A 57,528-nucleotide genomic window follows, 5' to 3' on the forward strand; every position below is an offset into this window, starting at 1 on the left:
ACCGTCCGTGGGGGCATTACGAGGGCATCGATGCCGGCGACCGTTTCCAGGTCAAGCGCATCACCGTGAAGCCGGGCGAGAAGCTGTCGCTGCAGATGCACCACCACCGTGCCGAACACTGGGTCGTGGTGTCGGGCACGGCGCGCGTGACCTGCGGCGAGAAGATCAGCCTGCTGTCGGAAAACGAATCGACGTATATTCCGATCGGCATGAACCACCGCCTCGAGAATCCGGGCAAACTGCCGCTGCACATCATCGAAGTGCAGTCCGGCAGCTACCTCGGCGAGGACGACATCGTCCGCTTCGAAGACATCTACAAGCGTTCGTAAGCGATTGTACGAACCAGGCAAAACGGACGGCAACGTCCGTTTTTTTTCGTCCGTGCCGCCGATCATCCTCTCCCGTGTTGAACAAGGTTTCCAGGTCAACAGTGTGAAGGCCGCTCGCGGTGCGGCATACAATGCACAGTGAGTGAACCCCCTTTTGGAGGCGATCATGAAAACGCGCGTTGTACTTGCCAGCGCCGCTGCGCTGCTGCTGGCACTGGCCGCACCGCAGGCCGCCGCCCAGAGCGGCGCGCCACCGCTGGATCCCACCCTCGAAGGCCAGCTCGAACGCTGGCTGGGGGCCGGCGACCAGATTTTCGAGAACGTCTATACACGCCAGGGTGCAGGCGACACCTCGCTCGACTTCCACGCCGCCGCCGACGGCCGCGGGCCGACCTTTACCCTGCTGCGCGTGAGCGACCCGGCGGGCAGGGCCTGGCTGGTGGGTGGCTACAATCCGCAAAGCTGGGACAGCGACGACGGCTGGCACATCACGCCGCGCGACTTCCAGCGGTCCGCCTTCATCTTCAACTACACGGTGCCGGCCGTCTACCGCCAGGTGCCGGTCAGCTTCGAGCTGCCCAGCCAGGGCGGCTTCCAGACCTTCAATGCCCTCGACCAGGGACCGACCTTCGGCGCCGGGCCCGACCTGTTCGTCGACGACGCGCTCGATACGGCGCTGTCCTGGCGCCTGAGCTATGGCGACCCGGCCGGGGAAGGGCGCAGCATCATCGACGGTTCGGTCGGCGGACGCTTCTTCGCGATCGACGCGATGGAAATCTATGCAGTCTCGCCGATTCCGGAACCGGCCGCTGCCGCCATGCTGGCCGGCGGCCTGGGACTGGTGGGGCTGGGCGCTCTCGCTGTGCGCCGGCGTGGCGGCAAGGGCAGGCCACGGGGGCTGGCGCTGGACGACGCCGCCTGAAGGGCGGCCATGGCTTGCCGCGCCCGCGGTGACCGACTGCTTGGCTACCACCGTGGCTGCCGCTGTGCGCCTTTGCGTGCGCTGTTGCGTATGCTATTGCCCGCGCTCGCCTGGTGCGGCGCGGCGGCAGCGCAGGTGACACGGTCAGCGCCCGCGGAGGGCGTCCTCGAGGCGCGCCAGCTGGCGATCGTCATCAACGACGACGACCCCGACAGCGTCGCCATCGGCGCCTACTACCGGCGCCGGCGCGCGATCCCCGCCGCCAACGTCGTGCACGTGCGTATCCCCGGACGGCCGGCGGCGCTCGACCCGGCGCGCTTTCGCCTGCTCAAGGCGGAGATCGACAGCCACCTGGCGCCCGGGGTCGAGGCCGTCCTCATGCTGTGGAGCGCGCCCTGGAAGGTCGGTTGCCACGGCATCACCGGGGCGTATACCCTGGGCTTCGACGCCGCCCTGTGCGCCGACCCCTGCGCCGCCGGCAAGCCGAGCCGGTATTTCAACGCGCCAGGCGGGCGTCCCGTGCGCGACTACGGCATGCGCCTGTCGATGCTGTTGCCGATCGCTTCGCGCCAGGAAGCGACAGCGCTGATCGACCGCGGCGTCGTCAGCGGCATGCGCCGCATCCCTTCGCACGCCTGGTACCTGACGACCTCGGAGGCGGCGCGCAACGCGCGCGCCGGCTTCTTTCCGAAGGCCGGTTACCGCGCGGCGCATGCGCTCACGATTCACCGCCTGCAGGCCGACGTCCTCGAGGGAGCTGGCGACGTGCTGGTCTACCAGACCGGCAAGGCCCAGGTCGACAAGCTCGACACGGTCCGCTTCGTGCCCGGCGCCCTGGCCGACCACTTGACCTCGCACGGCGGCGAACTGGAAGGCGGCACGCAAATGAGCAGCCTGCGCTGGCTGGCGGCGGGCGCCACGGCCAGCTACGGCACGGTGGGCGAACCGTGCAACCACTGGCAAAAATTCCCAAACCCGGGCGTGCTGCTGCGCCATTACCTGAATGGCGACAGCGCCATCGAAGCCTACTGGAAAAGCGTGGCCTGGCCAGCCCAGGGCGTCTTCATCGGCGAACCGCTGGCGGCGCCGTTTCGTGGTCAATTTCAAAAGTACCCGCGCACGATCGTGCGTTAAGTTTCCGTGTGGAATCAATGTGTTGCAGCCTTACCTCATCTAGACGAGTGCTGCATTGCACTTTGTCATTCTCCTGTCAAATTGTCGCCGTAAGATTATTTCTAGTAATAAAATGATTAGCAGCATCGACAACAAAGATTCTGCCCCCTTACCCCCACTAGGAAGCTCATGAACATGCACGTTGCAACGAATACGCCAGCCGGCCGGCTGACGCTCCTGGCCGCACTGCTGGCCGGATTATCGACGAGTGCGTTCGCCGCCTCGCCCGACCTCGTCATCAGCCAGATCTATGGCGGTGGCGGCAGCGGCGGCTCGACCTACAATCGCGACTTCATCGAGTTGTTCAACCGGGGCAGCGCGCCAGTCGCCCTGAAGGGCAAGAGCCTGCAGTACGCGTCGGCAACGGGCGCAAACTGGTCGTCGTTCAATGCCTTGCCGGACGTGACCTTGCAGCCTGGCCAGTACTTCCTGGTAGCGGGCAATCCACAAACCGCGGGCGCCGACATCGGCGCGATCGACCATAACTGGGCGATGTCGATTTCGGCCACCGCCGGCAGCGTGGCCGTGGCCAACACCACCGCCCAGCTGAGCGCTGCGACCGAAAACACCATCATCGACCTGGTCGGCTACGGCGGCGCCAACCGCCGCGAGACGGCGCCGACGGCAGTGCTGTCGATCTCGACCCAAGCCCAGCGCCTGGCAGCCGGCTGCACCGATACCGATAACAATGCGGGCGACTTCGCCGTCGTCGGGGCAAGCCTGCCGCGCACCGCGAACACGCCCCTGAACGCCTGCGGCGGCACCGGTCCGGGCCCCGACCCGGATCCAGTGGCCCAGCCGATCGTCCCGTCCTGCCCGGCGACCTTGCAGGTCACGCAGGGCAGCACCGGTAGCGCCGCCATCACGGCACGCGACATCGACAGCATCGTCAACAGCGCGATCCTGAGCGCGGGCGCCGTCCCGGGCATCGAACTGCGCAACTTCGTGGCCGCCTCCGGCACCGGCGCCACCGCCAGCGCCACGCTGAGCGTCGCCGCCAGCCTCGGCGCCGGCAGCTATCCGGTCACGATCACCTTTGGCAACAACGATGGCCAGAACGCCAGCTGCAGCCTCAACGTCAGCGTCGGCGGCCAGCTGACCATCCCGCAAATCCAGGGTTCGGCACCGAAGTCGTCGTTTGCCGGCACCGTGCAGACGACCCAGGGCGTGGTCACCGCCGTCATCAGCGGCGGTTATTTCATCCAGGACCCGACCGGCGACGGCAACCCGGCAACCTCGGACGGCCTGTACGTGTTCGGCTCGAACGCCGGCCTCGCCGTGGGCGACCTGGTGCGCGTCACCGGCACCGTCACCGAGTACACGCCATCGGGCGCCACCCGTTCGTACACCGAACTGACCAACCCGACCGCGACCAAGATCGGCACCGGCAGCGTCGCCCCGACCAATGTCGCGATGCCGAATGCGAACCTGGCCGACGTCGAAGGCATGCTGGTGCGCTTCACCACGCCGCTGACCGTCAACGGCAACGCCTACCTGGGCGAGCGCGGCGAACTGACCCTGTCCGCCGGCCGCCGCGAAATCCCGACCAACCGCTACGTGCCGGGTTCGCCTGAAGCGCGCGCACTGGCGGCCAGCAATGCAGCCAACATGATCGTGCTCGACGACGGCATCTTTGTCACCCCGACCACCGTTCCGTACCTGTTCCAGGACGGCACCGTGCGTGCAGGCGACACCGTCACCGATCTGACCGGCGTGGTCGATTTCGGCGCCATGGGCGGTGGCGGCGCCTCCTTCAAGCTGCAGCCGACGGTGACGCCGACCTTCTCGCGTACCAACGAGCGCCTGCCGGCGCCGGTGGTTGCCGGCGGCAACCTGCGCGTGGCCAGCGCCAACGTGCTGAACTTCTTCACCACCTTCACCAACGGCAACGACGCCTGGGGCCGCACCGGCCAGGGCTGCACGATCGGCACGACGAGCAACCGCTCGAACTGCCGCGGCGCCGACAACATGGCCGAATTCGTGCGCCAGCGCGACAAGATCGTCAGTTCGCTGGTGGCGGTGAATGCCGACGTGGTGGGCCTGATGGAAATCCAGAACAACGGCGACATCGCCGTCGGCTACCTGGTCGAGCAGCTCAACGGCGCCATGGGTGCGAACACCTACGCCGTCGTGCCGAAGCCGGCCGCGACCGGTACCGATGCGATCCGCGTGGCGATGATCTACAAGCCAAGCGCGGTGAGCCTGGTGGGCGGCGCCTTGTCGGATGGTGACAACATCAACAACCGTCCACCGATCGCCCAGACCTTCCAGGCGGCCAACGGCGGCAAGTTCTCGCTGGTGGTCAACCACCTGAAGTCGAAGGGCAGCTGTGGCGGTGGCGCCGGCAACACCGACAGCGGCGACGGCCAGGGTTGCTGGAACCTGACCCGTGTCCAGCAGGCCACCCGCCTGCGCGACTACTTCCTGCCGCAAGTCGTGGCCGCCGCCAACGATGCCGACGTGCTGATCGTGGGCGACATGAACGCCTACGGCATGGAAGATCCGATCCGCCTGCTCAACGCGGCCGGCTACGTCAACGAGATCGAGCGCTTCGTGCGTCCGACCGCGATTCCTTACTCGTACGTGTTCGGCGCCGAAAGCGGTTACCTCGACCATGCACTGGCCAGCAGCAGCCTGTCGCCGCAAGTGGCCGGCGTGACCGAATGGCACAACAATGCCGACGAACCGGAAGCGATCGACTACAACATCGAGTCGGGCACCGGCCAGGATCCGTACCAGGCCGGTCCTTACCGCGCTTCGGACCACGATCCGGTGGTGGTCAGCCTGAACCTGGCGGGCAGCACCGTGGACGTGACCGCGGCGGCGAAAGTCGTCAAGTCGGGCTTCACCCAGAACCGCGTGACCGGCAAGTTCACCGGCACCGTGACCATCACCAACACCGGCAGCACGCCGATGACCGGCCCGCTGCACCTGGTGCTGCAAGGCTTGACCGCGGGTGTCACGCTGGACGGCAAGAGCGGCGAAACGGGCGGCGCGCCTTACCTGACGCTGCCAGGCGGCTCGCTGGCCGCCGGCGCTTCGGTCACCGTCACCACCACCTTCACCAATCCATCGCGAACCGGCTTTGGCTATACCGCCAAGCTGATCTCGGGCACTTTCTAAGGAATTACCAGTATGTTCAACCTGAAAAACCTGTTCACCCGCGCGCTGCTGGCGCTCATGCTCGTCACGGGCGCCGGCGCCGCTTCGGCCGGCCCGACCTATCACGTGACGATCGACACCACGAGCCTGTCCGGCACGGGCTTCCTGGACTTCCTGTTCAGCGGCGACGCCAACTCGTCCGGTCCTGCAACTGCCACGGTCAGCAACTTCAGCGGCAATGGCACGGGCGTCACGACGTATGGCGATGTCACGCCTACCGCAACCGGCGCCATATTCGACAACGTCAATGGCTTTGCCGAAGCGCTGATCGGCGTCAACCTGGGTGGCTTGTTCAATTTCGACCTGAGCTTCGACGTCGCCCCTGCGGGTGACGGCACCACGTTCAGCTTCGCCCTGTTGAACCCAACCCAGGACGGCTACCTTGGCGTCGACGGCGACCTGGCCCAGTTCCAGCTGATGCCTGGCAGCGACACCACCGTGTCCTCCGCCAATGCCTTGACCAGCATTGCGCTGGTGAGCGAAGTGCCGGAACCGGCCACCATGGCTTCGCTGATGTTCGGCCTGGCACTGATGGGTTCGACCCTGCGCGCACGCCGCAAGTAATTAGCGGATAAGCACCCCAGCGGTAAGGTAAAAAGCACACCCGGCGCAAGCCGGGTGTGCTTTTTTTATTTCAGCTACCCAGGGCCGCACGGCGCATCGCGTCGATGCGGAAGGCTTCGGCATTGCCGTCGATGATGCGCAGGCCAGCGCAGTTTTCGGGCTGGCAGTCGGGCAGCGGCTGCTGGGCGGTAACTGCCTGGACGGGAAGGGCGGCCTGGGCCGGTGCACCCTGGACTGCCGGCGAACCCTGGGTCGTCGCCACCTTGATGGCGGCGCTGGCGTCGAGTGCGTCGGCCGGGGCGCCGGCGCCGCAGGCGGTCAGCAGGGCGAGCAGGGAAGTGGTGAGGACGGTACGGACTGCAGCAACATTCATAATAGTGCTCTATGGAAATTTATTACTGATGAGCTTATTGTAGTCAATAAATTTTCGATTGGAAATTTATTTTGGGAATTAACAGAAGATAATGAACGTTTGGTCGCATGTTAGACGCAGTTAAATGCAGTTAAGTATTGATTCAAAGAAATAGCCGTACGGAAACAAATAGGTGCCGAAGGGATACGTAGCGTCAGCGCGACGTTCCGTTTCTTGACGAGGTGTGGAGAGAAGCGCGGCCGGACCGTCACCCTTGTCGACCTTGAAACGAATCGCCCTTGACCGGTCCGGCAACGCGCGCGATGATCTGTGCCATGCGAACACTTCTTCTCTCCCTGATCATGGCCTGCACCGCTTGTACGACGGACGCCGGAACGCCTCCCGCACCCCAGACGCCGCCAGCTTCCACTTTGACCACCGGCGATGCCAGCGCCGGCACTCTCGAACAAATCCGCGCCATGATCGGCAATGCCGCCTGCAGCGACGGCTCCCAATGCCGTACGCTCCCAGTCGGTGCGCGCGCCTGTGGCGGGCCGGAAGCCTACCTGCCTTACTCGACGGCGAACTTGTCCGAGCCGGCCCTGCAGGCGCTGGCCGCACGCTACAAGAGCGAGCGCGAGGCCCAGAACGCGGCCTCGGGCATGATGTCGAACTGCCGGTTCATTCCCGATCCGGGCGCGGTCTGCCGCGCCGGCACCTGCCAGTTGGGAACGGGCGAGCCGCAAGTGCGCTGATCCGATACCAACCGGGGGAACAAAAAAAACGCTGCGTGTTCGAAAACACGCAGCGTTTTTGTTTTTGCAGGCAGGTCCGTTGCCGGACCCGTTTGCTGCCTTACATGCTTAGTTCAGCAGTTCGGCGGTATGGGCGCCGCCTGCCGCAAGCTTGGCGGTCGCACCGGCGGTCGGCACCGGGTTGGTGGCGTCGACTTCCAGCAGCGTGGTCGAGAGCGGCGTGGTGCCGTTCAGGTACTGCACCGCGCCCAGGTAGCGCTGGCCGGCGGTCAGGCCCGACCAGCTGGCGACTGCCGAGGCGGTGCCGCCGACAAACACGCTGGCCGGCAGGTTGACCTTCAGGTTGCCGCCGGTCTCGTCCTTGGCGACGACCCACGATGCCAGGGTGTAGGTCGAGCTGCCGCCGGTCGGGTTGTAGCCCGCGACGCAGACACGGTAGGTGCCGGCTGCCGGCGCCATCAGGGTGACCATCTCGTTCGAGGTGGCGGTGCCGCTGTAGCCGACTTGCGTACCGGCCGCGTTGAACACGAACAGGTCGAGGTCGTCAGGCTGGCCGGCCTTGAAACCGCTGGTGTCGATGTCGCGCAGCGAGAAGCGGGCCACCATGGTGTTGGCAGGGACCGTGAAGCTCGTTGCCGTCACGCCGGCCGAGCCGCCGTTCTTGCACTCGAGCGCGCCGCCGTCGGCCGCCAGGGTCTGGCGCACCGTCTGCTCGTTCAGGGTGGCGGGCTTCAGGCCGCCCTTGTTCGCGCCCAGCTTGCCGGTGAAGCCGGTGCCGACGGTGAACACGCTGTTGCCGCTGACTTCTTCGCTACGCAGGCTGGCCGCGCTGCTGAAGGCGGTCGGACGTGCGGTCAGCGGGCTGCGCACCACGTGGGTGCCGTCACGCCATTCCAGCGCGCCGAAGGCGTACTGGTCCATCGCCGCGGTGGTGCGGGTCAGGTTGACGGTGAAGGTGCCCTTGGCGCCTGGCGCCAGGTTCAGCGTGGCAGGGCTGACGGCGACCGTGAAGCCCGGCAGCGTCGCGGTGGCGTTGTAGGTCGAGGCCTTGTCGCTGACGTTGGTGACGGTACGCGTCATGGTCAGCTTGCCCAGCACCGCGCCGGCGGTCAGCGACGGCAGGTTCAGGTTGTAGGCCGGGATGCTGCCGGTGCTTGCGCAGGTCGCCGCGGCCATGGCGTTGGCGCCGCACATGAAGCGGATGTAGTCGGTCGTGGTGACGTCGTACACCAGGCCTGGATCGGTGGCCTTGTTCGGCACCACGTGGCCGGCGCCCTGTGCCCATGGCAGCAGGCCGTTGGCGGCGCCCGGCTGGTTGTCGTTGATGGTGGTGGCGGCGGTGGTCATCAGGGCCGACTTGATGGCGGCAGGCGACCAGGTCGGGTGCAGCTGCTTGAGCAGTGCGCCGAGGCCGGCCACGTGCGGGCTCGACATCGAGGTGCCCTGGTAGAAGGCCCATGCCGCGCCCGGCACTTCGCTGCCGTTGGCGATCGCGTCGCGCTCGGCCTGGGTCTTGACCGGGGTGACGCCGGCCAGGATGTCCACGCCAGGAGCGGTCAGGTCAGGCTTGAGGATGTTGTTGTAACCCTGGTTCGGGCCGCGCGACGAGAAGCTCGCCATCACTGGCGCCGGCGCCGAGCCCACTTGCGGGGTCCAGGTCGAGATCGACACGGTCGCGCCCGGATTGGCTTGTACGTAGTTGCGCAGGGCGGTGCCGTCGGCCAGGCTGATGTGCACGGCTGGAACGGCATGCACTTCGGCGATCAGGGCGTTGGCGGTGTCGATCAGGACCATGCCGGCGCCGCGCACTTCGGCCACGGCGCGGCTCTTGTCGGTACGGGCGCTGTTGCCGCGTTCGCACAGGACGACCTTGCCGGCGACCAGGCTGGCATCCAGGGCGGCGGCGGCGCTGCCGCCGTAGGTGGTGCGGTCGGCGGCGGTGTAGCACAGGCGGCGTGCCAGCTGGTCGGCGGCGTTCAGCGAGGCGAACGGCACCAGGCCGGCGTCGCGTGCCGAAATCGCCGGGGTCAGCGGCAGGGCGGTCGTGTTCAGCGACGCGCCGACGTACTTGACGTTGGTGCCGGTGGTGGCGGTGGCGCCGTTCAGGCGGTTGTGGGTCGATGCGGCGACCGTGGTGACCCATGGGCTCAGGTGGGCGACGGCGTTGGCCGGGCCCGAGTTGCCGGCCGACGCGGCGACGAACACGTTGGCGTCGGCGGCGCCGAAGAAGGCCATTTCGACCGGATCGGTGACGCTGGTCTGCGAGCCGCTGATCGAGAAGTTGATGACGTTCACGCCATCCTTGACTGCCTGGTCGATGGCGGCCACGCTGTCCGAGTTGTAGCAGCTGTTGCGGGTGCCGCTGCCGTCCGGATTGGTCGGGTCGATGAAGGTCCAGCAGACTTTATAGGCGGCGACGCGCGCATGCGGGGCGATGCCGCTGGCCTTGCCCATGGCGACGCCATTGACGGTGACGGCGACGCCGTTGTTGCCGCCGGCGGTGCTGGCGGTGTGGGTGCCGTGGCCGCCGTGGCCGCTAGGACCGTCGACCGAGTCGCGTGGCGAGACGAAGTCGGACCAGTGCTGGACGCGCGCGCTGGCCTTGAAGCCGGTATTGAAGTAGCGCGCGCCGATCAGCTTGTTGTTGCAATGGTCGGCGGTGAAGCCTTCGCCGGTCTGGCAGATGCCTTTCCAGGTGGCTGGCACGGCGCCGAAGGCCTGGGTGGCGGCGCTGTCGAAGGTTGGCTCGCCATTGCCGTCGACGCGGTCGGCGAAGGCCTTGTTCTCGGGCCAGATGCCGCCGTCGACGATACCGATGATGACGCCGTCGCCGGCCTTGTCCTTGCCGCCCGGCTGCTGGTTCCACAGGCCTTCAGCCTTGTCGAGGCCGAGGAAGGTCGGGGTGTAGTTGGTGTCGAGCTGGCGCGCTTCGTCGGCGTCGATCGCGGCCACGGCCGGATCGGCCTTCAGGGCCTTGACTTCGGCGTCGGTCAGCAGCGCGGCGAAGCCGTTGAGCACCACGTTGTACTTGTGGGTCAGCTGGGCCTGGCCCACGGCCGACAGCACGTTGTTCTGTTTTTGCTCCAGGTAGCCGATATAGGCTTGCACGTTGGCCGCGGTGACGTCGAGACGCTGGCCGGCGGCCGGTTTGGTCGCTGCCAGGCCGGCGACGCCGCCGGTGTAGGAAGCGACAGGCTTGTCGGCCAGTTGCACGATGTAGGAACGGCGCACTTCCTGGGCGGAAGCATTCAGTGCCATGCCGGCCACCAGGGTGAGCACGGCGAAAGAGACGGGACGCAGGTTCATTTATTCAAATCCTTGTTCTGTGAAGGTAGCTGCTGGTGCTGCTTATTTGCCGCTGCGGCGGCGCACGGTAGTGCTCAGGCCGGCCAGGCCGAGCAGCATCAGGGCAATCGAGGTCGGTTCCGGCACCACGCCCAGATCCAGGTTGTCGAGGGCGAACTGGGCCTGGTTCATGGTGAACTCGCGGTCCGCGTTGCAGGCGCCGGTATCGTCGAACATGCAGGCGCTGATGGCCAGGCTGGTCAGCGTGGTGTTGCGGAAGGTCGGGTCGATCATGAACTGGTCGAAGGTGAAGGCGCCCGCCGCGTTCTGGCCCGGGAAATTGCTTGCCGTGCTGATGGTGCCGCCGGTGGCGGTGGTGCCGGTCAGGACCAGTTGGCCATAGCTGCCGTTCGGCAGGCCGCCGACCGGTCCAACGAAGGCGTAGTCCAGGCCGCCGATGCGGAAGCCCGCGGCGCCGGCAAAGCTCAGGTTCAGCACGCCGTCATTGAGGCCGGCGAAATAAGTGCTGCCGTTGCCGACGGGGCAAGAGGTGATGAAGCAGGCGAAAGCGTTGTTCGAATCGACCAGGGCGCCGACCAGGCCGACGTCGCCGGCATCGGCGGTCGCGCTGTTGAGCACGCGCATGGTGAAGCCGGCTTCGGTGAATGCGTCGCCGGTGTTATAGGCGGTGTCGCCGCTGTTCAGTTGCGGGGTGACGACGTTCTGGACGTTGTCGAAGGTGACCACGGCGGCACTGGCCGGGGCGGCGATGGCGCCAAGGGCGCCGATGAGCGAAGCGCACAGCAATTTTTTCAAAACACCAGGGGTACCAGTGTTTGCAGCGGAGTTCATTGGGTAAGTCATCAGTCGGTCTACCTTATCGTTAAATTTTTGTGGCTTGATTGTTACTGTGCTTCTTGCTCATTGTTCACCCCACAGGATGGCTGCTGGGTTGTCGATGAATATATCAAGGGCAACAAGTTACATGTAAAAAATTGTAACGTGGAAAATACATATTTTCAGGGGGTTCTCCATATAAAATTCTGTTTCTCCTAGTAAAACTGGACCGACCAATTTTTTGGCGGAGATGTTCAAAATTTGCGACACGCTTGCGTTACATCAATTTTTAAAATTCCTTTTGTGCAAATAAAGATGCCTCATGGAATTAAAACATTGGTACTGATTCGGACATGGAAACCGTTGCAAAAATCGTGACGTGCAAGGAGGCGACGCTGTAACAAAGAAAAGTTGTCTTTCGAGATATCAGCGTGGTAGCCTTGCACGCCGCATCCGTTGTGTGCCGGACAGCAAGTCCTGCATCAGTGAGATGGCGGCAGCCGTGCGGTGTTGTTTGTGGAGCAATCGAGGAGTCAGTCGGATGTGTGCAGCAATGAAACAAGGCCGGACCTTGCGCCGGAATGACAGCGGCTTCACGCTGCTCGAGTTACTGGTAGTGATCGTGATCATCGGCTTGCTGGCCGCTTACGTCGGCCCGAAATATTTCAGCCAGCTCGGCAAGTCCCAGGTGACCATCGCCAAGGCCCAGATCGAGGCATTCGAAAAGTCGCTCGATACCTATCGGCTCGACGTCGGCCGCTATCCAACCGCCGAGGAAGGCCTGGCCGCCCTGATGAGCGCGCCGCCTGCGGTGGCGCCGAAGTGGAACGGCCCCTACCTGAAGAAGGGCATTCCGCCGGATCCGTGGGGCCATCCTTACCTGTACCGTTCGCCGGGCAGCAAGGGCGAGTACGAAATCGTGTCGACCGGACGCGACGGCCAGCCTGGCGGCACCGGCGAAGACGCCGACGTCAGCTCGCAGTAAAACTGTGTAGCAAACCGCACCCTCAGTTACCCCACGCTCATACCCACGTCCACCGAAAGCGGTTTCCATGCAGTTTGTCGTCCGCACCCTTGCGCCTGACATGTCGATCGCGAGCGAGGTCATCGACGCGCCCGACGAGGCCGACGCGCGCCGCCAGTGCGAGTCGCGCGGCCTGTACATCAGCGCGGTCGAACCGGTCGGCCGCGGCCTCGGCAGCCGCAAGAGCAAGCGCCACCTGTCGCTGGTCCTGTTCAGCCAGGAATTGCTGGCGCTGCTGTCGGCCGGCCTCGGCATCGTCGAAGGGCTCGAGGCGCTGCTGGAAAAGGAAACCAATCCCGGCACGCGCGGCGTGCTCGAGCGCCTGCTGGGCGGCCTGCGCGAGGGCAAGCGCTTCTCCAAAGTGCTGGCCGAGCAGCCCGACCTGTTCCCGCCGCTGTACGTCGGCATCGTGCGCGCCGCCGAAGGCACCAGCGACCTGCCGCGCTCGCTCGCCCGCTTCATCGATTACCAGCAGCGCATCGATGTTGTGCGCGCCAAACTGGTCAGCGCGGCGATCTATCCAGTGATTCTCTTGATGGTCGGCGGCGGCGTCAGCGCCTTTTTGATCGGCTACGTGGTGCCGCGCTTCGCCGAGGTATACCAGGGCGCCGGGCGCGACCTGCCGTGGATGTCGAAGATGCTGCTCGGCTGGGGACAGTTCGCCGCCAGCCATGGCGCCTTGCTGGCCAGCGGCGCGGGCGCCGTGCTGGCCGCCATCGTGCTCGGCCTGCGCCACCTGGCAAAAAGCGGCGCGCTGGCGCGCCTGGTCGAGCGCCTGCCCGGCATCGGCGAGCGTGTGCGCATCTACGAACTCTCGCGCCTCTACCTGACCCTCGGCATGCTGAGCGAAGGCGGCATCGTCATCGTGCAAGCCATCGAAACCGTGCAGGGCATGGTCTCGCCGGCCGTGCGCGCCCGGCTGGCGCAGGCGCGCGCCGTGATCGAAGCCGGCCAGCCGCTGTCGACCGCCTTCGAGGCGCACGGCCTGACTACCCCGATTTCGCTGCGCATGCTGCGCGTGGGCGAACGCACCGGCGACATGGGACCGATGCTGACCCAGTCCGCCGCCTTCTACGACGGCGAGATCAGCCGCTGGATCGACCGTTTTACCCGTACCTTCGAGCCGCTCCTGATGGCGGCCATCGGCCTGATCGTGGGCGCCATCGTGGTCCTGCTGTACATGCCGATCTTTGACCTTGCCGGAGACATGTCCTGAACGCGCCCCTGCCTGATTCGTCCATCGAGGACTCGCCCCAGGCCACCATCGACGCCGGCGTGCTGGCCCGCGCCCGCGCCGCCAGCCGCGCCTCGCACCGTCCGCTGGTGGCCGAGCTGGAAGCGGCCAGCGGCCTCGAGCCGCGCCAGATCGTGCGCGCGCTGGCGCGGCCGTTCGGCCTGTCGGTGATGGAAACGGCCGAGATGCTGGGCCAGGCGCCGGCATTCGACCTGCTGCCGCTGGCCTCGGCCCTGGCGCGCCACTGCGTGCTGCTGCGCGGCGCCGACGGCCGCCTGACCGGCGTGCTGCCCGATCCGTTCGACCTCGACCTGCAGACCTGGCTGGCGACCTGCGCCCGTGCCAGCGCCGCGGCGCCGCTGAACCTGCGCCTGGCGCTGCAATCGGATATCCAAGCCTACCTCTCCAAACAGGAAGAATCGGCGCGCGCCGTCGATACCCTGGCGCCGGGCGCCAGCGAAGGCCGGCGCGACGGCAAGACCGCCGCCGTGCTCTCTTTCGCCTCGGTCTCGGAAGGCGCCAGTCCCGCCGTCAAGCTGGTCAACTCGACCCTGTACGATGCGCTGAAAGCGGGCGCCTCGGACATCCACCTGGAAAGCACGGCCGGCGGCCTGGCGGTGAAATACCGCATCGACGGCGTGCTCGATCACGCCACCTCGGTCGGCGGCATCGAGACCGCCGAACAGATCATCTCGCGCCTGAAAGTGCTGGCCGAACTCGACATCGCCGAACGGCGCGTGCCGCAGGACGGCAGTTTCCGGGTCGAGGCGGGCGGGCGCGAGATCGACTTGCGCGTCTCGATCATGCCGAGCATCCACGGCGAGGACGCGGTGATCCGTATCCTCGACAAGCGCGCCATGATCGAAGCCTACGGCTCGCTCACATTGGAGGCACTTGGTTTCGACGCGCCCTCGCTGGTGACCCTGCGCACGCTGGCGCAGGAAGCCTACGGCATGCTGCTGGTGACCGGCCCCACCGGCTCGGGCAAGACCACGACCCTGTACGCGGCGCTGACCGAGATCCACAACGGGCGCGAAAAGATCATCACCATCGAAGACCCGGTCGAATACCAGCTGCCCGGCATCCTGCAAATTCCGGTCAACGAAAAGAAGGGCCTGACCTTTGCCAAGGGCTTGCGTTCGATCCTGCGCCACGACCCCGACAAGATCATGGTCGGCGAGATCCGCGACCGCGAGACGGCGGAAATCGCGGTGCAGTCGGCGCTGACCGGCCACCTGGTACTCACCACCGTCCACGCCAACAACGTGTTCGACGTGTTCGGCCGCTTCACCCACATGGGCATCGACCCGTATGCCTTCGTGTCGGCCCTGAACGGCATCTGGGCCCAGCGCCTGATCCGCACCAACTGCCCGCATTGCGCGGCGCAGTACACGCCGACCGACGCCGAACTCGAGGGCGTGCACCTCGAGCGCGCGGAAGTGGGCGACTACGTCTTCATGCGCGGCAAGGGCTGCGGCGATTGCCGCGGCACCGGTTACCGCGGCCGCCGCTCGATCGCCGAGATCCTGACGCTCAACGACGAGATCCGCGAGCTGATCGTCGACAAGCGTCCGATCCGCCAGATCAAGGCCGCCGCGCACGCCAACGGCACGCGCAGCTTGCGCCTGGCCGCGCTCGACCTGGTGCGGCGCGGCGCCACCACCCTCGACGAAATCAAACGGGTGACCCTGCATGCTTGAACGCTTTACTCAGACGCTGCGCATCGGCGTGGCCGCCGACAGCCTGGCGCTGATCCAGGCCAGCAGTGGCTTGACGCGCCGTCCGGCCCTGCGCCTGCTGGGCGAGACCCGCTTCGACCCGGCCGAGGGCAGTGCCGGCCTGGGCAACGGCCTGCGCCGCCTGCTGGCCGACGGGTCCCCGTCCACCCTCGCGGCCGGCCGCACGGCGACGATCGTGCTGGCCGACGACTGGGCGCGCCTGTGGCAAGTGGCGCCACCAGGCAGCGCCAGCCGCATGGCCGACCTCGAGGCGGCCGCCGCGCTGCGCTTTCAATCCCTGTTCGGCGCGCCGGCGGCCGGCTGGCGCATCAGCGCCGACTGGGATGCCGACCGCGCCTTCCTGGCCGCGGCGCTGCCGGCGCCGCTGCTGGCAGGTCTGCAGCAGTTCGCGATCGAGGAGCGCGTCCACCTGGTCGGCATCGTGCCGCAATTCGTCGCCGCCCTGAACGGCTGGCGCAAGCTGCGCCGCGCGGGCGCCTGGTTTGGTGTAGTACATGGCATGGTGCATGGCGCGGTGCTGACGCTGGCCGTGTTCGACAAGGGCGCATTCATCGCCGTGCGCACGGCGCTGGTGCCGCCCGGCGCCGACGGCGCCTGGTTCGCGGCCCACATCGCACGCGAAGCCCTGCTGACCGGGGCGGACGCACCAGGCCTGGTGCAGGTCTGCGGCGCCGCGCCGCGTGCCTGGGCCGCACCAAGCTGCATGCTGCTGGGGGGCGAGCCCGGGTCTGAGTGGGCCGAATGGTCCGATGCTGCGCGCCTGGCGGCCAGCGGGAGCGGAATATGAAAAAAGTACGGATCGATTTCGCGGCGCCGAGCCTGCGCCGCACGCTGTTCCACACGCCGCGCCTGGCCTGGCTGCTGCTGGGTGCGGGCCTGTGCCTGAGCATCCCGGCGGCGTACCACGCCAACGCTTACCTGCTTGAGGAACGCGCCTTCGAGGCCGAGCTGGCCGCGCACAGCGCACGCATTGCACAAGTGCGGGCGCCGTCGGCATTGCAGCTGGCCGCCGCCCGCGCGCCGGTGGCCAGCGAGGCGCAGGCCGCGGCCATCAATGCCGCGATCCTGCAACTGAACCTGCCGTGGGGCGGCCTGCATGATGCGATCCGGGCGGCCACGCCGGCTTCGGTGGCGCTGCTGGCCGTCGAGCCGGACGCCAAGCGGCGCGTGCTGCGCATCACCGCCGAAGCGCGCAACAGCGACGACATGCTGGCCTATGTCGAACGCGTGGCCGACCAGGAATGGTTTGCCGGCGTGGCCCTGACGCGCCACGAAATCAACGAACAGGACCCGAATCGGCCCATTCGCTTCCAGTTCGACGCCCAATGGAGGTCGCCATGAAGCGCAACGCTTTCGCCGCCGTCTGGCTGCGCCTGCGCATCGCGCTGGCGGCGGCCAATCCGGTCGCCCTCGGCGCCCTGGTGCTGTGCATCGGCGCGGCCGCGGCGCTGGCCTGGCTGCTGCCGGCGCGCGAACTGGTCGAGGAAAGCCGCGTGCTGGCACGGCGCCAGGCGGCGCTGCCGGCGGCACAGGCGGCCGCACCGGTGCAGGTGGAACCGGCCACCGACGAATATCACCTGGCGCTGTTCAATGCGGCGCTGGGCGACCGGCGCCATGCCGAGCGGCAGGTGAAGACCCTGTTCGCGCTGGCCGCGAAATCGGGCCTGGTGCTGCGCCAGGGCGAGTACAAGGCTGCTTTCGAGCGCAACGCGCGCCTGCATACCTACCAGGTGACCTTGCCGGTAAAGGGCAGCTACAACGCCATCTGGCAATTCGCGCTGGGCGCGTTGCGCGCGATTCCGTTCGCGGCGCTCGACGAGATCAGCTTCAAGCGCGATGCGATCGGCGAGACCGAGGTGGAAGCGCGCCTGCGCATCACCCTGTACCTGCTCGACCGTCCGGGGGAGGGCTCATGAAGACGCGCCACATGCTCATGGGCGCCGCCCTGGTGGGCGCGGCCGCGCTGGTCGCCTTTGGCGACAACAGCCCGGAGGGCGAGGTGGCCGAGCCGGTGGCGCGCGCCGGGGCGGCTGTACCTGCAAACGTACCAGTGGTCGATACGCAGCTGGCCGCACGGGCACAAGCTCCGGCCGTACTGCCGCCGGCGGCGCCCGAACCGGTGCGCACGCAGGCATCCGGCGCCAAGGCGGCGCCGCACATCCTGCGCCTGCTGCCGCGCCAGGCGCTGGTGGGGCAGGGCGATGGCGGCGACGTTTTCGCCACGCGCGACTGGACCCCGCCGCCGCCACCGCCGCCGCCTCAGCAGGCCGCGCCGCCGCCACCGCCGCCGAGTGCGCCGCCGCTGCCGTTCACGCTGCTCGGCAAGGCGCTCGAGAACGGCGCCTGGGAAGTCTACCTGGCGCGCGCCGGCAAGACCTATGTCGTGAAACCGAAAACCGTCATCGACGGCACTTACCGGGTCGACGCGATTGCGCCGCCCTTCCTGACCCTTACCTATCTGCCCTTGAACCAGGTTCAACAGCTTAATATTGGAGCATTCGACTGATGGCTAGTCATCCGAAGGGCATGCTGCGGCGCATGCCGCGCGCAGTCGCCGCATCGCTGCTTGCGTTGTCGCTGGCCGGCTGCGCCGGCCATGCCGCTTTCCGCGCGGGCCAGGAACTGGTCGCGCAAGACCAGGTCGAGGCCGGCCTCGTCAAATACCGCGAAGCCGTCGCCGCCGACCCCGGCAACGCGGCCTTCCGCGCCGGCCTGCTCAACGCGCGCGACCGCGCCGCCACCCGCCTGCTCGACAGTGCGCAGCGGCGGCTGGCGCTCGGGCAGGCGGCGCAGGCGGCCGAGGATTACCGGCGCGTGCTGGCCTTCGACCCCGCCAACGAACTGGCCCGTGCCGGCCTGATCCAGGTCGAGGCCGACGGCCGCCACGTCAGGTTGATGGCCGCCGCCAACGAGGCCTTCGAGCAAAAGGATCTGGAAACGGCGCGCCGCCATGCCGCGGCGATCCTGACCGAACGTCCGGACTACGAGCCGGCGCGGCTGCTAGTGGCGAAGATCGACGAAGCGGCGGCCAAGCCGGCGCAGGGCGGCCTGGCCGCCGCCTACCGCACCCCGATCAGCATCGAGTTCCGCGACGTGGCCATCAAACAGGTCTTCGAAGTGATCGCCATGCGTTCGGGCCTGAACTTCGTGTTCGACAAGGACGTCAAGACCGATGCCCGCACCTCGATCTTCCTGAAGAACAGCAACGTCGAAGCCGCCATCTACTTCCTGTTGATGAGCAACCAGCTCGAACAGCAAGTCATGGACGGCAATACGGTGATGATCTATCCGAACACCGCCGCCAAGCTGCGCGAATACCAGGAACAGACGGTCAAGACTTTCTATCTCGCCAACGCCGACGCCAAGAACATCGGGAATACCTTGAAGACGATTGTCAAGTCGCGCGACGTCGTGATCGACGAGAAGCTGAACCTGGTGATCGTGCGCGACAGTCCCGAAGCGATCCGGCTGGCGACCCGGCTGGTGGCCTTGCAGGACGTGGCCGAGCCGGAAGTCATGCTCGACGTCGAGATCCTCGAGATCAAGCGCAGCAGCGTCACCGAACTGGGCGTGGCCTGGCCGACAACGCTCGGCTTCGCGCCGCTGCAGGCGGCCAACGGTACGCCGCTGACGATCGACACGCTGCGTGCGCTCTCGAGCAGCAAGATCGGCGTGACCGGCGCCACCGCCAGCCTGACCGCGACCCGCACCGACGGCGATTCGAACACGCTGGCCAATCCGCGCATCCGCGTGCGCAACAAGGAAAAGGCCAAGGTCGTCATCGGCGACAAGGTGCCGAACATCTCGGCCACCGTGTCCACCGGCGGCGTCGGCAATTTCGCCACCGAGAGCGTGACCTATGTCGACGTCGGCCTGACCCTCAACGTCGAACCGACCATCTATCTGAACAACGAAGTGGCGATCCGCATCGCGCTCGAGGTGAGCAACGTGGTCGATACCTTGCGCACCAATTCGGGTTCGGTGGCTTACCGCATCGGCACCCGCTCGGCGAATACCATGCTGCAGTTGAAGGATGGCGAAAACCAGGTGCTGGCCGGCCTGATCAACAACGAAGACCGCAGCAGCGGCAACAAGGTCCCGGGGCTGGGCAACCTGCCGATCGTGGGGCGCCTGTTCGGCCGCACCAACGATACGCTCGACAAGACCGAAATCGTGCTGTCGATCACGCCGCACCTGGTGCGCACGGTGCAGCGTCCGCCGGCGGCGACTTCGGAATTCAGCGCTGGTACCGAAGCGAACTTCCGGCGCCGTCCGGAAGCGCAGCCGGTCCAGGTGAGCAGCGCCGGGCTGCGCCTGCCAGGCGCCCCGGCCGCGCTGCCGGGGCAGGCGCCGACAACGCAGTCGGCGCCGGCAAACACGCCGGCCACGGCCCCGGCCCCGGCTCCGGGCCAGAGCCTGCCGTCGTCGGCGCTGCCGGCCACGCCGTCGCTGACGGCGCCTGCGCCGGCCGCACCGGTGGGCGTGCTGGTGACGCCGGCGCCGACGGGCGTGGTCGTCACGCCGGTTCCGGCGCCGCAGGGTATGCCACAGAGCCAGGGCCAGTAAAGTGGGTCGGGTCGTCCGCGGCTTCACGCTGATCGAACTGCTGGTGACGCTGGCGATCCTGGCGCTGCTCGGCACGCTCGTGCTGCCGGTGGCGCAGGTGACGGCCCAGCGCAAGCAGGAACAGGAGCTGCGGCGCGACCTGCGCGAACTGCGCCTGGGGATCGACGCCTATAAAAAGGCCTACGACGAAGGGCGCATCAAGCGCACCGTCGGGGCCACCGGCTATCCGCCCAAGCTGGACTTGCTGGTGGAGGGCGTGCCGGACCTGCGCAGCCCGAAGCGCACCAAGATTTTCTTCATGCGGCGCCTGCCGCGCGACCCCTTCAATCCCGATCCGTCGCTGTCCGATGCCGATACCTGGGGCAAGCGCAGCTACGCCAGCGAAGCGGCCGAGCCGCGCGAAGGCGACGACGTGTACGACGTATATTCGACTTCGACCCGGCCCGGCCTGAACGGCGTGCCGTACAACCGGTGGTGAGCATGACCCTTGTACCTGCCCGCAGCCGCGGGTTTACGCTGATCGAACTGCTGGTCGTGCTCGGCATCATCGCCTTGCTGCTGACGCTGGCCGTGCCGCGCTTCTTCCCGAGCATCGACAAGTCGAAGGAGACGATCCTGGCCGAAAACCTGCGCAACACGCGCGAGATCATCGGCCAGTATTACAGCGATACCGGACGCTATCCGGATTCGCTCGAACAGCTGGTCGAGAAAAAATACCTGCGCGGGTTGCCGCTCGACCCGCTCACCGAGAGCACCGGCAGCTGGACCGTGATCCCGCCGGAAGACGGCGCGCTGGGCGGCGTCTACGACCTGCGCAGCGGGGCGCCGGGCAACGACCGCAGCGGCAAGGCGTACGCCGACTGGTAGAGACCATGACTGTCATGCGCTTACATGCGCGTCCAACCCCGCGGCAAGCCGGCTTCACCTATGTCGGCATGGTCGTCTTCGTGACCATCATCGGCATGGTCGGGGCGGCGACGCTGAAGGTGGGGGCGCTGCTGGCGCGCGCCGAGGCGGAACACGAGCTGCTCGCCATCGGCGCCGAGTTCGGCGCGGCGCTGGCCAGCTATGCGCAAGCCACGCCGCCCGGCCAGCCGCAGCAGCCGGCCACCCTGGAGGCCTTGCTGCGCGACCCGCGCTTCCCGACCCCGCGCCGCCACCTGCGCCGCATTTTCGTCGATCCGGTCACCGGCCGTGCCGAGTGGGGACTGGTGCGCGCGGCCGAGGGCGGGCCGATCACCGGGGTGTACAGCCTGTCGCAGGCCAAGCCGCTAAAGGTCGGCAATTTCGAAGCGCGCTTCGTCAATTTCGACAACCGCCAGCACCTGTCGGAATGGCGCTTCACCGCCAACATGCAGGGGCCGAACAATGGGCAGGCGCCGGGCGCGGCGCAGGCAGCGGGCGCGCAAGCCCCGGTGACGATGTTCCCGCCGCCGCCCGAGCCAAACGCGCCCGTCGCCGCGCCGGTCGAAGGGCAGGCGGTGCTGCGCGAAGTGGTGCCGCCGCCGTCGCCGGAGACGCCGGAACCGGAAGCGCCGGAAGAGGAAGAGAAGGTCGAGGAGCCGGCCGAGACGCCGGCGCCTGTCGAACCGCCGCCGCCCGCGACCCAGTCCGGCGTCTGATTATTTTATTTGGCGCGGCGCTTGAAGTCGCGCGGGCGGAAGCCCAGCACGCCCAGCACGCCGAAATAGCTGATCGCGCTGGCCGTGATGATGGCCAGCAGGGCGCCGGCGCGCATGAACGGCTGCGCGCGCAGGCCGATCCAGTCGAACTGCGCCTGGCCGAACCACGCGACCAGCCCCAGCACCGTCGCCGCCGCCACCACCTTCAGGAAGAAGCCGACCCAGCCCGGCTGCGGCATGTAGATGCGGCGCTTGCGCAGGCCGCTGTACAGCATGGCCGCGTTGATGCAGGCGCCCACGCCGATCGACAGCGCCAGGCCGGCGACGCCGAGCAGCGGCACGAAGACCAGGTTCAGCAACTGCGTGACCACCAGCACGCCGACGGCGATGCGCACCGGCGTGCGCACGTCCTGGCGCGCGAAAAAGGCCGGCGCCAGCGTTTTCACCAGGATGAAGCCGAGCAGGCCGGCGCTGTAGGCCATCAGGGGCAGCGACGAAGCGATCACGTCCTGGTTGTCGAAGGCGCCGTAGTGGAACAGGGTGGCGATCATCGGCTCGGCCAGGGTCGCCAGGCCCACCCCGGCCGGAATGGCGAGTAAAAAGGTCAGGCGCAGGCCCCAGTCCAGCAGCGAGGAATATTCGGCGGTGTCGCCTTCGGTATTCGCCTTGGCCAGGCCGGGCAGCAGGATCGTCCCCAGGGCCACGCCGAGCAGGGCGGTCGGGAGTTCCATCAGGCGGTCGGCGTACTGCAGGGCCGAGACGGCGCCCGCCGCCAGGGAAGCGGCGATGGTGGTGTTGATCAGCAGGCTGATCTGGGCGGCGGCCACCGCGAACACGGCCGGCCCCATCTTGCCGAGCATGCGGTGCACGCCGGCGTCGCGCAGGCCGACCAGTGGATTGACCGCCAGGCGCGGCAGCATGCCGATTTTCAGGAGGGATGGGATTTGCAGGGCGACCTGCAGCACGCCGCCGATGCAGACCCCGACCGCCATCGCATAGATCGGCTGGGCGAAATAATCGGACAGCACCACCGCGGCGAAGATGAACGACAGGTTCAGCAGCACCGGCGTGATGGCCGGGATCTTGAACTGGCGCCAGGTGTTGAGGATGCCGCTGGAGAGCGCGACGAAGGCCATGCAGGCGATATACGGGAACATCATGCGCGTCATGACAACGGCGGCGTCGAAGGCGGCCGGTTCGCGCTGCAGGCCGCCGCCGATCAGGTGGATCAGTACCGGCGCCGCCACGATGCCGGCAACGCTGACCAGCAGGGTGGACCAGATCAGCACCGTGGCGACGTGGTCGACCAGGGTCTTGGTCGCTTCCTGGCCATGTTTGGTCTTGTATTCGGTAATGATCGGCACGAAAGCCTGCGAGAAGGCGCCCTCGGCAAACAGGCGGCGCAGCAGGTTCGGCAGGCGGAAGGCGATGTTGAAGGCGTCGGTGAAGTTCGAGGCGCCGAAGGCCGTGGCGAACAGGCTTTCGCGCAGCAGTCCGGTCACGCGCGACACCATGGTCATGCTGGAAATGGCAGCGAGGGTCTTGAGCAGATTCATGGGGCGAGATTATAGCTGGGCAACACCCCGCGCGGTGCCGGTCGGGCAACAAGAATCAAGAATGGTTTGCCAGGATAGGGTTGTTTCGCTATAATCGTGGGCTGTACTGAATTCTGTTGGCAGACACAATGTTTTGGCAGGCACTGGAATGGGCCAGTTTGACTCGCTAATGTTTGCAAACGCAACTTGACCCCGATTTAGGAAATTCCATGGCAAATACCGCACAAGCGCGCAAACGCGCTCGTCAAGCAGTTAAGCAAAACGCACACAACAGCTCGCAGCGCTCGACCCTGCGTACCGCCATCAAGGCCGTCCGCAAAGCCATCCAGGCAGGCGACAAAGCTGCTGCAACTACCATCTTCCAGTCGTCGGTCTCGACCATCGACAGCATCGCCGACAAGAAGATCATCCACAAGAACAAGGCCGCTCGCCACAAGAGCCGCCTGGCTGCTGCCCTGAAAGCCCTGTCGGCTTAATAGCGGATAGCGCGCGGCCCTGGCCGCGCTGGCAGTACAGTGGAAGAAGAACCCGCCCGACCTCGGTCCTGGCGGGTTTTTCCGCTTCCGGACCGTTTTTGCTCCGGTTTCGTAGGGTGGACTCCTGAGTCCACGCGTACGTGCCGGTGCGCACCCCACCTTTATTTGCATGGTTGATGTAGCAGGCCAAGCGTGACATCGCCATCGATCAACCGGTGAACCGCGTGGACTCAGGAGTCCACCCTACGGTACACCGCCGCCGGTGGTCGAAAAGCCGTCCCAGGCTCACCCCCGTGCCGACGTCCACGCCAGGCACCCGACCGCCAGCATCGAATTGCTTACCACCCAGGCCCCGTGCCGGTAGAGCAGGCCGGTGCGGCTGCGGTCCGGGATGTCGAGCGCCCAAACGTCCCCCGCGGGCGAGGACCACAGGATGCGCCCGTCGACCGCCTCGATGCCGGCGAACACCTGGCTCGGCGCCGTGCCGGGCTTGAAGAACACCATGGTCGTGCTCACGTCCGGCGGCGGCAGGGCCGCGACCGGTCCGCCCACCAGCACGGCCAGCACCAGCGCCGCCGCGCCACGCCGTCCGCCTCTGTTGCTTGGCTCGCTGCGGCGCAGCCACCAGCCGAGCACGACAAAGCCGACGCCGAATACCACGAACCACAGCAAGTCCCAGAACAATACGTTGTCGGCGTCGAGCCGGATGCGGTGGATGCCGAGCACCCAGTGCGACAGGATGCCGTCGACGATGTGCCAGATGCCGAACCCGAGCGCCGCATTCGCCAGCAGCAGGCGCTCGCCGCCGCCGCCGACATGGTGACGCCCCTTCCACAGCTTCCACAAACCGGCCAGCGCCACCACGTACATCAGCAGGTGGAAAAAGCCGTCGGCCATGATTTGCACGCGGATGTCCTGGAAGGGTGGACGCGTGACCAGCGACAGCAGGTGGTGCCATTGCAGGATCTGGTGCAGCAGGATGCCGTCGAAGAAGCCGCCCAGGCCGAAGCCGAGCAGGTAGCCGGCCCAGCCGAGCGAGCGCTGTCCGGGAATGATGAAGGCGTCAAGCTGGCGTACGGTCATGGCGGCTCCTGGCGGGATACATCGGCGGAAAGCATCGGCAGAAAACATCGGCGGATCGGTCGTGTCGCTATCGTAGCGCGTTCGAGCGCCGGCCCGCGCCGCGCTGCCGTGCCGGCCGCCGGCGGTCGTTAAAGCTGTAGCGCACAGTAAAATACTGGTGCATAATGTGAAACGCTCGTCTTATGTCTTATAGAAGACTTGCTGCCAACGGGCTTGCCGGCAGTGCAGCGGCGGATGGCCTGCCGTCCCGATTCCCCTTCCCCGGCAGGTGGAGTAGCATGAACGGCGAGGCGCGCAGGGATCGTGCAGTACCTGACGTTCGGCGCGAACGAAGACAGGCGTTACTTACAACAAGTTGAACCATCGCGACACGTTCGCGAGAACCGAGGAAAAAGCTCATGAGCAGTAATCCGACCATCATCTACACCCTGACCGACGAGGCGCCGCTGCTGGCGACCCACGCCTTCCTGCCTGTCGTCAGCACCTTCACCAAGGCCGCCGGCATCGACGTCGTCGCCAGCGACATCTCGGTCGCGGCCCGTATCCTGGCCGCCTTCCCGGAAGCATTGACGCCGGAGCAGCGCGTGCCGGACGCCCTGGCCGAGCTGGGCAAGAAGACGCTCGAGCCGGATGCGAACATCATCAAGCTGCCGAACATCAGCGCCTCGGTCGGCCAGCTGACCGCCGCCATCAAGGAATTGCAGGAAAAGGGCTACAACTTGCCCGACTATCCGGCCGACGCCAAGACCGACGAAGAAAAAGCGATCAAGGCACGCTACAACAAGTGCATCGGTTCCGCCGTGAACCCGGTGCTGCGCGAAGGTAACTCGGACCGCCGCGCGCCACGCGCCGTGAAAGAGTACGCACGCAAGAACCCGCACTCGATGCAGCCATGGTCGCCGGCTTCGCGCACCCACGTCTCGCACATGACCCACGGCGACTTCTACCACGGCGAAAAGTCGATGACGGTGCAGGGCGCGCGCGACGTCAAGATGGAACTGATCACCAAATCGGGCCAGACGATCGTCCTGAAGCCGAAGGTCGCGCTGCAGGATGGCGAGATCGTCGATTCGATGTTCATGAGCCGCAAGGCGCTGCTGGACTTCTACCAGCAGCAGATCGACGATGCCAAGGAAACCGGCATCCTGTTCTCGCTGCACGTGAAAGCGACGATGATGAAGGTCTCGCACCCGATCGTCTTCGGCCACTGCGTGCGCATGTTCTACAAGGAAGCGTTCGAGAAACACGCCGCACTGTTCGACAGCCTCGGCATCAATGTCAACAACGGCATGGCCGACCTGTACAACAAGATCGCCACCTTGCCGGCCTCGCAGCGCGAAGAAGTCGAGCGCGACCTGCACGCCTGCCAGGAACACCGTCCGGCGCTGGCCATGGTCGACTCGGCCAAGGGCATCACCAACTTCCATTCGCCGAACGACGTCATCGTCGACGCCTCGATGCCGGCAATGATCCGCGCCGGCGGCAAGATGTACGACGCCAACGGCCGCCTGAAGGAAGTCAAGGCCGTCATTCCGGAATCGACCTTCGCCCGCATCTACCAGGAGATCATCAACTTCTGCAAATGGCATGGCGCCTTCGATCCGAAGACCATGGGCACGGTGCCGAACGTGGGCCTGATGGCCCAGCAGGCCGAGGAATACGGTTCGCACGACAAGACCTTCGAAATCCAGGAAGACGGCGTCGCCAACATCACCGACCTGGCCACGGGCGAAGTGCTGATGAGCCAGAACGTCGAGCAGGGCGACATCTGGCGCATGTGCCAGGTGAAGGACGCCCCGATCCGCGACTGGGTCAAGCTGGCCGTGACGCGCGCGCGCAACTCGGGCATGCCGGCCGTGTTCTGGCTCGACCCGTACCGTCCGCACGAGAATGAACTGATCAAGAAGGTCAAGACCTACCTCAAGGACCACGATACGAGCGGCCTGGACATCCAGATCATGTCGCAGGTGCGTGCGATGCGTTACACGCTGGAGCGCGTCAAGCGCGGCCTGGACACCATCTCGGTGACCGGCAACATCCTGCGCGACTACCTGACCGACCTGTTCCCGATCATGGAACTGGGTACCTCGGCCAAGATGCTGTCGATCGTCCCGCTGATGGCCGGCGGCGGCATGTACGAAACCGGCGCCGGCGGTTCGGCGCCGAAGCACGTGCAGCAACTCGTGGAAGAAAATCACCTGCGCTGGGATTCGCTGGGCGAGTTCCTGGCGCTGGCGGTGTCGCTGGAAGACCTGGGCATCAAGACCGGCAGCACCAAGGCCAAGATCCTGGCAAAAACGCTGGACGCCGCGACCGGCAAGCTGCTCGACAACCGCAAGTCGCCTTCGCCGAAGACCGGCGAACTCGACAACCGCGGCAGCCAGTTCTACCTGTCGCTGTACTGGGCGCAGGAACTGGCCGCGCAGACGGAAGACGCGGAACTCGCGGCTTACTTCGCACCGCTGGCCGCCAACCTCGCCGCGAACGAAGCCAAGATCGTCGCCGAACTGCTCGAAGTGCAGGGCAAGCCGGTCGACATCGGCGGCTACTACAAGGCTGACGATGCGAAGGTGAAAGCGGTGATGCGTCCGAGCGCGACGTTCAATGCGGCGCTGGAGTCGCTGGGCGCCTGATTCAGGCGGGCTCGTAAATAAAAACCCGCCGTCCCGAAAAGGGCGGCGGGTTTTTTATTGACCCGTAAGGTGGGCGGGTTTCCCGCCCACGCGGTGATCGTTATCGGCTCCGCTATCGTGCGGGATGATCTTGCTGCTAACTATCACCGCGTGGGCGGAGAATCCGCCCACCTTACGGGTCTGTGCTCTGTTCTTGGAATCGGACGCGTCAACGTTTGCTTTTCAATGCCGCGACCGGCACTTCGACGAATTCTCCGGGCATCAACGGATGCGTCGCCAAACTGAACGGCCCGATACTGCTGCGCACCAGCCGTAGCGTCGGCAAGCCAACGGCGGCCGTCATGCGCCGCACTTGCCGGTTCTTTCCCTCTTCCAGCGTGATCGCGATCCAGCCGGTCGGCTTGTCCTGGCGGGCGCGGATCGGCGGGTTGCGCGGCCATAGCCATTCGGGTTCGGCGATGCGCACCGCGCGGCAGGGTTTGGTCACGAAGTCGCCCAGGTCGATCGGCGCCTGCAGGCGCGTCAGGGAGTCGGCATCCGGCACGCCGTCGACCTGCACCAGGTAGGTCTTCGCTTCCTTGTGGTCCGGATGGGCGATCTTGTGCTGCAGGGCGCCGTCGTCGGTCAGCAGCATCAGGCCTTCGCTGTCGGCGTCGAGCCGGCCGGCGGGGTAGATGCCGGGAATGTCCAGGTAATCGGCAAGCGACTGCTTCCCGTCTTGCGGGGAAAACTGGCACAGCACCTGGAACGGTTTATTGAAGAGAATGAGCGGCATGAATAATGTCTGGAACAAAAGGGGAGGGCAGGTAAAATACTGGTGCATAATGCAAGTCGCCATCTTATGTCTTATAGAGGACTGGCGAATTCGTCGCTATTGTAATGCAGAGCCTCTTGCGGCCACCTGGGAGAACACGATGTACCAACATATCAACGTACCGGCCGAAGGCCAGAAGATCACGGTCAATCCCGATTGCTCGCTGACGGTCCCGGACAACCCGATCATCCCGTATATCGAAGGCGACGGCACCGGCCTCGATATTACCCCGGTGATGCTGAAAGTGGTCGATGCGGCGGTGGCCAGGGCCTACGGCGGCGCGCGCCGGATCAGCTGGATGGAAATCTTTGCCGGCGAAAAGTCGACCGCCATCTATGGCCCCGACGTCTGGCTGCCGCCCGAGACGCTGGAGGCGGTCAAGGATTACGTGGTCTCGATCAAGGGTCCGTTGACGACGCCGGTGGGCGGCGGTATCCGTTCGCTCAACGTCGCGCTGCGCCAGGAACTCGACCTCTACGTCTGCCTGCGCCCGGTGCGCTATTTCAAGGGCGTACCCTCGCCGCTGAAGCAGCCGGAAAAGACCGACATGGTCATCTTCCGCGAGAATTCGGAAGACATTTATGCCGGCATCGAATGGGCGGCCGATTCGGAAGGGGTAAAGAAAATCATCGCCTTCCTGACGCAGGAAATGGGCGTCAACAAGATCCGCTTCCCGGAAAGCTCGGGCATCGGCATCAAGCCGGTGTCGCGCGAAGGCACCGAGCGCCTGGTGCGCAAGGCGATCCAGTACGCGATCGACAACGACAAGCCTTCGGTGACGATTGTCCACAAAGGCAACATCATGAAATATACCGAAGGGGGTTTTCGCGATTGGGCATATGCGCTGGCGCAAAAGGATTTCGGCGCCGAACCCATCGACGGCGGTCCGTGGTGCCGTTTCAAGAGCCCGAAGACCGGGCGCGACATCCTCATCAAGGATTCGATTGCCGACGCTTTCCTGCAACAGATCCTGCTGCGTCCCGCCGAATACAGCGTGATCGCCACCCTGAACCTGAACGGCGACTACGTGTCCGACGCCCTGGCGGCCCAGGTCGGCGGCATCGGCATCGCGCCAGGCGCCAACATGTCGGACTCGGTCGCCATGTTCGAGGCCACCCACGGCACCGCGCCCAAGTATGCCGGCAAGGATTACGTCAACCCGGGCTCGCTCATCCTGTCGGCGGAAATGATGCTGCGCCACATGGGCTGGACTGAAGCCGCTGACCTGATCATCGCCTCGATGGAAAAGGCAATCGCCTCGAAGCGCGTCACCTACGATTTCGCACGCCTGATGGAAGGCGCGACGCAAGTGTCGTGTTCGGGCTTTGGCGAGGTCATGATCGAGCAGATGCAATAAATTTGCATGACGATGGAGCCCGCTTCCAAAAGAGGCGGGCTTTTTTTATGCGCGCTGGAGCAGGGTGCTGTTTCAAATGCATGGACGAAAAAAAACCCCGCGGATGGCGGGGTTTCTCGCTTCTCGAGGGCGGAATTACATGCCCTGGATGTTGGAAGCTTGCTTGCCTTTAGGGCCTTGCGTGACTTCGAATTGGACTTTCTGACCTTCTTTGAGGGTCTTAAAACCGTTCATGTTGATTGCGGAGAAATGCGCGAACAGATCCTCGCCGCCGTCATCTGGAGTGATGAAGCCAAAGCCTTTGGAATCATTGAACCACTTAACAGTACCAGTTGCCATAAAGAACTTTCAAATATAAACAAATCACACGAGCCATAAAAGCAAGAAGCTTCTTGCCCCCTCCTCAGCCTGCTCACTTCTTATCAACAAGTACATAAGTACATGTCAATAGATGCATTGTTAATGCACTAAGTTTTGAAGTCAAGCCCTTTGATGAGACTGTCGTTAATTTTTCCATACGTCATGCACATGGGGTCAAAGCCAGCTCTTGATTTCCGCAAACGGATCGCCATCTGCGCTTTCAACGGAAAACAAGTAAGATGAAGGCGAGTCGAAGTGAGCCGGGCGCGTTGATCTGACTGCCTGATCTGGCCGCATTGAATGACCGTAGTGAATGATCTTTTCGCTTTGCATCATCCTGGAACGCTTTAGAATACGCCCATGGCAACCAAGCACGATACCGAACAGCTGCTGGAGCGGCAAGTCGTAAAACCACCGCCCCTGTATCAGGTGGCGTTGCTGAATGATGACTACACACCGATGGAATTTGTCGTGGCGGTCATTCAGGAGTACTTCAACAAGGATCGCGAGACGGCGACGCAGATCATGCTTTCCGTGCACCGCCATGGTAAAGGGGTGTGTGGCGTGTTTTCCAAAGATATAGCGTGTACCAAAGTGGAGTTTGTCTTAACGCATGCGCGCAAGGCGGGGCATCCCCTGCAGTGCGTGATGGAGGAAGTATGATTGCGCAGGAACTTGAAGTATCCCTACACATGGCCTTTGTCGAAGCTCGACAGGCACGGCACGAGTTCATTACCGTGGAGCACCTGCTGCTTGCGCTCCTCGATAATCCCTCGGCCGCGGAAGTCCTGCGTGCGTGCGCGGTCAATATCGACGACCTGCGCAAGACCCTGACCAATTTCATCGGTGACAACACCCCGACCGTGCCCGGCACGGGCGAGGTCGACACCCAGCCGACGCTCGGATTCCAGCGCGTGATCCAGCGCGCGATCATGCACGTCCAGTCGGCCTCGAACGGCAAGAAGGAAGTCACCGGCGCGAACGTGCTGGTGGCGATCTTCGGCGAGAAGGATTCGCATGCCGTCTACTACCTGCACCAGCAGGGCGTGACGCGTCTGGACGTCGTCAATTTCATTTCGCACGGCGTGCGCAAGGACCAGCAGATCGACAGCCAGAAGGCGTCGGAAGGCGTGGAAGAGGCGCAGGTCGAAGGCGCGACGAAGGAAAGCCCGCTCGACCAGTTCACCCAGAACCTGAACAAGGCGGCTGCCGACGGCAAGATCGATCCCCTGATCGGGCGCGAGGAAGAAGTCGACCGCGTGATCCAGATTCTGTGCCGCCGCCGCAAGAACAATCCGTTGCTGGTGGGCGAGGCCGGCGTCGGCAAGACCGCCATCGCCGAAGGCCTGGCATGGCGCATCGTCCAGGAAGACGTGCCCGAGATCCTGCAGAACGCGGTCGTGTTCTCGCTCGACATGGGTGCGCTGCTGGCCGGCACCAAGTACCGCGGCGACTTCGAACAGCGCCTGAAGGCCGTCCTCAAGCAACTCAAGGACACCCCGAACGGCATCCTGTTCATCGACGAGATCCACACGATCATCGGCGCCGGTTCCGCATCGGGCGGCACGCTCGACGCATCGAACCTGCTGAAACCGGCCCTGGCCAACGGCCAGCTGAAATGCATCGGCGCGACCACGTTCACGGAATTCCGCGGCGTGTTCGAGAAGGACCATGCACTCTCCCGCCGCTTCCAGAAAGTGGACGTCAACGAGCCGTCGGTCGAGCAGACCGTGCAGATCCTGCGTGGCCTGAAGTCGCGCTTCGAAGAGCACCACGGCGTGAAGTATTCGTCGTCGGCGCTCTCCACCGCGGCGGAACTGGCGGCGCGCTTCATCAACGACCGTCACCTGCCTGACAAGGCGATCGACGTCATCGACGAAGCGGGCGCGGCGCAACGCATCCTGCCGAAGTCGAAGCAGAAGAAAACCATCGGCAAGACCGAGATCGAGGAAATCATCGCCAAGATTGCGCGGATTCCCCCGCAAACGGTCAACCAGGACGACCGCAGCAAGCTGCAGACGATCGACCGCGATTTGCGCAACGTCGTCTTCGGCCAGGATCCTGCGATCGACGCGCTGGCCTCGGCCATCAAGATGGCGCGTGCGGGCCTCGGCAAGCAGGACAAGCCGATCGGTTCCTTCCTGTTCTCCGGTCCGACCGGTGTCGGCAAGACCGAGGTGGCCAAGCAGCTGGCGTTCATCCTCGGCATCGAGCTGATCCGCTTCGACATGTCGGAGTACATGGAGCGCCACGCCGTGTCGCGCCTGATCGGTGCGCCGCCGGGTTACGTCGGTTTCGACCAGGGCGGTTTGCTCACCGAAGCCATCACCAAGAAGCCGCACGCGGTGCTGCTGCTGGACGAAATTGAAAAGGCCCACCCGGACATTTTCAACATCCTGCTGCAGGTGATGGACCATGGCACGCTGACCGACAACAACGGACGCAAGGCCGACTTCCGCAACGTGATCATCATCATGACCACCAATGCGGGCGCCGAAAGCCTGACCAAGCGCTCGGTGGGCTTCGTGGATTCGAAGGCGGCAGGCGACGAGATGGCCGACATCAAGCGCATGTTCACGCCGGAGTTCCGCAACCGCCTGGACGCGACCATCAGCTTCCGTGCGCTGGACGAGGAAATCATCCTGCGCGTCGTGGACAAGTTCCTGATGCAGCTGGAAGAGCAGCTGCACGAGAAGAAGGTCGAAGCCATCTTCACCGAGAAGCTGCGCAAGTTCCTCGGCGCGAAGGGTTTCGATCCGCAGATGGGTGCCCGTCCGATGTCGCGCCTGATCCAGGACATGATCCGCAAGGCGCTGGCCGACGAGCTGCTGTTCGGCCGCCTGACCAACGGCGGACGCGTCACGGTCGACCTGAACGAGAAGGACGACGTCACGCTCGAGTTCCCGGAAGGGGATGCGCTGCCGCCACCCGCGCCAGCCGAGACGGTCGAGATCGAGTAAATTCGATCAGCCTCAGAAAACCGCGCTTCATGCGCGGTTTTTTTTATGTCTACCGATGCTGTCACCATTGATCGTTGGCTGCCGCATACCGTAGGGTGGGCGCCTCGGGCCCACGCGGATGGTGGCGCAGTGGTCAGCTTTGCGGTGGATCATCGTTACGCGTGGGCACGGGGCGCCCACCCTACACGGCCGGTATCGCAAGCACCGCCTTTATTTGCACGTATGCACGCCAACGTCGCACGGCCATGTGGCAAACTCATGCTCCTTAGCAAACTCTGCCGCCGTGACCATGACCGTTTCCCGCACCATCCTCGCGCTGTCCCTCGCCCTCATCGGCACGCAGGCAAGCGCCGCCGATCCGTATTTCCGCTTCCCCGCCGTGCGCGGCGAGACGATCGTGTTCACCGCCGAGGGTGACCTCTGGCGCACCACGACGGCCGGCGGCAAGGCCACGCGCCTGACCACGCATCCGTCCGCCGAAACGCACGCGGCGATTTCGCACGACGGCAAGTTCGTGGCGTTCGCGGCCTCGTATGAAGGCGCGCAAGAAGCCTATGTGATGCCGCTCGAAGGCGGCCTGCCGAAACGGATCACCTTCGAAAATGGCGGCGTCACGGTGCTGGGCTGGACCGCGCAGGGCGAGGTGCTGGTCAGTACCGAGAATTCGACCGGGCCGGCCAAGCACCGCATCGTCGCGCTGCTCGATCCCGTGAAGCTCACGCGCCGCGTGCTGCCGCTGGCCGACGCCAACGACGCCGTGCTCGACGATGCCGGGCGCACCGTCTATTTCACGCGCATGGGCCTGTCCATGACCAACGATAACGTCAAGTCCTACCGCGGCGGCGCCCATGCCCAGTTGTGGCGGTTCGACCTGAACACGAAAAACGAGGCCACGCCGCTGTTCAAGGGCGACACGGCCAACAACCGGCGCGCGATGTGGCATGCCGGCCGCCTGTACTTCATCAGCGACGCCAGCGGCGCCGACAACCTGTGGACGGCGAACCCCGACGGCAGCGAGCGGCGCCAGCTGACCAATCATAAAGAATGGGACGTGCGCACCGCTTCGCTGGGCGACGGCCGCATCGCCTACCAGCTCGGCGCCGACCTGCGCGTGTTCGACATCGCCGGCGGCGGCGACACGCTCCTGAAAGCGAGCCTGGTGTCGGACTTCGACCAGCAGCGCATGCGCCGCGTGAAGTCACCGCTCGAGGCCCTGAGCAGCATCGAAGTGGCCGCCAAGCTTGAGCGCATCGTGCTCACCGCGCGCGGACGCGTCACCATCGCCGGCACCGGCAGCCAGCGCCGCGTCGAGATCGCGGTGCCGGAAGGCGCCCGTGCGCGCGGCGCCGTGTTCAGCCACGACGACAAATGGGTGTATGCCGTGGTCGATACCAGCGGCGAGAACGAGATCTGGCGCTACGCCGCCGACGGTTCCGGCCACGGCGAGCGCCTGACCATGGACGGCGCCAGCCACCGCCGCAACCTGTACCCGTCGCCCGACGGCCGCTGGCTGGCGCACACCGACAAGAAGGGCCGCACCTGGCTGCTCGACCTGGCCTCGAAAGCCAATGTCGTCATCGACGACGCCGGCCTCGAAGGCCTCGATCCGTCCGACCAGGTGGTCTGGTCGCCGGACAGCCGCAACCTGGCCTTCGTGCGCGTCGGCAGCCGCGAGCGGCGCGACCAGATCGGCATGTTCAACCTCGCCAGCAAGCAGCTCGCCTTTGTCACCACCGACCGCTACGAAGCCAGCTCGCCCGCCTTTTCGCCGGACGGCAAATGGCTGTACTTCCTCTCGGCGCGCCACTTCAACGTCGGTAACGTCTCCGTCTGGAGCGACCGCAACATGGGCCCGGTGTTCGACAAGCGCGTCGGCGTCTACGCGCTGGCGCTGCAGCCGCAGTCGGATCCAGGTTCGCGCTTTCCCTTCAAGCCCGAGGACGAACTGACCAAGCCGGAAGAGAAGTCGCCCGAAGCGGCGGCCCGGGCGGCCGTCAAGGCGCCCGGCACCGACGAGGCGAACGGCGACAGGACCGCCGCCGTTGCGGCCGCCGCCGCGGTCGCCGCAGTCGCCGACAAGCCGAAACAGCCGGCGCCACCGACACCGTCGATCGCCTACGCCGGCCTGCGCGAGCGCCTCTACGAAGTGCCGGTCGCACCGGGCAACTACCGCGCGCTGGCCGTCGACGACAAGCGCCTCTACCTGCTCGAAGCCGGCGACGACGAAGCCGCCAAGGGCACCTTGAAAACCCTGGCGATCGCACGCAGCGCGCCGCAGCCGGAGACGTTCGCCACGAGCGTGCGCGAGTTCGGCCTGTCGCTCGACCGCAAGCATGTCTTTTATCGCACCTGGGCCAAGGGCACCCCGGGCGACATGCTGATCGTCGACGCCGGCCCCAAGGCGCCCGCCGACCTGTCCAAGGCCAAGGTCAAGATCGACGACTGGGCGGTGAGCTCGAACCCGCGCCTGGAATGGAAGCAGATGTTCAACGACGCCTGGCGCATGCACCGCGATTTCCTCTACGACGCGCGCATGCGCGGCATCGACTGGAACGCCGCGCGCACGCGCTACGCGCCGCTGGTCGAGCGCGTCACCGACCGCGCCGAACTCGACGACGTGCTCGGCATGATGGTCGGCGAGGTTGGCGCGCTGCACTCGCAGATCCGGCCGGGCGACGTGCGCCGCGCCGCCGCCGAAGGCACGCCGGCCAGCCTGGGCGCCGTGCTGACGCGCGTCGCCGATGGCTACCGCGTCGACCGCGTCTACCGCAGCGAACCGGAACTGCCGTCGGAAGCCGGCCCGCTGGCCGCGCCCGACGTCAACGTCAAGGAGGGCGACGTCATCACCGCGGTGAACGGCAAGTCGCTGGTGGAAGCGCGCGACATCGCCGATCTGCTGCTCGACACCGCCGGCAAGCAGGTACTGCTGAACGTGAAGCCTGCCGCCGGCAAGCCGCGCGCGCTGATCGTCACGCCGGTCCCGATGGCGACCCACGCCAGCTTGCGCTACGCCGACTGGGAGCAGGGCAGGGCGCAGCAAACCGAGGCCGCCTCGAAAGGCAAGATCGGCTACCTGCACCTGCGCGCGATGGTGGCGCGCGACATCAACGCCTTTGCGCGCGACTTCTACGCCAACATCAACAAGGAAGGCCTGGTCATCGACGTGCGCCGCAATAACGGCGGCAACATCGACAGCTGGATCATCGAAAAGCTGCTGCGCCGCTCGTGGGCGTTCTGGGCCTCGAACGGCCGCCAGCCCTACTCGAACATGCAGAACACCTTCCGCGGCCATTTGGTGGTGCTGATGGACGAACTGACGTATTCGGACGGCGAGACCTTCGCCGCCGGCGTCAAGGCCCTGAAACTCGGCCCGCTGGTCGGCAAGCGCAGCGCCGGCGCCGGCGTGTGGCTCAGCGACGGCAACGGCCTGCTCGACAACGGCATGGCGCGCGTCGCCGAAAACGGCCAGTTCGGCGCCGATGGCGAGTGGCTGATCGAAGGCGTGGGCGTCACGCCCGACGTCGAGGTCGACAACCTGCCGCACGAGACCTTCGCCGGGCGCGACCGCCAGCTGGAAGTGGCGATCGAGCTGCTGCAGAAGAAGATGCAGGAGCAGCCGGTCAAGGAGTGGAAGCCGGCGGCGATTCCGGCGATCAAGCGGTAAGGCGTGGTGTGCCGGCGGCGGAGCGATTGATCATCGGCCGCATCCGCGTAGGCACAAGTGCCCACCCTACGACTGCCTGGTTTTCGTAGGGTGGGCTCTCGAGCCCACGCGTCTGCAACATCAGATCACACCGCGGCTAACGCTTTCCGCAAATCCTCGCGCTGGTCCTCCACATGCTCGATCCCGACAGAGAGCCGGATCAGCGTATCGCTGATCCCCAGCTCTGCCCGCTGCGCCGGCGGAATCGTCGCATGCGTCATCAGCGCCGGATGCTCGATCAGGCTTTCGACACTGCCCAGGCTTTCGGCCAGCGTGAACACGCGGCAGCTTTCCAGGAAGCGGCGCGCGCCGGCCAGATCGGAGTCGAGTTCAATGGAGACGATGCCGCCGAACCCGCTCATCTGGCGCCGCGCCAGCGCATGCTGCGGATGCGTTTCCAGCCCCGGATAAAACACCTTGCGCACCTTCGGCTCGCGTTCCAGCCACGCCGCCAGCGCCAGCGCGTTGGCATTGCTGCGCTCGACGCGCAAGGCCAGCGTCTTGATCCCGCGCAGCACCAGGAAGCTGTCGAACGGTCCCTGGATCGCGCCGACGGCGTTCTGGATGAAGCCGAGCTGCTCGCGCAGGTCGGCATGGTGCGGCGCGTTGCCGACCACCGCCACGCCGCCGATCACGTCCGAATGGCCGTTCATGTACTTGGTGGTCGAATGCACGACGATGTCGATGTCCAGTTCCAGCGGGCGCTGGTTGATGGGGCTGGCGAAGGTGTTGTCGCAGACCGTGACGATGCCGCGTTCGCGGCACAGCGTCGCAATCGCCGCCAGGTCGGCGAGTTTCAGCATCGGGTTGGTCGGCGTCTCGACCCAGACCAGGCGTGTGTCGGGCGTGAGCGCGGCGGCCAGCGCTTCTGGATCGGCCAGGTTCACGTAGGTAAAACGGTGCCCCGCGCTTTGGCGGCGCACGCGCTCGAACAGGCGGTAGGTGCCGCCGTACATGTCGTCGCCGGCGACGACGTGCGACCCCGCCGGCAGCAATTCCAGCACCGCCGAGATGGCCGCCAGGCCGGAGGCGAAGGCGAAGGCGGCGCTGCCGCTTTCGATGTCGGCCACGCAGCGCTCGAGCGCCCAGCGCGTCGGGTTGTGCGAGCGGCCATAGTCGAGCCCCTTGTGCACGCCCGGACTTTCCTGGGCAAACGTCGAGGTCAGGAAGACCGGCGGCATCACTGCGCCGGTGGCGGGTTCCGGTGCCTGGCCGCCGTGGATGACGCGGGTGGCGAGATGAAGCTTGGTAGTGGAGTCGGTCACGATAGGGTCCTGCGCAGGTGGTTGAGGAGGTCGAAGCGGGTGATCAGGCCGTAGAACTGTTCGCCGTCGGCGATCACGGCGGTGAGGCCGCGGTCGAGGATGTCGCGCAGCTGGGCCATGCTGGCCGAGGGCAGCAGCGTCTGCAGCTGGGCGGTCATGGTGCTGGCGACCGGGGTCTGGAAACGCGCCGCTTCCTGCGTAACGTGGAGCAGCAGGTCGGATTCGTCGATGATGCCGACCAGGCGGTTGCGCTCGACCACCGGCAGCTGGGCCAGGTCGCTCGAACGCATGCGGTTGAAGGCGGTGAGCAGGGTGTCGGTCGGCGCCACCGTGACGACTTCGCCGGCGTCGAAACGGCGTCCGATCAGGTCGCGCAGGTCGCCCAGTTTCGGGCGCTGCAGCAAGCCCTGGTCGACCATCCAGCCGTCGCTGTAGACCTTGGTCAGATAACGGGTGCCGGTATCGCAGACAAACGTGGCGACGCGTTTCGGCGTGCTCTGGGCGCGGCAGTATTTGAGGGCCGCGGCCAGCAGGGTGCCGGTCGAGGAACCGGCCAGGATGCCTTCGTGCTGCAAGAGGGCGCGCGCCGTGCCGAAGCTTTCCTCGTCGGTGATGGCGTAGGCGCTGCGCACGCGCGACAGGTCGGCAATGCCGGGGATGAAATCCTCGCCGATGCCTTCGACCGCCCACGCGCCGGCCTCTTTCGCTAGGTGCCCGGTATTGATGTAATCGGCCAGGATCGAGCCCTTGGGGTCGGCCAGCACGAAGTCGAGGTCGGGCTGCACGCGCGCGAAATAATTCGACAGGCCCGTGAGGGTGCCCGAGGAGCCGACGCCGACCACGATCGCATCGAGTTCGTGGCTGGTCTGTTCCCACAGTTCGGGGCCGGTGGTGGTTTCGTGGGCGCGCGGGTTGGCGGGATTGTTAAACTGGTCGGCGAACCAGGCGCCGGGGATGTCGCGCGCCAGCCGGGCGGCCACGTCCTGGTAGTACTCCGGGTGGCCCTTGCCGACGTCGGAACGGGTGAGGTGGATCTCGGCGCCCAGCGCTTTCAGGTGCAGGATTTTTTCGGACGCCATCTTGTCGGGCACGACCAGCACCACGCGGTAACCCTTGATGCGGGCCACCAGCGCCAGGCCCAACCCGGTATTGCCGGCCGTCGCCTCGACCACGGTGCCGCCGGGTTGCAGGCTGCCGTCGAGTTCGGCCTGTTCGATCATGGCGCGGCCGATGCGGTCCTTGATCGAGCCGCCCGGATTCTGCGATTCCAGTTTTAAAAACAGCTGGCATGGACCGGTGTCCATGCGCGTGACTTGCACCAGCGGAGTGTTGCCGATCAGCGAGAATATCGCTGCCTGAGACGTGTGTTGCATATTGCCTCCAGAGAAGCGCCTTGTGGGCGCCGCAGACTCGGAAAAAACGCAGGAAAAGAGGGCGCGGATAGCTGCCCTGTCGTGGTGAAAAAGACATGGTACGGCGGTTTGGAAGGCCGCGTTTTGCACTGGCGCGAAACGTGATCGAGGAAATCCCGGACCGCTGGGGCGCGACCTTGGCACGAAAAAGTTTTGATCAAAAAATAAGATATTCGACCATGGATATGCGCTTATTTGCGCTTCTTCAGCCGCGCGGAAGAGAGCTGGAGGCAGAATTGGCGCGCGCTTCCCAGCGGTTAAAACCAGGCAGTGGCGCCGACGCTACAAGCAAAATTCGATCAATTGCTCCATTAGCAACTTGTTATACTGGAGCATTAATTCCCTTCTCGATTACCCATGACCATCAAACGAATCCTTGCCTTCGCGGCCAGTTGCGCGCTGCTCCTGGCTGCCTGCGGCGGCAGCAACGACGGCGTCGAGCTCGGCGCATTCCCGGCCTTGAGCAAGACCGAAGGCGATGCGCCGTTCGAGCTGACGGCGCCTTCGTCGGCCAGTCCGGCCGCCTTCAGCTTCAGCAGCAGCGACTCGCGCGTCGCCACCGTCGCTGGCCAGATGGTGACCGTCCTGGCGGCCGGCACCACCACCATCACGGCGCGCCAGGGCGAGCTGGGCAGTTACAACCCGACTTCCACCAGCGCCGTGCTGACCGTGAAAAAGCGCGAGTGCACCCTGCCGCTGGTGTACGACAACGGCCAGTGCATCGCCCCGGTCGGCACCGCGTCCTACGTGACGCGCGAGCAATTGACCTGGATGCCGGCCACGGTCGCGCTGACCTGGGCCGAGGCGGATGCCTACTGCAAGAACACGAAAATCCAGGGCACGAACGGCTGGAAGCTGCCGACCCAGTTCGACCTGGCGGCATTGGCGACCTCGGGCATGCTGACCCAGAAGGGCTGGGCGGCCGGCGACGCCTGGACGGCCACGGCCGGCAGCACGGCGGACAGCCACTTCGCGGTCAACCTGGCGAGCGGCGCCTCGAACGCCTTCCCGAAAGAGAACAAGGCCTACGTCACCTGCGTGCGTCCTTGATGTTTACGCCTCAGCCTTCAGCCGCCGCCACAGGGTCGTGCGGCTGATGCCGAGGTGGCGCGCGGCGGCGTCGCGCTGGCCGCCGAAGCGTTCGAGTACCGCGGTGACGCTTTCCGTAGCCGCGGCCGGCTGCACAGCCGGCGCTGTCGCCGGCAGGGGCGCAACATGCGAGGCGCCCAACTCCGGTGCGATCCCCAACAAAAAATTCGGCGTCAGCGCCTGCAGCGGCTCGGCCGCCAGGAACAGCGCCAGCCGTTCCATCAGGTTGCGCAGTTCGCGCACATTGCCCGGCCATGGGTGGCGCAGCAGCAGCGGCGCGCAGGCCCCGATTTCGGCGTGCAGGTTCGGATGCGGCTTCGCGCCCAGCGCCGCCAGCGACTGCTTCAGCGACCATTCGGCCAGCGGCACGATGTCGTCCTGGCGCGCGCGCAGCGGCGGCAGGGCCAGGCGCAGCACCGCGAGGCGATAGAACAGGTCGGCGCGGAAGCGTCCGTCACGCACCCGCGCTTCCAGGTCGCAGTGGGTGGCGCTGACCACGCGCACGTCGATCGGCACCGGCCGCGTGCCGCCGACCCGCATCACTTCGCGCTCTTCCAGCACCCGCAGCAGGCGCGTCTGCAGGCCGAGCGGCATTTCGCCGATCTCGTCGAGGAACAGGGTGCCGCGGTTGGCCGCCTCGAACAGGCCGGCGTGGCCGCCGCGGCGCGCGCCCGTGAATGCCCCTTCCTCGTGGCCGAACAGTTCCGATTCCAGCAGCGACTCGGCGATCGCGCCGCAATTCACCGCCACGAACGGCCGGTTCGCGCCCAGGCTGCGCGGACCCTCGCGGTGGATCGCCTGGGCCACCAGTTCCTTGCCGCTGCCGGTCTCGCCATGGATCAGCACCGTCGCCGGCGAGCGCGCATACAGCACCACGGTCTGGCGCAGCCGTTCCATCGCCTCGGACTCGCCGCGCAAATCGTTCAGGCCACGCCGCGCACGCCGGGATTCGTTCGTTGGCCCGCGCCGGATGCGGTTCGCCTCCAGCTGGGCCAGGCGCGCCAGTTCCAGCGCGTCGTCAAAAGCCTGGCGGATCGAGGCGGCCGAATACAGGAAGATGGCGGTGAGCCCCGCTTCCTCGGCCAGGTCGGTGATCATGCCGGCGCCGACGATGACCTCGATGCCGGCCGCCTTCATCTCGTCCATCGCCGCGCGCGCATCCTCGCGCGTGACATAGCTGCGCTGGGCCACCGCCAGGCCGAAGGTGGCGCTGAACTCGGCCAGTTCCGGCAGCGGCTGCTGGTAGCTGATCACACCGATGCGGTTCGACACCTTGCGCGCCCGCGCCAGCGCACCCATCACGTCGTAGCCGCTGGCCTTGGCCACGATCACCGGCGCCGACACCCGGCCCTTCAAATAGGCGCCGTTGGAACCGGCGGCGATCACCACGTCGCAGCGCTCGTTCGCCATGCGCTCACGGATATGGCGCGCCGCCTCGTCGAAGCCGAGGTCGATCGGCTCGATGCTGGCGAGGTGGTCGTATTCAAGCGTGATGTCGCGGAACAGGTCGGCCAGGCGCGACACGGACACGGTCCAGATGACGGGTTTGTCGAGGTCTTGCGGAGGAGGAGAGAAGGGACGCATGTTGCAATTTTACTGCAACGGTGTTTCATCTGTTTCAATTGAAACGAAAGGTGAAACACTGCGCTGTGTCAAGGATGAGTTCCTCCTTGGCTAAGTGATTGAAACGATATGGTTTTACGCCTGTCCAAGGTCTTGGCACGCTCCTTGCAATACGAACCGTATCCATTTGTCGATCTACCAGGAGACCCCATGATCCAATCCGCAGGCGCCGCGTTCCGCAAAGCCGTCCAGGAAGAATCGCCGCTGCAAGTTGTCGGCGCCATCAATGCCAACCACGCGCTGCTCGCCAAGCGCGCCGGCTTCAAGGCCATCTACCTGTCGGGCGGCGGTGTCGCCGCCGGCTCGCTCGGCCTGCCGGACCTCGGCATTTCGAACCTGGACGACGTGTTGACCGACGTGCGCCGCATCACCGACGTCTGCGACCTGCCGCTGCTGGTCGACGTCGACACCGGCTTCGGTTCCTCCGCTTTTAATGTCGCGCGCACCGTGAAATCGATGATCAAGTTCGGCGCCGCCGCCATCCACATCGAAGACCAGGTCGGCGCCAAGCGCTGCGGCCACCGTCCGGGCAAGGAAATCGTCTCCAAGCAAGAAATGGTCGACCGCATCAAGGCCGCCGTCGACGCCCGCACCGACGAGAACTTCGTGATCATGGCGCGTACCGATGCGCTGGCAGTCGAGGGCATCGACGCCGCCATCGAGCGCGCGGTGGCCTGCGTCGAAGCGGGCGCCGACATGGTGTTCCCGGAAGCGATGACGGACCTCGCCATGTATTCGCGCTTCGCGAAAGCCGTCGGCGTGCCGATCCTGGCGAACATCACCGAATTCGGCTCGACCCCGCTGTTCACTGTTGATGAACTCAAGACGGCTGACGTCGGCATCGTGCTGTATCCGCTGTCGGCCTTCCGCGCCATGAACAAGGCCGCCGAAAACGTCTACACGGCGATCCGCCGCGACGGCAGCCAGCAGGCCGTGCTCGACACCATGCAGACCCGTGCCGAACTCTACGAGCGCATTGGCTATCACGAGTTCGAGCAGCACCTCGATGCTCTCTTTGCAGCGCAAAAAAAATAAACCTGAATTGGAGATCAACATGACCGAACAAGCCCCAGCCTTCAAGCCGAAAAAATCCGTCGCCCTCTCGGGTGTCGCCGCCGGTAACACCGCCCTGTGCTCGGTCGGTAAGTCGGGTAACGACCTGCACTACCGCGGCTACGACATCCTGGACGTCGCCACCACCTGCGAATTCGAAGAGATCGCCTACCTGCTGGTGCACGGCAAGCTGCCGACCGTCGCCGAACTGAAGGGGTATAAAGCCAAGCTGAAGATGCTGCGCGGCCTGCCGCAATCGGTGAAGCTGGCGCTGGAAGCGCTGCCGGCCGCCAGCCACCCGATGGACGTGATGCGCACCGGCGCCTCGGCGCTGGGCTGCGCGCTGCCGGAAAAGGACGACCACAATGTGCCCGGTGCGCGCGACATCGCCGACCGCCTGATGGCCTCGTTCGGTTCGATGCTGCTGTACTGGTACCACTACAGCCATAACGGCAAGCGCATCGAGCTCGAGACCGACGACGATTCGATCGGCGGCCACTTCCTGCACCTGCTGCACGGCTTCGCGCCATCCGACGAATGGGTGCGCGCGATGCACACCTCGCTGATCCTCTACGCCGAGCATGAATTCAACGCCTCGACGTTTACGGCGCGCGTCATCGCCGGCACCGGTTCCGACATGCACTCGGCCATCACCGGCGCCATCGGCGCGCTGCGCGGCCCGAAGCACGGCGGCGCCAACGAAGTCGCGCTCGAGATCCAGAAGCGCTACGAAAACGCCGACGAAGCCGAAGCCGACATCCGCAATCGCGTGGCGAACAAGGAAGTCGTGATCGGCTTCGGCCACCCGGTCTACACCATCAGCGATCCGCGCAACGTCGTCATCAAGGAAGTCGCGCGCTCGCTGTCGCAAAGCGCCGGCTCGATGAAGATGTTCGACATCGCCGAGCGCCTGGAATCGGTCATGTGGGAAGTCAAAAAGATGTTCCCGAACCTGGACTGGTTCTCGGCCGTGTCGTACCACATGATGGGCGTGCCGACCGCGATGTTCACGCCGCTGTTCGTCATCTCGCGCACCTCGGGCTGGGCCGCACACATCATCGAGCAGCGCATCGACAACAAGATCATCCGCCCGAGCGCGAACTATGTCGGTCCGGAAGACCTGCAGTTCGTGCCGATCGCAGACAGAAAGTAATCAGAGCATCATCATGAACAACGCTTACCGCAAACCCCTGCACGGTACCAACCTGCATTACTTCGACGCGCGCGACGCCGTCGACAGCATCCAGCCCGGCGCCTGGGATGGACTGCCTTACACCTCGCGCGTACTGGCCGAAAACCTGGTGCGCCGCTGCGATCCCGTGGCGCTGGTGCCGTCGCTGAAACAGCTCATCGAGCGCAAGCGCGACCTCGACTTCCCCTGGTTCCCGGCGCGCGTGGTCTGCCACGACATCCTCGGCCAGACCGCGCTGGTGGACCTGGCCGGCCTGCGCGACGCCATCGCGCAAGAGGGCGGCAATCCAGCCCTCGTCAATCCCGTGGTGCCGACCCAGCTGGTGGTCGATCACTCGCTCGCCGTGGAATGCGGCGGCTTCGATCCGGACGCATTCGCGAAGAACCGTGCCATCGAAGACCGCCGCAACGAAGACCGCTTCCACTTCATCGACTGGACCAAGAAAGCCTTCCAGAACGTCGACGTGATCCCGCCCGGGAACGGCATCCTGCACCAGATTAACCTCGAGCGCATGTCGCCCGTGGTGCAGGTCAAGGACGGCATCGCCTTCCCGGACACGCTGGTCGGCACCGATTCGCACACGCCGATGGTCGACGCGCTCGGCGTCATCGCCATCGGCGTCGGCGGCCTCGAAGCCGAAAGCGTCATGTTAGGGCGCGCTTCCTACATGCGCCTGCCGGACATCGTCGGCGTCGAGCTGACCGGCAAACCGCAGCCGGGCATCACCGCCACCGACGTGGTGCTGGCGCTGACCGAGTTCCTGCGTAATTCAAAAGTCGTTTCCACCTACCTCGAATTCTTCGGCGAAGGCGCCTCGAAGCTGACGCTGGGCGACCGCGCGACGATCTCGAACATGGCGCCGGAATTCGGCGCCACTGCCGCGATGTTCTACATCGACGAGCAAACCATCAAGTACCTGCGCCTCACCGGCCGCGAAGACGAGCAGGTCAAGCTGGTCGAGGACTATGCCAAGGAAACCGGGCTGTGGGCGGACACGCTCACCAAGGTCGACTACGAACGCGTGCTGCGTTTCGACCTGTCGTCGGTCGTGCGCAACATCGCGGGGCCGTCGAATCCGCACAAGCGCGTGCCCACTTCGGAACTGGCGGCGCGCGGCATCTCCGGCACGGTGGAAAACGAACCTGGCCGCATGCCGGATGGGGCGGTCATCATCGCCGCCATCACCAGCTGCACCAACACGAATAATCCGCGCAACATGATCGCCGCCGGCCTGATCGCGCGTAACGCCAACAAGCTGGGCCTGCAGCGCAAACCCTGGGTGAAATCCTCGCTGGCGCCGGGCTCGAAAGCGGTCTCGCTGTACCTGGAAGAAGCGGGCCTGATGCCGGAACTGGAAAGCCTCGGCTTCGGCGTCGTTGCTTTTGCCTGCACCACCTGCAATGGCATGAGCGGCGCGCTCGACCCCGTGATCCAGCAAGAGATCATCGAACGCGACCTGTACGCCACCGCTGTCCTGTCGGGCAACCGCAACTTCGACGGCCGCATCCACCCGTATGCGAAGCAGGCTTTCCTGGCGTCGCCGCCGCTGGTGATCGCCTACGCGATTGCCGGCACGATCCGCTTCGATATCGAGAAGGACGTGCTGGGCATGGACAGCGGCGGCAAGGAGATCCGGCTGGCCGACATCTGGCCGTCGGACGAGGAAATCGACGCCGTCATCGAGCAGAGCGTGAAACCCGAGCAGTTCCGCAAGGTGTACACGCCGATGTTCGCGCGCGTGGCCGACGATGGCGAAGCCGTCTCGCCGCTGTACGACTGGCGCGAGATGAGCACCTACATCCGCCGTCCGCCGTACTGGGAAGGCGCGCTGGCGGGCGAGCGTTCGCTGTCCGGCATGCGCGCGCTGGCGGTCCTGGGCGACAACATCACCACCGACCACCTGTCGCCATCGAACGCGATCATGATGGACAGCGCCGCCGGCGAATACCTGTTCAAGATGGGTCTGCCGGAAGAGGACTTCAATTCGTATGCGACGCACCGCGGCGACCACCTGACGGCGCAGCGCGCGACGTTTGCGAATCCGACCCTGAAGAACGAGATGGTGCGGAACGAGGACGGTTCGGTCCGGGCGGGTTCGCTCGCACGCATCGAACCCGAGGGGCAGGTCACGCGCATGTGGGAAGCGATCGAGACCTACATGGAGCGCAAGCAACCGCTGATCGTGATCGCCGGTGCCGACTACGGCCAGGGCTCCTCGCGCGACTGGGCGGCCAAGGGCGTGCGCCTGGCGGGCGTGGAAGCGATCGTCGCCGAAGGCTTCGAGCGCATCCACCGCACCAACCTGGTCGGCATGGGCGTGCTGCCGCTGGAATTCCAGCCGGGCGTGAACCGCCTGACGCTGGGGCTGGACGGCACCGAAACCTACGACGTGCTCGGCGAACGCACGCCGCGCGCGACCTTGACCCTGGTGGTCAATCGCCGCAGCGGCGAGCGCCTCGACGTGCCGGTGACCTGCCGCCTCGATACGGCGGAAGAGGTGTCGATCTACGAAGCCGGCGGCGTGCTGCAGCGGTTTGCGCAGGACTTCCTGGCGTCGTCCACGGTCGCTGCCTAAACCGCAACGCACGCACGGACCCGTAAGGTGGGCGGGTTCCCCGCCCACGCGTTCAATTGGTCTATGGTCGATCGCGAAATAAGATTCGATGAATCGTACGTGCGTTGAACGCGTGGGGTAAGTCAGGCCAGTGGCCTGACTTACGAGCCGCCCACCTTACGTTCCTCCCATCCGCGCTATCAATTGGACCCACAAAAATGCCACACCAACCCCAAATCAAAATCCCCGCCACCTACATGCGTGGCGGCACCTCGAAAGGCGTCTTCTTCCGCCTCGACGACTTGCCTGAAGCCGCGCGCGTCCCCGGCGCCGCGCGCGACAAGCTGCTGCTGCGCGTGATCGGCAGCCCCGACCCCTACGGCAAGCAGATCGACGGCATGGGCGGCGCCACCTCCAGCACCAGCAAGACGGTCATCGTCTCGACAAGCACGCGCCCTGGCCATGACGTCGACTACCTGTTCGGCCAGGTCTCGATCGACAAGCCCTTCGTCGACTGGAGCGGCAACTGCGGCAACCTGTCCTCGGCCGTCGGTTCGTTCGCGATCAACGCCGGCCTGGTCGAGCGCGAACGCATTCCGCACGACGGCATGGCGACGGTGCGCATCTGGCAGGCCAACATCGGTAAAACGATCATTGCCCACGTCCCCATCACCGACGGCGAGGTGCAGGAAACCGGCGACTTCGAACTCGACGGCGTGACCTTCCCGGCGGCCGAAGTCCAGCTCGAATTCATGGATCCGGCAGCCGAGGAAGAGGGCGGAGCGGGCGCGATGTTCCCGACCGGGAACCTGGTCGACGACCTCGAGGTGCCGGGACTCGGCATCATCAAGGCGACCATGATCAACGCCGGCATCCCGACGATTTTCGTGAATGCGGCGGACGTCGGCTATACCGGCGCCGAGCTGCAGGATGCGATCAACGGCGACCCGCGCGCGCTGGCCATGTTCGAAACCATCCGCGCGCACGGCGCGGTGCGCATGGGCCTGATCAAGGATACCGGCGAAGCGGCCGGCCGCCAGCACACGCCGAAGGTCGCCTTCGTCGCGCCGCCGCTCGACTACACCTCGTCCAGCGGCAAGCGGGTGGGGAGCGCCGACATCGATCTGGTGGTGCGCGCGCTCTCGATGGGCAAGCTGCACCACGCGATGATGGGCACGGCGGCGGTCGCCATCGGCACTGCGGCGGCGGTGCCGGGCACGCTGGTCAACCTCGCCGCCGGCGGCGGCAAGCCGGATGCGGTGCGCTTCGGCCATCCGTCGGGCACCCTGCGCGTCGGCGCCGAAGCCGTGCAGGAAAACGGCGCGTGGAGCGTGACCAAGGCCGTCATGAGCCGCAGCGCGCGCGTGCTGATGGAAGGCTGGGTGAGGGTGCCGGGCGACGCGTTCTGACCCTGCGCGCGTTGTTGCCCCATCGTGGCCCGGCCGCTGCCTGTGCAGCCGCCGGGCTTTTTGTCGCCCCATGCTAGGGAATCCTGGCTTGCTAGTTTATTATCTATGCAACATGGAGCAGCCCGGTTGAGAGGCGGCCCAGTCGGGGATTTCCAGGCATGGATAGAACAGTACATACACCCACGGCCGTGGCGGACGCGCTGCGCCTGATCCCGGCGCCCGCCTGCGCCTGCAACGCGTCCGGCACCGTCGTCGCAGCCAACGACGAGATGGCGGCGCTTGCCGGCATGGCAGTGCGGGGACGTTCCCTGGTCGATTTGTTCGATGCGGCGTCGACGCCGCTGGCGGCCAGTGAACTGGCGGCGGCCCTGCGCGCTGCGCGCTGCTGGCGCGGCGCGCTTGCCGTGGGCGGCGAGGAGATCGCGGTCGAGGTACGCGCCAGGCCCGGGCCCGCCGGCTGCGGCGCCCCAGGGACCATCGTCCTGTTCACCGACATCAGCGCCTGGGAACGCAGCCAGGCCGCGCTGCGCACCAACGTGTGCGAGCAGAACGCGATCCTCGAGCATGCGCCGATCGGCATCATCTTCACCAAGCCGGGCCTGCTCAAGGAATGCAACCCGCGCCTGGCGCAGATGATCGGCTACAGTGTCGACGAACTGGCCGACCGCGACCCTGGCGAGATGTTCGCGTCGCAGGAGGCCTACAAGGCGTTCCGCACCGACGCCTTCGCCGCGCTTGCCGAGGGCAGGATCTACGAAAAGAGCGACTGCCAGTTGCGGCGCCGCGACGGCTCGCTGTTCTGGGCGCGCGTGCGCGCCAGCGCCATGGTGCCGGGACGGCGCGAAGCCGGCATCATCTGGATCGTCGAGGACGTCAGCGAAACGCACCAGGCGCGGCGCGAACTGCAGGCGCTGCTGAACAACGCCTCGCTCGCCATCCTGTTCACGCGCGAGCGCCGCATCCGGCGCTGCAATGCGGGCTTCCTCAAGATGTTCGGCTATGCGCCGGGCGAGTGCGAAGGCCTGCACGTGGAAAAGCTGTACCCGAGCGCGCAGGCGTTCGCGGGCGTCGCCGCGCCGACCTATGCGCTGCTGGCGGCAGGGGAGACCTACCAGACCGAAACGGAACTGGTGAAGAAGGACGGCACGCCGATCTGGGGGCAGATCATCGGCTTCCCGGTCAACCCGGACGACCTGTCGCAAGGCTATGTCTGGATCGCCGAGGACCGCACGCGCCAGCGCCGCGACGAACAGCAGCTGCGCGAGGCGCTGCAGGAAAACCAGGCCATCTTCGATACCGCGGTGCTCGGCATCGCCGTCGTCGAGAATGGTCACGCGCTGCACGCCAACCGCAAGATGGAAGAACTGTTCGGCCAGGCGCCGGGCGGCATGACCGGCATGCCGGTGCGTTCGCTCTACCCGGACGCGCAGGCCTGGAAAGCCGCGCACCTGGAGGCGGACGCCGACTTCGCGGCCGGGCGCGTCTCGGTAAGCGAGCGCTTACTGGTGAGAGCCGACGGCAGCACCTTCTGGGGCCGCCAGTCGGGCCGCCCGTTCGACCTGGACGATCCAGGCGGGCGCAGCCTGTGGCTGATGGATGACGTCACCGCCCAGCACGAAGCCGCCGACGCCGTGCTGCGCGCGCGCGACGAGCTGGAGTTGCGGGTGGCCGCGCGCACCGCGGAACTGGCCGGCGCCAACGCGCTGCTGCAGGACGAGATCGTCGAGCGGCGCCAGGCCGAGGCGCGCGTGCACCACATGGCCTACCACGACAGCCTGACCGGCCTGCCGAACCGCGCGCTGCTGGCCGACCGCCTGGAGCGCGCCATCCTGGCCGCCCAGCGCGCCGGCACGCGCCTGGCCGTGATGTTCCTCGACCTCGACCGCTTCAAGACGATCAACGATTCGCTCGGCCACGCCACCGGCGATTTCCTGTTGAAGGAAGTCGCCAGCCGTTTGTGCCAGGCGGTGCGCGCCAGCGATACCGTGGCGCGCCTGGGCGGCGACGAGTTCGTGGTGCTGATGCCCGGCATGGGCGGCCAGGAAGAGTGCAGTGCGATCGGCGACAAGATCATCGAGGTGCTGGGCGCGCCGGTGCGCTTCGAAGGCCACAGCCTGCACATCTCGCCCTCGATCGGCATCTGCGTGTATCCGGACGATGGCGGGGACGTCGACCTGCTGATGCGCCATGCCGACGCCGCCATGTACCAGGCCAAGGCGGCCGGGCGCAACAACTACCAGTTCTTCACCGAGCGCATGAACGGCGAGATGGCGCGCGAGTTTGCCATTCGCGCGCTCGAATCGGACCTGCGCCAGGCGCTCGCCAACGGCGAGTTCGAACCCTTCTACCAGCCGATCATGGACATGGGCAGCCTGCGCGTGCACGCGCTGGAAGTGCTGCTGCGCTGGCGCCGGCCGGGACACGCGGAGAATCGCGGCCTGGTGCTGCCCGACGACTTCATCCCGACGCTGGAAGAAAACGGCATGATCGTGCCGGTCGGCGAATGGGTGATCCGGCGCGCCTGCGAGCAGAGCATGGCCTGGCAACGCGCCGGGCTGGCGCCGGTGCCGCTGGCCATCAACCTGTCGGCGCGCCAGTTCATGCACCGCGCGCTGGTGGCCTCGATCCAGCGCATCGTCGACGAGACGGGCATCGATCCGGCGCTGGTCGAATTCGAGATCACCGAGACCGCCCTGATGCAGCACGGCGAGCAGACGCTCGAGATCCTCGACCAGATCAACCGCATGGGCATGCGCCTGTCGATCGACGACTTCGGCACCGGCTACTCGAGCCTGGCCTACCTGAAGCGCTTCCCGGTCCGAAAGATCAAGATCGACCGCGCTTTTGTGCGCGAGCTGGAAGCGAGCAGCGAAGACCGCGCCATCGTCGCCGCCGTCATGGCGCTCGCCAACAGCCTCGGGCTGCAGGTGGTGGCCGAAGGCGTCGAGACCGCCGCGCAGCTGGCGCTGCTGCGCGATTACGGCTGCCAGTACGTGCAGGGCTGGCTGTTCGCGCGCGCGCTGGACAGCGAGGCGGTGCGGGCGCTGCTGGTGGAGGACCAAAGCAGCATCGACGCGACGCTGAGCATAGGGACGTTGTAGGTTAATCCAGCGTTGCGATAACGGGCGTATGATCCGACGGCTGCTCCCACTTCCTCGGCTCACGGTCGATCGTGCACGCCGTGCAGCGCTTCGCCAACTCGCTGGAGAGCAGAATATGGTCGATGCGCAGCCCGCGATTACGCCGGAAGCCCAGCATCCGGTAATCCCACCAGCTGTACTGTTTTTCCGGCTGTTCGAACATGCGGAACGAATCGACCAGGCCGAGATCGACCAGCGCCGCCATGGCCGCGCGTTCGGGTTCGGAGCAGTGGATCTGGCCGGCCCATTCCACCGGATCGTGCACGTCGCGGTCTTCCGGCGCGATGTTGTAATCGCCCAGCAGGGCCAGTTGCGGATGGGCGCGCATTTCCTCGCCCAGCCATTCATGCAGGGCTTTCAGCCACGCCAGTTTATAGATGTATTTGTCGGAATCGACCGCCTGGCCATTTGGAATATAGGCGCAGACGAAACGCACGCCCTCGATGGTGGCGGCAATAATGCGCTGCTGCGGATCCTCGAAACGCGGATTGTTCTTGACGACATCCCTGATCGGATAGCGCGACAGGATGGCCACGCCATTATAGGTTTTCTGGCCGGTATAGACGACCTGATAACCCGCCGCATTAATTTCCGAAAGCGGGAACTTATCGTCGGTGAGTTTTGTCTCTTGAATGCAGAGCACGTCAATCGGGTTCGCTTCCAGCCAGCGCAGCAGGTGGGGCAGGCGTACTTTCAGCGAATTGACGTTCCAGGTAGCTAATTTCATATCGATAAATGTCAAATGGAAACGCGGCGGAACGCCCGCCGCGGCTGCGCAGTATCGACTCTGGAAGTAAATTCTGCAACTTTACCCTCGATAAGCGTATTTACAACAGCGTTGTATCTTGTTTGCCTAAATTGCAAGCGCAGTGCTCTCGCGACAATTTTGTGGTTTAAAATATATTGTCGTTTCATACCGTGACCACATTTTCGATAATAAGTTCTGGCAATATGTAACAAATAAGGGTTAAGATGTCACGCTTCCTTAGTATTACTCATAAGGAATATTCAGTTGTATTTGCATAACGCGCGTTGTACTATCTTACTTGGCGGCACGTGTCGCCCGCGCTCTACAGTGGTGCACGATTGAGATTCATTCGTGCAAAGCTTTTAGTAGTGAAATGGTACTATGGTGAAATATTGCTATCTTAATAGCGAGTATCCGTACCCATATGAAAAGGACAGAGATGCGCAGTGCATTTGAAGCATGGGCTCAGCGCGATGGCCACATCGTTCGCCGCCGTGAAGACAAGCCCGAGGAATACCTCGTCTACGAAACCCAGCGCCGTTGGGTGATCTGGCAAGCGGCACTGGCGCACGGCGCCAAGGCCGCGGACGCCACGCCATCGAAGTTCGCCGGCGCCGAAGCCGCCGCCAAGGCGGTGCAGCCGGATGAGGCTGCTGTGCGCAACCGCGTGCTCAACGAGGTGCTCGACGCCTTCAGCGACCTGGACGAAGACACCGGCATCGAAGGCGTGCTGAAGGTCATCCAGAGCCTGAAGAAGAAGCAGAAGGCCACGGCCGAACAGGCCTGATGGTGCCGTCGTGATTCAGTACCGCCACTACAAGGGTGGCCTGTACGAGCTGGTCTGCGAGGCCACGCTCGAGGCCGACCTCACGCCCATGATCATCTACCGCGCCCACGACGGTTCGATCTGGGCACGGCCGAAGTCGGTGTTCTTCGAACTCATCGAGGTTGACGGATTGCTGGTGCCACGCTTCGCGCCGGTGTCGTAATCGTTTCAGCGTGAAATAAAATTTCATGAACGAACGGCATTTGAAATAATATTTCATTGTTGCCATGATGCGTCCGCAAATCGTTGCGCAAAAAAACGGGCCGCATCAAGCGGCCCGTTCTCATTTCGTCTTACCGATTCAAACCCTGTTCATCAGGAACGTCGTCAGCAAAGGCACCGGACGCCCAGTCGCGCCTTTTGCGGCGCCGCTCTTCCACGCCGTGCCGGCGATGTCGAGGTGGGCCCAGGTGTAGTTGCGGGTGAAGTTCTCGAGGAAGCAGGCCGCCGTGATCGAGGCGCCGCCCGGGGTGCCGATGTTGGCCAGGTCCGCGAAGTTCGACTTCAGCTGCTCGTTGTACTGCTCGCCGATCGGCAGGCGCCAGGCGCCGTCGCCGGTTTCCTTGCCGGCGTCCAGCAGTTCGTCGGCCAGGGCGTCGTGGGCGGCGTCGTGGCGGGTGAACAGGCCGCTGTTATGGTGGCCCAGCGAGACGATGCAGGCGCCGGTCAGCGTGGCGATGTCGACCACCGCGGCCGGCTTGAAGCGCTCGGCGTAGGTGAGGGCGTCGCACAGGATCAGGCGGCCTTCGGCGTCGGTATTGAGGATCTCGATGGTCAGGCCGTTCATCGCGGTGACGATGTCGCCCGGCTTGGTGGCGCGGCCCGATGGCATGTTTTCGCAGGTGGCGACGATGCCGATCACGTTCAGCTTCAAGCCCATTTCGCCGATCGCACGGAAGGTGCCGAGCACCGAGCCGGCGCCGCACATGTCGTACTTCATTTCGTCCATGCCGGGACCCGGCTTGATCGAGATGCCGCCCGAGTCGAAGGTGATGCCCTTGCCGACCAGGACCACCGGCGCATCCTTCTTGTTGCCGCCCATGTGCTTCAGGACGATGAACTTCGGCGCTTCGTCGCTGCCCTTGGCCACGGCCAGGAAGGAACCCATTTTCAGAGCCTCTAACTGCTTGCGCTCGAGGACTTCGACGTCGAAGCCATGGTCGTCGGCCAGCTTGCGGGCGACGGTGGCGAGATAGGTCGGGGTGCAGATGTTGGGCGACAGGTTGCCCAGTTCGCGCGTCAGGTTCATGCCGTTGGCGATCGCGATCGCTTGCGCCAGCGTGGCCTTGGCGGCGCCGTCGGCCAGCGGCAGCGCGAGGGTGATCTTGCGCACGCCGGTGCGGGCCGGGTCCTTCTTGCTCTTTTGCGCGTCGGTGCGGAATTCGCTCTCGGTGGCGGCGACGACGATGGCGCGCGTGGCCCAGCTCGGGTCGCGCTCTTTCACTTCCGTCATTGGAAATGCGATAATGGCGTCCGCCGCGCCCAGCGACGCGAAGGCTTTGAGCGTCGCGCCGACCGCGGTCATGAAATTCTTTTCGCCTACCGCCTCGTCGGCGCCCATCCCGACCAGCAGCACGCGCTGCGCGGCCACACCGGCCACGCCGCGCAGCAGCAGGGTCGAACCGGCCTTGCCGGTGATGTCGCCCGACTTCAGTGCCGCAGTGATTTCGCCCGTCTGATCGAGGGCTTGCGCTGCCTGCGACAGTTTTTTATTTTCGAACACCGCCACCGCCACGCAGCCGCTTTTGGCCGCGTTCAGGGTGTTCTTGGTGTCGAATGCTTTTATGCTAAAGTCCATTTGATTCTCCGTTTCGTTTTGTGCGCCGGGTCTGCAACGGCTGTACGACCACTGCTCAACCTGCAATTATAACTATCGAATGATTTTCCATCGCGCCCTGCATCGTGAACTGGCCAGCGCAGCCGGGGCAACCTTCACGGTATTGTTCACGGTGTGCGTCACCTGGACCCTGATCGCCATCCTCGGCCGGGCCGCGGGTGGACGGGTCGCATCGGGCGACGTCGTCGCATTGATTGCGTTTCAGTCACTGAATTATCTGCCAACTGTCCTGATCCTCACCAGCTTTATTTCGGTGCTGGTCGCCGTCACGCGCAGCTACCGCGATTCCGAAATGGTCGTCTGGTTCGCCTCGGGCCAGTCGCTGCTCGCGTGGATCCGTCCCGTGCTCACCTTCGGCATTCCGCTGGTGCTGCTGGTGGGGGCGGTGTCGCTGGTGGTGGCGCCCTGGGCCAAGATGAAGAGCGCGGAATTCATCCAGCGCTTCGAGAAGCGCGAAGACCTCAAGCGCGTGGCGCCGGGCCAGTTCCGCGAGTCCTCGTCCGCCGACCGCGTGTTCTTCGTCGAAGGCAGCGCCAACGGATCGACCGTGGTGCAGAACGTGTTCGTCAGCACCAACCAGGCCAATGGCGGCAGCTCGGTCGTGGTCGCACGCGAAGGCGTGATCGAGGCCGACGGCAAGGGCGGCCAGTACCTGGTGCTGAAGAACGGCCGCCGTTACCAGGGCGTGCCGGGCCAGGCCGATTTCCAGTCGATGGAGTTCGAGCGCTACAGCATGCGCGTGGCGACCAGCGTGCCCGTGCTGGGCGCCGACGTGCCGCTCGACGCCTTGTCGACGCCGGCGCTGCTGGCCGTGAACAACCAGTACACGCGCTCCGAACTGCTGTCGCGCATCTCGCAGCCGATCGTCTGCTTCGTGCTGATCCTGCTGGCCATCCCGCTCGGCTTCGTCAACCCGCGTGCCGGCAGCTCGGCCAACCTGATCCTCGCCCTGCTGATCTTCTTCACCTATAACAACCTGGTGAAGATGGTCGAGGCCAGCGTCAAGAAGGAGCGGCTCGATTTCGCCCTCGCCTGGTGGCCGCTGCACCTGGTCGTGGGGCTGATCGTCGTCGGCCTGTTCGCGTGGCGCCTGAACGTGAACCACCATTACCACCCGCTGGTGCTGATCAACGCCTGGAAGCGCAAGCGCCTGCTGAAGAAGGCGCCGGTTTCGACCCAGGCCCAGGTGGAGTCCCGATGAAAGTCCCCTCATGAAAGTCTTGCAGCGCTACTTTGCGGTCAACATCACGCAGGCGGTCGTCTTCGTCCTGATCGCCTTCCTCGGCCTGATCTCCTTCATGGACCTGACGCGCGAGCTGCCCCAGGTCGGCAAGGGCGATTACAGCTTCCAGCACGCGCTGCTGTACGTGGCGCTGATGCTGCCTGCGCACGTGTATGAAGTGATGCCGGTCGCCGCGCTGATCGGCACCATCTACGCGATGTCGCAGTTTGCGCAGACCTCCGAATTCACGATCATGCGCGCCTCGTCGATGACGACGCGCATGGCCGGCTGGATGCTGTTCAAGATCGGCATCGTGTTCGTGGTCGTCATGTTCATCTTCGGCGAGCTGATCACGCCGCGCACCGCGCCGCTGGCGGAAAAGGTGCGCACCACGGCGCGCGGCAGCACGCTCGCCTCGGAATTCCGCTCGGGGATGTGGACCAAGGATAACCTGCATGCCGAAGGCGCGAACGGCGCGCGCGGCGCGATCACCGGTTCGCGCTTCTTCAACGCGCGCACGATCCGCCCGGACGGATCGCTGCTGGACGTGCGCCTCTACGAATTCGACAACATGATGCGCATGCGCGCCCTGATCACGGCGAAAAGCGCCACCTTCAGCGGCAACGGCACCTGGCGCCTGCAGGAGGTCAGCGAAACCCTGTTCACCAACAGCCGCACGCTGCCCGCGCCGGGCGCGCCGGTGCCGGCCGGCCAGACCATCCAGAGCACCTATGGCCAGGAGACCAGCGCGGTCGCCACGCGCCAGGTTGCCAGCCTTGACCTGGTCTCGGAAATCACGCCCAAGATCCTGCAAGTCTCGCGCCGCGATCCCGAGCGCATGTCGGCCAACGAATTGGCGGTGTACTCGCGCCACCTGGTCGAGAACCGCCAGGAGAGCGAACGCTTCCGCATCGCCTTCTGGAAGAAGATCGTCGACCCGCTGGCGATTTTTGTCCTGATGGCGCTGGCGCTGCCGTTCGCCTACCTGCACACGCGGAGCGGCGGCGTCAGCCTGAAGATCTTCATCGGCATCATGATCGGGGTCGGCTTCATCCTGATCAATTCGCTGTTCTCGCACCTGGGCATGCTCTCGACCTGGCCGGCCTTCCTGACGGCGGTGGCCCCGAGCCTACTGTTCCTGCTGCTGGCGATCGGCGCGCTGCGCTGGGTGGAGCGGCACTAATGGCGCCGATGAAAAAAGCGTTGGTCCTGTTCGCCCACGGCGCGCGCGCCGCCTCGTGGGCCGCACCCTTCGAGCGCCTGCGCGACCTGACGGCGGCGCGCCTGCCCGAGTGCGCGGTGCGCCTCGCCTTTCTCGAACTGATGGAGCCGCGCTTGCCGCAGACGGTGGCCGAAATGGTGGCCGACGGTGTCGACGAGGTGACGATCGTGCCGGTGTTTTTGGGGCAGGGCGGGCATTTGCTGCGTGACTTGCCGCTGCTGGCGCAGGAGTTGCGGGCGGCGCATCCTGGCTTGCGCCTGACGGTTGCGGGCGCGGTCGGGGAAGACCCGGGCGTGCTGGCGGCGATGACGGACTATTGTGTCCGCTCGGTGGCGTAAATTCTCATCGAGACCGTTGCGTAACGTAGGGTGTGTAAAGGCAAATTAGAAATGTCCGCTTTTGGCAAAGTTAAAATGTCCGCTTTCTAAAA

The 57,528-nt window shown here is 65.4% G+C and carries 46 protein-coding genes; 34 read left to right on the forward strand and 12 right to left on the reverse strand.

Going from position 1 to position 57,528, the window contains the following annotated elements; all coding sequences use genetic code 11:
* From IFT60_RS24320 to IFT60_RS24340, 5 genes are all read left to right on the forward strand, one after another.
* Positions 1-329: cupin domain-containing protein (locus IFT60_RS24320; RefSeq protein ID WP_192056692.1), on the forward strand; the 329-nt coding region annotated here is incomplete at its 5' end.
* Positions 330-495: 166 nt separating this feature from the next.
* Positions 496-1,251 carry a PEP_CTERM-anchored TLD domain-containing protein gene (locus tag IFT60_RS24325; RefSeq protein WP_197986455.1) on the forward strand — a complete coding sequence of 252 codons (756 nt, stop codon included), beginning with the start codon at positions 496-498 and terminating at the stop codon, positions 1,249-1,251.
* Positions 1,252-1,341: 90 nt separating this feature from the next.
* The gene (locus tag IFT60_RS24330; RefSeq protein ID WP_192056693.1) at positions 1,342-2,385 is read left to right on the forward strand and encodes a TIGR03790 family protein; all 1,044 of its coding nucleotides are present in this window, start codon (positions 1,342-1,344) and stop codon (positions 2,383-2,385) included.
* A 168-nt stretch (positions 2,386-2,553) separates the two neighbouring features.
* Positions 2,554-5,547 carry an ExeM/NucH family extracellular endonuclease gene (locus tag IFT60_RS24335; RefSeq protein ID WP_192056694.1) on the forward strand — a complete coding sequence of 998 codons (2,994 nt, stop codon included), beginning with the start codon at positions 2,554-2,556 and terminating at the stop codon, positions 5,545-5,547.
* Between the two features lie 12 nt (positions 5,548-5,559).
* A complete protein-coding gene (locus IFT60_RS24340) occupies positions 5,560-6,150 on the forward strand; it encodes an NF038129 family PEP-CTERM protein (protein WP_192056695.1) in 591 nt (196 codons plus the stop codon).
* Between the two features lie 70 nt (positions 6,151-6,220).
* Here IFT60_RS24340 and IFT60_RS24345 read toward each other — a convergent pair whose 3' ends face one another.
* Positions 6,221-6,523, reverse strand: a complete 303-nt coding sequence (locus IFT60_RS24345; protein WP_192056696.1) for a hypothetical protein — start codon at positions 6,521-6,523, stop codon at positions 6,221-6,223.
* A 314-nt stretch (positions 6,524-6,837) separates the two neighbouring features.
* On the opposite strand from IFT60_RS24345, the gene IFT60_RS24350 reads away from it, so the two are divergent.
* On the forward strand, positions 6,838-7,257 hold the full coding sequence (locus IFT60_RS24350) for a hypothetical protein (RefSeq protein ID WP_192056697.1): 420 nt from the start codon (positions 6,838-6,840) through the stop codon (positions 7,255-7,257).
* Positions 7,258-7,365: 108 nt separating this feature from the next.
* On the opposite strand, the gene IFT60_RS24355 is transcribed toward IFT60_RS24350, so the two are convergent.
* The gene (locus IFT60_RS24355; RefSeq protein ID WP_192056698.1) at positions 7,366-10,563 is read right to left on the reverse strand and encodes a S8 family serine peptidase; all 3,198 of its coding nucleotides are present in this window, start codon (positions 10,561-10,563) and stop codon (positions 7,366-7,368) included.
* Positions 10,564-10,605: 42 nt separating this feature from the next.
* Entirely contained in the window at positions 10,606-11,394 is a 789-nt protein-coding gene (locus tag IFT60_RS24360; RefSeq protein ID WP_192056699.1) for an NF038120 family PEP-CTERM protein, read from the reverse strand.
* Between the two features lie 526 nt (positions 11,395-11,920).
* On the opposite strand from IFT60_RS24360, the gene gspG reads away from it, so the two are divergent.
* From gspG to IFT60_RS24415, 11 genes are all read left to right on the forward strand, one after another.
* Positions 11,921-12,364 carry a type II secretion system major pseudopilin GspG gene (gspG, locus tag IFT60_RS24365; protein ID WP_192056700.1) on the forward strand — a complete coding sequence of 148 codons (444 nt, stop codon included), beginning with the start codon at positions 11,921-11,923 and terminating at the stop codon, positions 12,362-12,364.
* Between the two features lie 67 nt (positions 12,365-12,431).
* Entirely contained in the window at positions 12,432-13,619 is a 1,188-nt protein-coding gene (locus IFT60_RS24370) for a type II secretion system F family protein (RefSeq protein ID WP_192056701.1), read from the forward strand.
* A gap of 23 nt (positions 13,620-13,642) precedes the next feature.
* Entirely contained in the window at positions 13,643-15,337 is a 1,695-nt protein-coding gene (locus IFT60_RS24375; protein ID WP_192056732.1) for a GspE/PulE family protein, read from the forward strand.
* Positions 15,330-16,163 (forward strand): hypothetical protein, encoded by an 834-nt coding sequence (locus IFT60_RS24380; protein WP_192056702.1) that lies wholly within the window; start codon positions 15,330-15,332, stop codon positions 16,161-16,163. Before IFT60_RS24375 ends, IFT60_RS24380 begins: the two co-directional genes overlap by 8 nt.
* Entirely contained in the window at positions 16,160-16,717 is a 558-nt protein-coding gene (locus IFT60_RS24385) for a hypothetical protein (protein WP_192056703.1), read from the forward strand. Before IFT60_RS24380 ends, IFT60_RS24385 begins: the two co-directional genes overlap by 4 nt.
* Entirely contained in the window at positions 16,714-17,292 is a 579-nt protein-coding gene (locus IFT60_RS24390) for a hypothetical protein (RefSeq protein ID WP_192056704.1), read from the forward strand. The genes IFT60_RS24385 and IFT60_RS24390 overlap by 4 nt, the downstream gene beginning before the upstream one ends.
* Entirely contained in the window at positions 17,289-17,882 is a 594-nt protein-coding gene (locus IFT60_RS24395) for a hypothetical protein (RefSeq protein ID WP_192056705.1), read from the forward strand. Before IFT60_RS24390 ends, IFT60_RS24395 begins: the two co-directional genes overlap by 4 nt.
* Entirely contained in the window at positions 17,882-19,942 is a 2,061-nt protein-coding gene (locus tag IFT60_RS24400; RefSeq protein WP_229511166.1) for a secretin GspD/PilQ domain-containing protein, read from the forward strand. The genes IFT60_RS24395 and IFT60_RS24400 overlap by 1 nt, the downstream gene beginning before the upstream one ends.
* Before the next feature lies 1 nt (position 19,943).
* Entirely contained in the window at positions 19,944-20,420 is a 477-nt protein-coding gene (locus tag IFT60_RS24405; RefSeq protein ID WP_192056706.1) for a type II secretion system protein, read from the forward strand.
* Between the two features lie 2 nt (positions 20,421-20,422).
* A complete protein-coding gene (locus IFT60_RS24410) occupies positions 20,423-20,809 on the forward strand; it encodes a type II secretion system protein (RefSeq protein ID WP_192056707.1) in 387 nt (128 codons plus the stop codon).
* A gap of 5 nt (positions 20,810-20,814) precedes the next feature.
* Positions 20,815-21,564 (forward strand): type II secretion system protein, encoded by a 750-nt coding sequence (locus IFT60_RS24415; RefSeq protein WP_229511168.1) that lies wholly within the window; start codon positions 20,815-20,817, stop codon positions 21,562-21,564.
* A gap of 5 nt (positions 21,565-21,569) precedes the next feature.
* On the opposite strand, the gene murJ is transcribed toward IFT60_RS24415, so the two are convergent.
* A complete protein-coding gene (gene murJ / locus IFT60_RS24420) occupies positions 21,570-23,120 on the reverse strand; it encodes a murein biosynthesis integral membrane protein MurJ (RefSeq protein ID WP_192056708.1) in 1,551 nt (516 codons plus the stop codon).
* A gap of 209 nt (positions 23,121-23,329) precedes the next feature.
* Here murJ and rpsT point away from each other — a divergent pair, with 209 nt between their 5' ends.
* Positions 23,330-23,596: a 30S ribosomal protein S20 gene (gene rpsT / locus IFT60_RS24425; RefSeq protein WP_110846758.1), complete on the forward strand. Its 267-nt coding sequence runs from the start codon at positions 23,330-23,332 to the stop codon at positions 23,594-23,596.
* A gap of 285 nt (positions 23,597-23,881) precedes the next feature.
* Here rpsT and IFT60_RS24430 read toward each other — a convergent pair whose 3' ends face one another.
* Positions 23,882-24,679, reverse strand: coding sequence for a DUF2243 domain-containing protein (locus IFT60_RS24430; protein ID WP_192056709.1), 798 nt, complete (start codon positions 24,677-24,679; stop codon positions 23,882-23,884).
* Between the two features lie 398 nt (positions 24,680-25,077).
* On the opposite strand from IFT60_RS24430, the gene IFT60_RS24435 reads away from it, so the two are divergent.
* Positions 25,078-27,312: an NADP-dependent isocitrate dehydrogenase gene (locus IFT60_RS24435; protein WP_192056710.1), complete on the forward strand. Its 2,235-nt coding sequence runs from the start codon at positions 25,078-25,080 to the stop codon at positions 27,310-27,312.
* Between the two features lie 208 nt (positions 27,313-27,520).
* On the opposite strand, the gene IFT60_RS24440 is transcribed toward IFT60_RS24435, so the two are convergent.
* Positions 27,521-28,087, reverse strand: coding sequence for a pseudouridine synthase (locus IFT60_RS24440; RefSeq protein ID WP_192056711.1), 567 nt, complete (start codon positions 28,085-28,087; stop codon positions 27,521-27,523).
* A 139-nt stretch (positions 28,088-28,226) separates the two neighbouring features.
* Here IFT60_RS24440 and icd point away from each other — a divergent pair, with 139 nt between their 5' ends.
* Positions 28,227-29,483: an NADP-dependent isocitrate dehydrogenase gene (gene icd / locus IFT60_RS24445; RefSeq protein ID WP_192056712.1), complete on the forward strand. Its 1,257-nt coding sequence runs from the start codon at positions 28,227-28,229 to the stop codon at positions 29,481-29,483.
* Positions 29,484-29,618: 135 nt separating this feature from the next.
* On the opposite strand, the gene cspE is transcribed toward icd, so the two are convergent.
* The gene (cspE, locus tag IFT60_RS24450; protein WP_020653506.1) at positions 29,619-29,822 is read right to left on the reverse strand and encodes a transcription antiterminator/RNA stability regulator CspE; all 204 of its coding nucleotides are present in this window, start codon (positions 29,820-29,822) and stop codon (positions 29,619-29,621) included.
* A 381-nt stretch (positions 29,823-30,203) separates the two neighbouring features.
* On the opposite strand from cspE, the gene clpS reads away from it, so the two are divergent.
* The 3 genes from clpS (at position 30,204) to IFT60_RS24465 (ending at position 36,467) form a co-directional block, all read left to right on the forward strand.
* Positions 30,204-30,506, forward strand: a complete 303-nt coding sequence (gene clpS / locus IFT60_RS24455) for an ATP-dependent Clp protease adapter ClpS (RefSeq protein WP_192056713.1) — start codon at positions 30,204-30,206, stop codon at positions 30,504-30,506.
* Complete coding sequence (gene clpA / locus IFT60_RS24460; RefSeq protein ID WP_192056714.1) at positions 30,503-32,803, forward strand: ATP-dependent Clp protease ATP-binding subunit ClpA; 2,301 nt, start codon at positions 30,503-30,505, stop codon at positions 32,801-32,803. Before clpS ends, clpA begins: the two co-directional genes overlap by 4 nt.
* Positions 32,804-33,092: 289 nt before the next feature.
* On the forward strand, positions 33,093-36,467 hold the full coding sequence (locus IFT60_RS24465) for a S41 family peptidase (protein WP_192056715.1): 3,375 nt from the start codon (positions 33,093-33,095) through the stop codon (positions 36,465-36,467).
* A 125-nt stretch (positions 36,468-36,592) separates the two neighbouring features.
* On the opposite strand, the gene IFT60_RS24470 is transcribed toward IFT60_RS24465, so the two are convergent.
* Entirely contained in the window at positions 36,593-37,771 is a 1,179-nt protein-coding gene (locus IFT60_RS24470; RefSeq protein WP_192056716.1) for a trans-sulfuration enzyme family protein, read from the reverse strand.
* Complete coding sequence (locus IFT60_RS24475) at positions 37,768-39,144, reverse strand: pyridoxal-phosphate dependent enzyme (protein WP_192056717.1); 1,377 nt, start codon at positions 39,142-39,144, stop codon at positions 37,768-37,770. Before IFT60_RS24475 ends, IFT60_RS24470 begins: the two co-directional genes overlap by 4 nt.
* A gap of 396 nt (positions 39,145-39,540) precedes the next feature.
* Between IFT60_RS24475 and IFT60_RS24480 the strand changes: the two genes are divergently transcribed.
* Positions 39,541-40,233 (forward strand): Lcl domain-containing protein, encoded by a 693-nt coding sequence (locus IFT60_RS24480; protein WP_192056718.1) that lies wholly within the window; start codon positions 39,541-39,543, stop codon positions 40,231-40,233.
* A 3-nt stretch (positions 40,234-40,236) separates the two neighbouring features.
* Here the strand turns inward: IFT60_RS24480 and prpR are convergent, their stop codons facing one another.
* Positions 40,237-41,856: a propionate catabolism operon regulatory protein PrpR gene (gene prpR, locus IFT60_RS24485; RefSeq protein ID WP_192056719.1), complete on the reverse strand. Its 1,620-nt coding sequence runs from the start codon at positions 41,854-41,856 to the stop codon at positions 40,237-40,239.
* A gap of 189 nt (positions 41,857-42,045) precedes the next feature.
* Here prpR and prpB point away from each other — a divergent pair, with 189 nt between their 5' ends.
* The 5 genes from prpB to IFT60_RS24510 all read left to right on the forward strand — a co-directional run bounded on the left by prpB (position 42,046) and on the right by IFT60_RS24510 (position 51,204).
* The gene (gene prpB, locus IFT60_RS24490) at positions 42,046-42,930 is read left to right on the forward strand and encodes a methylisocitrate lyase (protein ID WP_192056720.1); all 885 of its coding nucleotides are present in this window, start codon (positions 42,046-42,048) and stop codon (positions 42,928-42,930) included.
* 19 nt (positions 42,931-42,949) lie between these two features.
* On the forward strand, positions 42,950-44,101 hold the full coding sequence (prpC, locus tag IFT60_RS24495) for a bifunctional 2-methylcitrate synthase/citrate synthase (protein ID WP_192056721.1): 1,152 nt from the start codon (positions 42,950-42,952) through the stop codon (positions 44,099-44,101).
* 13 nt (positions 44,102-44,114) lie between these two features.
* Positions 44,115-46,715: a Fe/S-dependent 2-methylisocitrate dehydratase AcnD gene (gene acnD / locus IFT60_RS24500; protein ID WP_192056722.1), complete on the forward strand. Its 2,601-nt coding sequence runs from the start codon at positions 44,115-44,117 to the stop codon at positions 46,713-46,715.
* A 197-nt stretch (positions 46,716-46,912) separates the two neighbouring features.
* Positions 46,913-48,103: a 2-methylaconitate cis-trans isomerase PrpF gene (prpF, locus tag IFT60_RS24505; protein WP_192056723.1), complete on the forward strand. Its 1,191-nt coding sequence runs from the start codon at positions 46,913-46,915 to the stop codon at positions 48,101-48,103.
* A 158-nt stretch (positions 48,104-48,261) separates the two neighbouring features.
* A complete protein-coding gene (locus IFT60_RS24510; RefSeq protein ID WP_192056724.1) occupies positions 48,262-51,204 on the forward strand; it encodes a bifunctional diguanylate cyclase/phosphodiesterase in 2,943 nt (980 codons plus the stop codon).
* A 1-nt stretch (position 51,205) separates the two neighbouring features.
* Here IFT60_RS24510 and xth read toward each other — a convergent pair whose 3' ends face one another.
* Positions 51,206-51,970, reverse strand: a complete 765-nt coding sequence (gene xth / locus IFT60_RS24515) for an exodeoxyribonuclease III (RefSeq protein ID WP_192056725.1) — start codon at positions 51,968-51,970, stop codon at positions 51,206-51,208.
* Positions 51,971-52,430: 460 nt separating this feature from the next.
* On the opposite strand from xth, the gene IFT60_RS24520 reads away from it, so the two are divergent.
* Positions 52,431-52,778, forward strand: a complete 348-nt coding sequence (locus tag IFT60_RS24520; RefSeq protein ID WP_192056726.1) for a phiTE_015 family protein — start codon at positions 52,431-52,433, stop codon at positions 52,776-52,778.
* Between the two features lie 13 nt (positions 52,779-52,791).
* Positions 52,792-52,980, forward strand: a complete 189-nt coding sequence (locus IFT60_RS24525; RefSeq protein ID WP_192056735.1) for a DUF1653 domain-containing protein — start codon at positions 52,792-52,794, stop codon at positions 52,978-52,980.
* A gap of 138 nt (positions 52,981-53,118) precedes the next feature.
* On the opposite strand, the gene IFT60_RS24530 is transcribed toward IFT60_RS24525, so the two are convergent.
* Complete coding sequence (locus IFT60_RS24530; protein ID WP_192056727.1) at positions 53,119-54,615, reverse strand: leucyl aminopeptidase; 1,497 nt, start codon at positions 54,613-54,615, stop codon at positions 53,119-53,121.
* Positions 54,616-54,694: 79 nt separating this feature from the next.
* Here IFT60_RS24530 and lptF point away from each other — a divergent pair, with 79 nt between their 5' ends.
* Genes lptF through IFT60_RS24545 form a run of 3 tightly spaced genes read left to right on the forward strand, consistent with a single transcriptional unit; the run spans position 54,695 to position 57,436 of the window.
* On the forward strand, positions 54,695-55,855 hold the full coding sequence (gene lptF, locus IFT60_RS24535) for an LPS export ABC transporter permease LptF (protein ID WP_192056728.1): 1,161 nt from the start codon (positions 54,695-54,697) through the stop codon (positions 55,853-55,855).
* Positions 55,856-55,865: 10 nt separating this feature from the next.
* A complete protein-coding gene (gene lptG, locus IFT60_RS24540; protein ID WP_192056729.1) occupies positions 55,866-57,059 on the forward strand; it encodes an LPS export ABC transporter permease LptG in 1,194 nt (397 codons plus the stop codon).
* 8 nt (positions 57,060-57,067) lie between these two features.
* Positions 57,068-57,436, forward strand: a complete 369-nt coding sequence (locus tag IFT60_RS24545) for a sirohydrochlorin chelatase (protein WP_192056730.1) — start codon at positions 57,068-57,070, stop codon at positions 57,434-57,436.
* The last annotated feature ends 92 nt before the right edge of the window (positions 57,437-57,528 follow it).

The sequence above is a fragment of the Massilia sp. CFBP 13721 genome (assembly GCF_014842025.1).
Taxonomy (GTDB): Bacteria; Pseudomonadota; Gammaproteobacteria; order Burkholderiales; family Burkholderiaceae_D; genus Telluria.

Excerpts from the sequence above, each read along its gene's own strand:
- IFT60_RS24325 (WP_197986455.1), top strand. The coding sequence starts at position 496 with ATGAAAACGCGCGTTGTACTTGCCAGCGCCGCTGCGCTGCTGCTGGCA.
- IFT60_RS24330 (WP_192056693.1), top strand. The coding sequence starts at position 1,342 with ATGCTATTGCCCGCGCTCGCCTGGTGCGGCGCGGCGGCAGCGCAGGTG.
- IFT60_RS24335 (WP_192056694.1), top strand. The coding sequence starts at position 2,554 with ATGAACATGCACGTTGCAACGAATACGCCAGCCGGCCGGCTGACGCTC.
- IFT60_RS24340 (WP_192056695.1), top strand. The coding sequence starts at position 5,560 with ATGTTCAACCTGAAAAACCTGTTCACCCGCGCGCTGCTGGCGCTCATG.
- IFT60_RS24345 (WP_192056696.1), bottom strand. The coding sequence starts at position 6,523 with ATGAATGTTGCTGCAGTCCGTACCGTCCTCACCACTTCCCTGCTCGCC.
- IFT60_RS24350 (WP_192056697.1), top strand. The coding sequence starts at position 6,838 with ATGCGAACACTTCTTCTCTCCCTGATCATGGCCTGCACCGCTTGTACG.
- IFT60_RS24355 (WP_192056698.1), bottom strand. The coding sequence starts at position 10,563 with ATGAACCTGCGTCCCGTCTCTTTCGCCGTGCTCACCCTGGTGGCCGGC.
- IFT60_RS24360 (WP_192056699.1), bottom strand. The coding sequence starts at position 11,394 with ATGAACTCCGCTGCAAACACTGGTACCCCTGGTGTTTTGAAAAAATTG.
- gspG (WP_192056700.1), top strand. The coding sequence starts at position 11,921 with ATGTGTGCAGCAATGAAACAAGGCCGGACCTTGCGCCGGAATGACAGC.
- IFT60_RS24370 (WP_192056701.1), top strand. The coding sequence starts at position 12,432 with ATGCAGTTTGTCGTCCGCACCCTTGCGCCTGACATGTCGATCGCGAGC.
- IFT60_RS24380 (WP_192056702.1), top strand. The coding sequence starts at position 15,330 with ATGCTTGAACGCTTTACTCAGACGCTGCGCATCGGCGTGGCCGCCGAC.
- IFT60_RS24385 (WP_192056703.1), top strand. The coding sequence starts at position 16,160 with ATGAAAAAAGTACGGATCGATTTCGCGGCGCCGAGCCTGCGCCGCACG.
- IFT60_RS24390 (WP_192056704.1), top strand. The coding sequence starts at position 16,714 with ATGAAGCGCAACGCTTTCGCCGCCGTCTGGCTGCGCCTGCGCATCGCG.
- IFT60_RS24395 (WP_192056705.1), top strand. The coding sequence starts at position 17,289 with ATGAAGACGCGCCACATGCTCATGGGCGCCGCCCTGGTGGGCGCGGCC.
- IFT60_RS24400 (WP_229511166.1), top strand. The coding sequence starts at position 17,882 with ATGGCTAGTCATCCGAAGGGCATGCTGCGGCGCATGCCGCGCGCAGTC.
- IFT60_RS24410 (WP_192056707.1), top strand. The coding sequence starts at position 20,423 with ATGACCCTTGTACCTGCCCGCAGCCGCGGGTTTACGCTGATCGAACTG.
- IFT60_RS24415 (WP_229511168.1), top strand. The coding sequence starts at position 20,815 with ATGACTGTCATGCGCTTACATGCGCGTCCAACCCCGCGGCAAGCCGGC.
- murJ (WP_192056708.1), bottom strand. The coding sequence starts at position 23,120 with ATGAATCTGCTCAAGACCCTCGCTGCCATTTCCAGCATGACCATGGTG.
- rpsT (WP_110846758.1), top strand. The coding sequence starts at position 23,330 with ATGGCAAATACCGCACAAGCGCGCAAACGCGCTCGTCAAGCAGTTAAG.
- IFT60_RS24430 (WP_192056709.1), bottom strand. The coding sequence starts at position 24,679 with ATGACCGTACGCCAGCTTGACGCCTTCATCATTCCCGGACAGCGCTCG.
- IFT60_RS24435 (WP_192056710.1), top strand. The coding sequence starts at position 25,078 with ATGAGCAGTAATCCGACCATCATCTACACCCTGACCGACGAGGCGCCG.
- IFT60_RS24440 (WP_192056711.1), bottom strand. The coding sequence starts at position 28,087 with ATGCCGCTCATTCTCTTCAATAAACCGTTCCAGGTGCTGTGCCAGTTT.
- icd (WP_192056712.1), top strand. The coding sequence starts at position 28,227 with ATGTACCAACATATCAACGTACCGGCCGAAGGCCAGAAGATCACGGTC.
- cspE (WP_020653506.1), bottom strand. The coding sequence starts at position 29,822 with ATGGCAACTGGTACTGTTAAGTGGTTCAATGATTCCAAAGGCTTTGGC.
- clpS (WP_192056713.1), top strand. The coding sequence starts at position 30,204 with ATGGCAACCAAGCACGATACCGAACAGCTGCTGGAGCGGCAAGTCGTA.
- clpA (WP_192056714.1), top strand. The coding sequence starts at position 30,503 with ATGATTGCGCAGGAACTTGAAGTATCCCTACACATGGCCTTTGTCGAA.
- IFT60_RS24465 (WP_192056715.1), top strand. The coding sequence starts at position 33,093 with ATGACCGTTTCCCGCACCATCCTCGCGCTGTCCCTCGCCCTCATCGGC.
- IFT60_RS24475 (WP_192056717.1), bottom strand. The coding sequence starts at position 39,144 with ATGCAACACACGTCTCAGGCAGCGATATTCTCGCTGATCGGCAACACT.
- IFT60_RS24480 (WP_192056718.1), top strand. The coding sequence starts at position 39,541 with ATGACCATCAAACGAATCCTTGCCTTCGCGGCCAGTTGCGCGCTGCTC.
- prpR (WP_192056719.1), bottom strand. The coding sequence starts at position 41,856 with ATGCGTCCCTTCTCTCCTCCTCCGCAAGACCTCGACAAACCCGTCATC.
- prpB (WP_192056720.1), top strand. The coding sequence starts at position 42,046 with ATGATCCAATCCGCAGGCGCCGCGTTCCGCAAAGCCGTCCAGGAAGAA.
- prpC (WP_192056721.1), top strand. The coding sequence starts at position 42,950 with ATGACCGAACAAGCCCCAGCCTTCAAGCCGAAAAAATCCGTCGCCCTC.
- acnD (WP_192056722.1), top strand. The coding sequence starts at position 44,115 with ATGAACAACGCTTACCGCAAACCCCTGCACGGTACCAACCTGCATTAC.
- prpF (WP_192056723.1), top strand. The coding sequence starts at position 46,913 with ATGCCACACCAACCCCAAATCAAAATCCCCGCCACCTACATGCGTGGC.
- IFT60_RS24510 (WP_192056724.1), top strand. The coding sequence starts at position 48,262 with ATGGATAGAACAGTACATACACCCACGGCCGTGGCGGACGCGCTGCGC.
- xth (WP_192056725.1), bottom strand. The coding sequence starts at position 51,970 with ATGAAATTAGCTACCTGGAACGTCAATTCGCTGAAAGTACGCCTGCCC.
- IFT60_RS24520 (WP_192056726.1), top strand. The coding sequence starts at position 52,431 with ATGCGCAGTGCATTTGAAGCATGGGCTCAGCGCGATGGCCACATCGTT.
- IFT60_RS24530 (WP_192056727.1), bottom strand. The coding sequence starts at position 54,615 with ATGGACTTTAGCATAAAAGCATTCGACACCAAGAACACCCTGAACGCG.
- lptF (WP_192056728.1), top strand. The coding sequence starts at position 54,695 with ATGATTTTCCATCGCGCCCTGCATCGTGAACTGGCCAGCGCAGCCGGG.
- lptG (WP_192056729.1), top strand. The coding sequence starts at position 55,866 with ATGAAAGTCTTGCAGCGCTACTTTGCGGTCAACATCACGCAGGCGGTC.
- IFT60_RS24545 (WP_192056730.1), top strand. The coding sequence starts at position 57,068 with ATGAAAAAAGCGTTGGTCCTGTTCGCCCACGGCGCGCGCGCCGCCTCG.